Origin of the sequence: Methylobacterium sp. PvP105, assembly GCF_017876975.1 — a bacterium.
GTDB classification, from domain to species: Bacteria; Pseudomonadota; Alphaproteobacteria; order Rhizobiales; family Beijerinckiaceae; genus Methylobacterium; species Methylobacterium radiotolerans.
The window spans coordinates 778,058-835,728 of sequence record NZ_JAGIPA010000001.1 but is presented as its reverse complement, the minus strand read 5'-3'; the positions used below and the strand labels follow the sequence as shown (position 1 = coordinate 835,728).

Below are 57,671 nucleotides of genomic sequence, written 5' to 3'. Positions count from 1 at the left end.
CGCCCGAACTGGAGGACGAGGCGCTCGTCACGGACTGGCGCTGCGGCAACCGGGACTTCGCCCTTCTGGCGAACCGCAGTCGCGTCGTGCTGACCCTGCCCCGGATCTTCTCGTCGGCGCGCGCCGATCAGGCGACCGGCTCGACGCCGCCACCGCGGCTGTTCGAGACCGCACTCGCCGGGGGCTACCAAGTCGTCGTCTCGCCCGAGCCGGAGACGGCCGCGTACTACGCGCCCGGCGCCGAGATCGCCCTCTGCGGCGACGAGGCCGCTTCGATCGACGCGATCCTGGCGGCCCTGACTGACCCGGAAACCCGCATCGCGCGCGCCCGCGCCGCGCAGGCCCGGACCCGCGCCGAGCACCTCTACGACCACCGCGTGGCGACCATCCTGGACGCGGTCATCGACCACCGGCAGACGCAGACGCGTCGGCCGCACCGGGCGGCGACCGCGACCCGCACGGTCCTGATGCTCACCCACAACCGCCTGGGACATCGGCACGGGGGCGGGGTCGAGGTCTATCAGGAACTGCTGACTGAACTCGGCGAGCCGTACCGGATCCTGTTCCTGTTCCCCGTCTTCGGCGACGGGCGCTGGGCGCTGCGGCTCGAGGGTCCGGGGATCGCGGAGAGCTTCGCCTGCGGCGCCGTCACGCCGCCGCTCTCAACGGACCCGTTCGTGGAGGGGCTCTTCCAGCGATTGCTGTTCGAGCATCAGGTCGATCTCGTCCACATCCATCATCTGATGCACGTCCCGCTGTCCCTGCCCCTCATCGCGCGGGCCTGCGGCATACCCACCGTCTATCACCTGCACGATCACTTCCTCATCTGCGAGCGCTGGCTGCTGCTCGATCACACCGGCCGATTCTGCGACGTCGTCAATCGCGGCGCGGACCAGTGCGACGCCTGCCTGATCTCGGGCAACAACTATCCGCCCGGGTCGAAGGCGCGCCGCGACGGCATGATGACCCTGGTGACCGACGTGATCGACGCGTTCGTCACGAGCACACCGGAGACGGCGCGATACCTCAGGCGCTACTATCCCGCCATTCCGGCCGAGCGGATCGTCGCGATTCCGATGGTGGCGCCGAGCGCCGCGCCCGCCGAGGTGCGGTCGGTCGCCCGGCGCAAGCGCGACGCCGATCGGCTGACCGTGGCGATCCTCGGCAACCTCGCGGCCCACAAGGGCGGGCAGCAGGCGATCAACCTGATCCGCAGCTGCGAGGCCTATCCCATCCACTTCAAGGTGATCGGCCGGATCGACGACCCGTACCGCGACGCGGTCGCGGGCTTCGGATCGGATCAGGTGAGCGTCACCGGCGCCTACGAGCAGCACGCGATCGGCGGCCTGCTGGCCGGGTGCGATGTCTCGCTCCACCTCTCCACCTGGCCCGAGACGTTCGTCATCGCGCTGACCGAAGCGTGGCAGGCGGGCCTCGTCCCGATCGTCGCCGATATCGGGGCCCTTGCCGAGCGCGTCGCAGAAGGGATCGACGGATTCAAGGTGCCGCCTGACGACGCCGGCGCCGTCAGGGCGCGTCTCATCGGGCTACACTACGATCGCGCACGCCTGGGCCGGATGCAGGCCCTCATCGGCCGCAAATCCTTCCCCGACGTCGGCAGCCACCTCGTATCGGTACGCACCCTCTACGAGCGCCTGATCGAGGCCCGGCCCGTCCGCCACGGACGGGTACCCAGCCACCTGCGGCACGGGTTCGACCTCCGGCTCGAGACCTTGGGGGTGCGGACGAACGCCGCCTCGTGGACCAGCGGCGCGATCCAGTGGGACGAGGCCGCTCGTCCTCCGGCCGCGCCGTCCACCGCAACGGCGGGCGCACGGGCGCGCCCGCTGCCGGATCTGCCCGACGAAGTCCGGCGCCTGACATCGAGGCCGATCCGGCGCAGCGAGTGCGGATGGAGCCTCGACGTGCTGCGCACGGACGAGCGCCTCAACCGAAGCCTGGATCTCTCGTCGGTCGTCGCGCGGGCCTCCGTGTTTCTGCGCGGGTGGCTGCACGTCTCGGGACCGGCGCCGAAGGCGATCTACCTGCGGCTGACGGGTCGCAGCGGGACATCGTGGGTCGCGCTTCAGAGCGATCTGCGTCCGGACGTGGCCAAGTGGTATGGCGAACCCGCCGCCGCGACGTCCGGCTTCACCGGCCAGATCGACGTCGCGGGAATGACGTTCGGTCGCTACGCGCTCGCCATCGTCCAGGTCGCCGACGGCTGCCTCCGAACCCTGGACGACGTCGCGTCGATCTTCATCGCACCCGACACCGAGCCGCCGGCGCGCTTCGTTCCGGAGCCGCGCCAACTCGTCGGCGGGCCGCCGCACAGTCTGACCCTGCACCACAGTCTCCCGGACACCGACGAGGCACCCCAGGTCTCGCCGGGGCAGCTCTGGGCCGCGGAAGTCGCGTTTCCGGGAACCGCGCCCAAACTCGGCAAGGACACGCTGGCGGTGTTCCGGGCCGCCAACGGTCAGACGTGGCGGGCGCCCGTGCTCCAGATCGACGAGCGGACGGTGCGCATCACCGCCGCCGTCCCCCACATCGATCCGGGCGCCTACACGGTGTCGCTCGCCGAGCCGCACAACAGGACGTTGCGGAGTCTCGCGACGCTGTTCCGCGCGCAGGTCGCGCGTTCGGAGTGAGGGGAACACCGGGAAGCGCGGCGTCGCTCCCCGATCCCCGCCGACCAAGCCTCGACGCGCTGACCGCAGAAGATGCAGGCGGTCGGGAGCTCGAAGATGAAGCAGCGGCTGAGCTTCGGCGGAGCGGCGGCCTCGTCGAGGCGGGCCTGGGCTCGGCGGTCAGGCGCCCCGCCAGTCGCGGGCGACCTCGGCCGCGAAGGCGCGGTAGCTGCGGGGCCTGCGGCCGAGCAGGGTGGCGAAGCGCTCCACCTCGGCCTCGGTCGCGACGGCGCCGTCCTCCTGGTAGCGGCGCATCATCACCCGCAGGTCATAGGCGAGCCAGGCGGGCGCGAAGCCGCGGAGCCGCTGCTCCAGCCCGTCGAGATCGTCGCCGCCGTAGCGCACCGCGCGCCCGAGGGCCTGAGTCCAGATCTCCGCCAGCGCGTCGCCCGTCAGGGCATCCGGCCCGACGACGTCGTAGGTCTCGGCCGGCAGCCTCTCCGGCGCGCGCTCGCGGCGCAGCAGCGCGATGGCGGCCGCCTCGGCGATATCGCGCACGTCGACCATCGAGACGCCGGCCTGCCCGACGGGCACGCCGAAGATTCCCGCTCCGAGGAGCGGCTCCTTCTGGGCGAAGTCATTCTGCATGAAGTAAGAGGGTCGCAGCACCGTGGCGGGCAGGTCGAGGGCCGCGATCATCCGCTCGACGGCGTGCTTGCCGGTGAAGTGCGGGGCGTCGACGTAGGCCTCGCTCTTGAAGACCGAGAGATAGACGATGCCGCGCACGCCCGCGTCTCGGGCCAGGCTGAGCGTCGTGATCGCCTGGGTCAGCTCGTCCGGCACGTTGGCGACGAGGAGAAACAGGGTATCGACACCCGACAACGCCGCGCGCATCGCGTCGATGTCGGCGGGATCGCCGCGGACGGCCTCGACGCCCGACGGGAAACGCGCCGTCTCGGGCGCGCGCGTCAGGGCGCGCACGGCGGCGCCCTCCGCCACGAGGTGATCGACGACGGCGGAGCCGATGCGGCCCGTGGCACCGGTGACGAGGATGGTCATGACGAATCTCCTTGAAGCGCGGAGGCCCGGGGCGGGCCGCCGATGTCCCGAAGATGCGCCGTTCCTATTCTGAGCCATAGATGGCAGGATCGGGACTGGGTGTCCCGCATATGGAACAGCTTATGGACCTCTCGGCGCTCGCCGACTTCAACCTCGTCGCCACTCACGGCGGCTTCGGCCGCGCCGCCCGGGCGAGCGGGCGGGCGAAGGCGACGCTGTCGCGCCGCGTGTCCGAGCTCGAGGCGAGCCTCGGGGCGCGGTTGATCGAGCGGGGCGAGCGCAGCCTGCGCCTGACCGAGGCGGGCGCGCTCCTCCATGCCCGGACGGGGCCGCTGCTCAGCGAGATCGCGGAGGCCGGCGCGGTGGTGGGTGGCGGCCTGGACCGGCCCCGTGGGCGCCTCCGGGTGAGTGCTCCGCTCCTCCTGTCCGACACGCAGCTCGGCCGCGTCGCCGCGGACTTCGCCCGCGCCTATCCCGAAGTCGAGCTGGAGATCTGCGCCGAGGACCGGTTCGTCGATCCGATCGAGGAGGGTTTCGACGTGATCATCCGGGTCAATCCGAAGCCGGACGAGCGGCTCGTCGGGCGCTGCGTCCTGCGGGACGAACTCTGGCTGGTGGCGCCGCCGGATCTCCCGCGCCCCGATACGTCGGCCGAGAGCGACGTGACGCCTGTGCCGGCGGCGGTCCGCTGGACGCCGCGTCCGGAGGAGGCGTGGCAGGTCCATGATGGCCGGACACGTCGCGCCTTCGCGCCCGTGCCGGTCCTGCGGCTGTCCTCGCTGCCGACGCTGCGCGACGCGGTGGTGGCGGGCGCCGGCGCCGCCCTGCTGCCACGCTCGCTGGTCGGGGGTGACGTGGCGGCCGGACGGCTGGCCTGTTGGGGCTGGCTCGAGGGGCCGCCGACGGAGCTGTGGGCGCTCCACACGTCCCGACGTCTGGTCAGCCCCAAGGTGACCGCCTTCGTGGCCCACCTGGCGACCGCGCTGTCGACGGATCTGTCCGCCAACCGATAGAGCTTCCGTCCGGGATGAGGGGGCGCCGGGCAAGGCCGTCGCGCGTGCCGGACGCGTCCCTATTCGCGGTTCAGCGCGCCGTCCGGGAGGAACGGTTCGGGCGAGCCCGGCGGCCCCGCCATGCTCTGGCCGAGCCAGTCGACGAAGGCTGCCGCCGGCCCCGCGGGCGGCAGGGCACGCACGAGAACGAAGTACCGGAGCCCGCTCATGACGGCCTCGCCGCAGGCGGGCACCAGGCGCCCGTCGGCGCGATAGGGCGCGACGATCAGTGACCGTCCGAGCGCGATGCCCGATCCGCCGAGCGAGGCCCGCAGCGCCAGTTGCGCGAGGTTGAAGTAGAGGTTCTGGATCCGGCCGTCCCAGGGCGCCCCGTGGACGCGCAACCAGCGATCCCACTCCTCCGAGACGGTCGCCGCGGCCTCCCACGGTGTCGCGTCGTGGAGCAGGACGACGGCCCCGCCGGGCGTCGCGGCCGCATCCCGGTAGGCCGGGGCGCAGACCGGGTAGACGGGCTCGGGATGGTCGAAGACGACCGTCGCACCGGGGGGCGGCGCCGGGCCGTAGCGGATCGCGACGTCGATGCCGGACTGCGCCATGCGGTCCGGGTCCAGGTCGTGGGTCTCCCCGAAGACGGCGACGTCGATGCCGGGATGCCCGTCGCTGAAGGCTTTCAATCGGGGCGCGAGCCACTCCGATGCCAAGGAGGGTATGCAGCTGATCCGGAGCGTCTCCCGGCCCGCGCGCCGCTCCGCCCGGAGCAGGGCCTCGCCCATCCCGTCGAAGCCGTTCCGCGCCGCGGCGAACAGGTCGTGGCCCTCGGCAGTCAGGCGGATCTCGCGGGCGCCCCGCTCCAGCAACGGGTAGCCGAGGCGCTGCTCCAGCCGCTGGATCCGCTGCGTGACCGCGCTCTGCGTCACCGCCAGGCGGTCGCCCGCCCTGGCGAACCCGCCCGCCTCGACCAGAGCGCGGAAGAAGAACAGGTCGCCGACCAGGCGCGCATCGAGCCTTACGGGCATGCGCGATCATAAGCTGGCCTAATAGGCTGCACCAGAGAATATAATTGGCCGCCCGTCGGTCTTTCGCGCAGGTTCGGCGCGCACGTACCCAGCAGGATCGGAAGCGCCATGGCAGCGGCCGTCGAGATGCAGTCCCGACAGTGGGGCGACCGGATCCCGGATGCCGTCAGGCATGCCAGCCCCGCGATCTGGACGAACCCGTCGCTGACCGCCACCGCCTCCGTGCTGCCCGATCTGGCGATCGGCCGCGCCGACGTGGACGGGGCCGTGGCGCGCTGGAACCGGTTCGCACCGCTTCTCGCCCGGCTGTTCCCTGAAGAGGGTGCCGGCCGGATCGACTCGCCGCTCGTCCCGCTCGACGGACCGCTGGCCCGGGACATCCTGGACGGGGCCGCCGGGCGCGTGCTTGTGAAGGCCGACCACGCGCTGCCGGTGACCGGCTGCATCAAGGCGCGCGGCGGCGTCTACGAGGTCCTGGCCTACGCCGAGGAACTGGCCCTACGGGCCGGCCTGCTCGCCGAGGGGCAAACCTACGCGGCCTTCGCCGATCCGGACTTCCGCGCCCTGTTCGCCCGCCACATCATCGCGGTCGGCAGCACCGGCAACCTCGGATTCAGCGTCGGACTGATGGGCCGGGCGCTCGGCTTCGCGGTCGAGGTCCACATGTCCCACGACGCCAAGGCGTGGAAGAAGCAGCGCCTGCGCGAACTCGGCGCCCGCGTCGTCGAGCATCGCGGCGATTACGGCGCCGCGGTCGCTGCGGCGCGCGGCGCCTTTGCCGGCCGGGCCGACGCCCATTTCGTCGACGACGAGGATTCGGTCGATCTGTTCCTCGGCTACGCGGCCGCGGCCCTCGACCTGCAGCGGCAGCTCGCGGAGGCCGGTATCGCGGTGGGGCCGGCGCATCCCCTGTTCGTCTACCTGCCCTGCGGCGTCGGCGGTGCGCCGGGCGGCGTCGCCTTCGGGCTGAAGCTGCTGTTCGGCGACGTGGTGCACCCGGTCTTCGTCGAACCGGTCGCGTCCCCGTGCATGCTGGTCCAGCTGGCCGCCGGCCTCGACCGCTCAGTCAGCGTCTACGATGTCGGCCTCGACAATCGCACCGCGGCGGACGGGCTGGCCTGCGCCTCCGCGTCGATGCTCGTCGCCCGGACGCTGGAGAAGCTCGTCGCGGCCGTGGTCACGGTGCCCGACGACGCGCTCTATCGCTGGCTCAAGGTGATGTGGACCGAGGCCGCCGTTCGCCTGGAGCCCTCGGCGGCGGCCGGCTTCGCGGCTGCCGGGCGCTTCGCCGCCTCACTGCCCGCGGAGGCGCGCGCCGACGCCACCCACGTGATCTGGACGACCGGCGGCGCGCACCTCCCGGCCGAGGAATTCGAGGCGGCCCTCGCCCGCGGCTGAGGCGCGAGCCGGCGCATCGATGCCGGCTGAGGATCGGAGAACGCGCGGCCCTCGGCGCCGCGTGCACGGGCGGCCGAGCCCGACTCGGCAACCTGCGCGGGGATTCGGCTCCGCGCGCGCTTTATCGAACCGGAGCCAGACCATGGACCCCGCCCAGCCCGCGCGACCGGGCCGACCCTATCTGGGTTTCGCGCTGCTGTACGCCGCCTACTGCATCTCCTACGTGGACCGCGCCGCGATCGCGCTGGCCCTGACCCAGATCGGGCGGGAGTTCGGCCTCAGTCCGACCGAGTACGGCGTGGTCCTGAGCGTCTTCTTCTTCGGTTACTCGCTGATGCAGCTGCCCGGCGGCTGGCTGGCGGACCGGTTCGGGTCGAAATACGTCGTCATCGGCACGGCCGTCGCGTGGTCGATCTTCACCGCGCTGACCGGGCTCGCGTGGTCGTTCACGTCCCTGATCGTCATCCGGCTGATCTTCGGTCTGGCCGAGGGCGGCTTTCCGGCGGCCTGCATCAAGGCGGTCTCGGAGCAGTTCACCGGACCGGCACGCCCGAAGATGTCGTCGCTGATGATCTCGTCGAACTACGTCGGAAGCCTGCTCGCGCCCCTGGTGATGGCCCCGCTGCTGATCTATTTCGGCTGGCGCCACGCCTTCTTCATCGTCGGCGCCGCGGGCCTCATCTTCGGGCTCGTCTATGACCGCATGATCCCGCACCGCCCCCCCGCAGAGGTCCCCGGCGCAGCCCGCGCCGGACGCGGCCCGTCGGCTCCGGCGCGCGAACTCCTGCGCAACCCGCTCCTGTGGCAGCTGATGCTCGTCTGGTTCGGCCTCGGCTGCATCAACAAGGGCCTCGACGCGTGGATGCCGACCTACCTGCTTCAGGCGCGCGGTCTCGACCTCAAGGCGGTCGGCCTGCTGACGCCCCTCCCCTTCATCATGGCGAGCATCGCGACGGCGATCGGCGGCTGGGTCATGATTCGATTCTTCGATGGCCGGGAAAAGTACATGATCGTGGTCAGCACGATGCTGACCGGAATCTTCCTCTATCTGATGTACCAGGCACCGACGATCGCGGGCGTGATCACCTTCCAGTCGATCACCTACTTCTTCAAATCGTTCGTCTTCGCCGCGGCCTTCGCCCTCCCGACCAAGCTCATGCGGGACGATCAGATCGGCACCAGCATCGGCATGGTCAATCTGGGAGGCCAGTGCGCCGGCTTCATCGCGCCCCTGGTGATGGGCCTGCTGGTCGATCACTACGGCACTTACGACGCCGCGTTCGACTTCCTGCTGACCGCCGCCGCCGTCGCGACCCTGGTCGCATTGACCATCCGGAGCCGCTCCACCGCCGTCGTGCCGCAGGCGGCCTGACGACGTTCCCATCGATCCGCGTGCCGAATTCTGACGGAGATGACGCCGTGACCGACCTTTGCGACATGTCCGCGGTGGACCTGCGCCGCCTCATCGGGCGCGGGGATATCTCCCCCGTCGAACTCCTGGACTCGTGTCTCGACCGGATCGCCCGGATCAACCCGGCAGTGAACGCGGTCGTCGCCCTCGATACCGAGCGGGCGCGGGCCGCGGCGCGGAGAGCCGAGGCCGCGGTCCGCGTCGGCGAGCCCCTTGGCCCGCTCCACGGCATCCCGGTCGGCATCAAGGATACCGAGGACACGGCCGGGCTGCGCACGACCTACGGCAGCCCGATCCACGCCGACAACGTCCCGGCGCGGGACCTCGGCCTCGTCGCGCGGCTGCGCGAGGCCGGAGCCATCGTGCTGGCCAAGACCAACACGCCTGAATTCGCGGCCGGCGCGAACACGCGCAACACCGTCTACGGTGCCACCGGCAACGCCTTCGATCCGACGCGCTCCGCGGCGGGTTCATCGGGTGGCTCGGCGGTCGCCCTCGCCTGCGGCATGGTCCCGCTCGCGTCCGGCTCGGATACCGGGGGGTCGCTGCGCAACCCGGCCGCCTACGCGGGGATCGTCGGGATGCGCCCGTCCTCCGGACTGGTCCCGAACGAGCGTCGCGGGCTCGGCTGGGCCAATCTTCCGGTGAACGGGCCGATGGCCCGGACGGTGGGCGATGCCGCCCTCATGCTCGGCGCGATGGCCGACGATGATCCGCGCGATCCCCTCGCCTACACGCTGCCGGGCGAGCCGGTGCGCGGGCGCGCGGATCGCTACGACCCGCACCGCGCGCTCGACCTCGGCGCCCTCCGCGTCGCGTTCACGGAGGATTTCGGCTTCGCGCCGACCGAGCAGCACGTCCGGCGCGTGTTCCGTCACCGGGTCGCCTCCCTGTCGCCGCTCTTCGCCACCGCCGAGACGGCGACACCGGACTGCGCGGGGGCGGATGAGGCCTTCGCGATCCTCCGGGCCGCGCAGTTCCTCGCGCTCCACCTCGACAATTACCGCACCCGGCCGCACCTTCTCGGACCGAATGTCCGCACGAACGTCGAGGAAGGCCTCGGCTACACGCTCGCTGACTATGCCCGGGCGGCGAGCGTCCAGACCGCCATCTACCGGACTTTCGTGGACTTCTTCCGTCGGTACGACCTGCTGATCAGCCCGACCATCACGCTCTCGCCCCGCCCCTGGACCGAGCTGTACCCGACAGAGATCGACGGTGCCGCCACCCGCTCGTACTTCCACTGGCTGGCCCTGGCCTACGGCGTGACCCTCGCAGGCCACCCGGCGATCAGCCTGCCGCTCGGTGTCGACGAGGCCGGCCTGCCCTTCGGCGTACAGGTCGTGGCCCGGCGCGGCGGCGACGCCGACCTGCTCGCGGCGGCGGCGGCCATCGAGGCCCACTGCGCCGGCCGACCGGAGCTGACCCGTCCGAGACCCGACCTCGCTGGACTGGCCGGGCGGGCGCCGATCGCCCGGAGCCCCGGCTTCTTCGATCTCGGCTGATCGATCGCGCCCCAGTGGAGCCGTCGGCACCGGCCGGCGGTCACTCCATCAGGTCGGTCAGAGCCCCGATCTCGTCGGCATTCTTCCAGACCGTCTCGCAGCCGATGACCTTGTCGGTGGCGTCGATGGTCAGCGTGAACGCGGAGGGAACCCGATCGGTCCCCACGAGCCTGAGGCGGACGCCCCACCGCGACATGTCGTGCACCACGCAGGGGATGGCGGGGTGGCCGGCCACCGAGATGCGTCCGTTCAAGTTGACGGATACGCGCCGGGCGTTGCGCTGGTTATCCATAAGTACTCCGCGCTCAAGCGCCGAAGACTAGACCGCCACAGTTCAATAAGCCGTTCACAAACTGACGCCAATTGCGCTTAGAACCCGCGTCGGGCCGCCTCATCCTGGGGCTTTCGGTTGCCGGTTGGGAAGCCACCGGGAGACGAAGGGTAGCGGCCGCACCGCCCCGGACCGGGTGCCGGCATCACCGTGCGCCTCGTCCGGAAGCAGCGACGCGATCAGATCGAGCAGCTTCTCCCGCTCCTCCCCGGTGAACAGCACGAGGAACGAGCCGAGATCCAGCTGCACCTCCGGCGCGTCATCACAGGGGCGATGGGAGACGTAGGGCTGCCCGGACTGGCCGTCGCGCATCAGCGCCCAGCGTTCGCCGCCGACACCGACATGGAATTCGCGCGCGATCCGTGGGGCCTGTTCAATCATCGCTCATCCAGCGCGCGATCAGCGTGCAATGTTCGATGAAATAGAGTGCACAAAGGCGACGAGATATAACCTGGTACAAGGATTCACAGTTTTCGGCGGCCGCCGCGTGGTCGCGCGGGACAGCGCGTCGTTTCCCAGGTTGCGCGCCGCCGTCGAGGGGTTTCCGCAGCGGCTCCGACCGGGCCGGCCGCGGTAGGGACGCGATGTTCGGCCCCGCGCGTGTCGTCGGCCACTGCAACGGCGACCATGTCGACCACGGCGCCCGGGATGGCATGCTCGGCTGGACTCCATCCCGCACGTCGATTGCCGGGGCGCGGACCGTCGGGTGCGCCGGATCGTGCGCGGGCGGCACCCGAGCGCCGGTTTCGCGCCCCGCTACGGCAAGGGGCTGCACGACTCTCTGACCTGATCGCCTCCGGTCCGGCGGGCTCTGTCGCGCGCTCGGCGCGGGCTCGTCGCCCGCTCTCGGCCCCTTCGACGAACGGCTCTAGCGATACGCGTGCGGGCGAGAGCGCTCGAAGGCGTCCGCGCAGGCGGTGTCGAACAGCTTGCAGGGCGGCTGAGCGTCGCCCGGCTCAGCCATCATCGGCTGTCCGCGGATGTCTCCGGCGGAGTGGACCTGCGCGTACCGCGATCGCGGATCGAAATAGGGATCCGCGGTGTAGCTGCTCATGAACGCACCGCCCGCCGGCATCTCGCTCTCGGACAGCCCGGGCCGATCTGCAGCGGAAGCGACAGCGCCAAGACGAGGAGCCGTGAACATCGTCTGACCATGGGCGCGTTTCTCCCCGAGCGCGCGTGATCGGCAGCGCGCAGGCCGGTCGCCGAGTTTCTCAGGCTGGAATGACGTCGCCGCCGCGAGATCGGCGGCCGGTCTATTCAGGAGGGACCACCTTCACGCGGGCATTCCAGGGACAGCTTTCCGCTGCGCATTCAGCATAACCGCCCCCCCCCCGCCCCGACCGCTTTCGCCGGATCGGCCAGTCCCGTTTTCGGGACGATCGTACAAGATGACCTCGGGCCGCAAGAAAATAAGATTTACGCCAGCAAAGATCGAATTTCTTTTCAAAATCTTTTTTCAATACCCGGTGCGAGAAACGGCGATAGCGATCCGCTGCGCAGGATGGGCCGGTGGCGGATCAGTCTCACACTTCAGAGAACCGGTGTCGTTTTAAGTTTCTTAAAACCGCTTCAGTTTGTCGTGCCGAATTCATTCGAACAGCGATTTTACGAAGGCTATATCTGCGTCGCGCCGGGCTATTGCCCAGGCTTCTCTTCGCAAACGAGGCTCGATCGGCTCGTTGTCCAGCGGACACGCCGCGCGGAACGAGGCCAGGCCACGGCAGGACATCCGACTGATCTCATGGAACTCGTCCGGTTCGCCCTGAAATTTCGCAAGAGCTTCTATGTTCTCGCCGTCCTCATGTTCCTCACGGGGCTCGGCTCGATCGCCGTCGCGCCGAAGGATGTGCTGCCCGCCGTCGACATCCCGGTGGTGGTCGTGGTGTGGACCTACAACGGTCTCGACGCGACCGACATGGTCCAGCGCATCACGAACTACAGCGAGTTCTCGCTGTCGAGCAACGTGAACAACATCCGGCGGATCGAGTCGACGGCGATCCAGGGCACGGTCACCGAGCGGATCTACTTCGACTCTGCCGTCAGCATCGACTTGGCGATGACCCAGGTCGACTCGGCGATGAACGCGATCCGCTCGCGCATGCCGCCGGGCGTGCAGCCCCCGGTCATCATGCGCTTCTCCGCGTCCTCGGTGCCCGTCATCCAGATGGCGCTGTCGTCCTCCAAGCTGCCGCTCACCGAGGTCTTCGACTACGCCCAGTACCGGACCCGCCGGCGGCTCGCCGAGGTGCCGGGCTCCACGCTGCCGTCGCCCTACGGCGGGGCGCCGCGTCAGGTCATGGTCGATCTCGACCCCGCCAAGCTGCGCGCGATCGGCATGACACCGCTCGATGTCCTGAACGCGGTCCTCACGCAGAATCTCGTGGTTCCCTCGGGTCTCGCGAAGATCGGGACGCAGCAATACACGGTGCGGCTGAATTCGAGCCCGCAGCTGATCGATCAGCTCAACCGCATCCCGATCAAGGTCGAGAACAACCAGCCGGTCCTGCTGCGCGATGTCGCCCACGTCCGGGACGGCGCGCCCCCGCAGATCAACGTCGTCCGCGCCGACGGCCACCACTCCGTCCTGCTGCAGGTCCTCAAGAACGGCGCGGCCTCGACCCTGGACGTCGTCAACGCTGTCAAGGCCGCCCTGCCGGACATCCACGCCGCCGCGCCGAAGGGGATGATTATCACGCCGCTGTTCGATCAGTCGGTCTTCGTCTCCGACGCCATCTCCGACGTGGTGCGCGAGGCGGTGATCGCGGCGGGGCTCACCGGTCTCGCCATCCTGCTGTTCCTTGGCTCCTGGCGCTCGACCATCGTGGTGCTGGTCTCGATCCCGCTCTGCATCCTGACCTCCCTGTCGATCCTCGTCGCCCTGGGCCAGACCATCAACGTGATGACCCTGGGAGGCCTCGCCCTGGCCGTCGGGATCCTGGTGGACGACGCGACGGTGGCCATCGAGAACACCTTCCGGATGTTCGAGGAAGGCTTCTCGTTCCGGCGCTCGGTGGTGGAGGGCGTCGCCGGCATCGCCAAGCCGGCCCTGATCTCCACGCTCGCGATCTGCTCGGCCTTCTCGGCCGTCTTCTTCCTCACCGACGCGCCCCGCTACCTCTTCGTCCCGCAGGCCGAGGCTGTGGTCTTCGCGATGCTGACCTCCTACCTGCTGTCGCGGACGCTCGTGGCGATCCTCATCGACGTCCTCGTCGCCCCGGAATACGCACGGCACCACGGCGGCCCGATCGCTGAGACCGAAGGGGCGTCGCCCCGCCGCTCCGTCCTCGGCCGGATTCTCGGCGGCGTGACTCGGCCCCTCGCCTGGATCCTCCGGTATCCGCTGCGCGGGCCCCTCGCCTTCCGCAACGCGTTCGAGCGCGCTTTCGCGCGCTTCCACGCCGGCTATGTCGGCCTCCTCTCCGCCGTGCTCGGCCATCCCGCCCGCGCGCTGTGCGGCGCGCTCGCCGTCGTCGCGGTGACAGCTGCGATCTTCCCCTTCGTCGGGCAGGACTACTTCCCGCAGATCGAATCCAGCCAGATGACCCTGCACATCCGCACGCGGCCGGGTGAGCGAATCGAGCAGGCGGAGAAGACCTTCGCGCAGGTCGAGGACGTCGTCCGACAGGTCGTCCCGAAGGACGAGCTCGGGCTCATTCTGGACAATATCGGCCTACCCGCCTCGAACTACAATTTCGCCTTCATGGACGCCTCTTTCGTCGCGTACAATGACGGACAGATGCTGATCAACCTGAAGGGCGAGCACAAACCGATCTCCTACTACGAGAAGCGGCTGCGCCAGATCCTGCACGAGGCCTTGCCGGACGATACCTTCTATTTCCAGCCGTCCGACATCATCACGCAGATCCTGAATTTCGGGACGGTCGCGCAGATCGACGTGCAGGTGTCCGGGCGTCACGATGCCGAGGACCTCGCGCTAGCGCAGGACCTCGTCCGCCGCATCGGGGCGGTCCGGGGTGCGGTCGACGTCCACCTGCATCAGATCGTCGACGCCCCGCAGATGTACGTGAACGTCGACCGCAGGCTCGCCTCGGAGATGGGCGTGAGCGAACAGTCCATCGCGCAGAACCTCAACGTCTCGCTCTCCGGCTCCTTCCAGGTCAGCCCGAACTTCTGGGCCGATCCCAAGTCCGGCATGCCGTATCAGCTCTGGGTCCAGACGCCGGAATGGCGCAACGCCGACATCACGCAGCTGATGAACACGCCGGTCTCCGTGCACGCGACCGCGCATGACAGGCCCGGCATCCCGATCCTGCTGTCGAACATCGCCACCATGCAGCGGCGTCCCGAGCAGACGGTGATCAACCACGTCAATCAGCAGCCGACCTACGACATCCTCGCCAACGTCCAGAACGCCGATCTCGGCAGCGTCCGCAACGCCGTCGACCGGATCGTCGCCGAGGAGCAGGTCCGGCTCCCGGCTCCGGACAAGATTCTCGTGCGCGGCCAGATCGAGAGCATGGAGAGCGCCTTCTCGCGCATCGAGATCGGGCTCGGGATCGCGCTGGTCGCGGTCTATCTGCTGCTCGTCCTGAACTACCAGACCTGGGTCGATCCCTTCGTGGTCATCGCCGCCCTGCCGCTGGCCTTCTGCGGCATCGTGATGAGCCTGTTCATCACCAGCACGGCGTTCTCGATCCCCGCCCTGTTCGGCGCGATCATGTCGGTCGGCGTGGCGAGCGCGAACTCGATCCTGCTCGTCACCTTCGCCAAGGAGCATCGCGAAGCCACCGGCTGCTCGGCCAGCGAGGCCGCCCTGATGGCCGGCCATACCCGCCTCCGGCCGGTGCTCATGACCGCCTCCGCCATGTTCCTGGGACTGATCCCGATGGCGATCGGGGCGGGCGAAGGCGCCGAGCAGAATGCCGCCCTCGCCCGCGCGGTGATGGGCGGGATCGGGATGGGCACCGTCTCGACCCTGCTGTTCGTCCCCCTTCTCTACACCCTGCTCCGCCGCAACCCGATCAAGCCCCTCGAGGATTATTGATGACCGACTTCAACGACGCCCCCGGGAGCGGCGCCGAAGCCGCCGCGCGGGCGCACCGGCTTGCGGTCGAGATCGACCCGCTGCGGCAGGACCAGGCCGGCGAGGCGCTGGTCCACGCCGTGCCGCCGCCGCCGCGCAAGCGCCCGTTCCTCGTGGCGCTCCTGGCGCTCGGAAGCGCCCTCGGGCTCGGCGCGTGGCGCCACTGGGAAACCTATCAGGCCTCTCTGGTGACGCAGTCGGAGGCCGTGAACTTCGTGCCCAACGTCCGCACCGGGCCGGCGCAGGTGGATGACGGGCCGATGATGCTGACCCTGCCGGGCCAGACCGAGGCCTTCGACCATGCCGACATCTTCGCCCGCGCCACCGGCTACATCGCCGAGCGCCGGGTCGACATCGGGTCGCGGGTGAAGAAGGGCGATCTCCTGGTCCGGATCACCGCGCCCGACCTCGATCAGCAGGCCCGGCAGGCCGAGGCCCAACTCGGCCAGTTCGAGGCGCAGCTCGCGGTCGCGCGGGCCGACGTGGAGCAGGCCGAGGCCAGCGTGACGCTCGCGAACGTCACCGATGCCCGCACCGCGACCCTGGCCGGGCAAGGCTGGGCCTCGAAGCAGAATGCCGACCAGACCCGGGCCGGGATGCTGACCGCCACCGCGTCACTCGCCGCCGCGCAGGCGAAGGTGAAGGTCGCGGAGGCCAACATCACCGCCCAGCAGGCGACCGTCGACCGGCTCCGGACGCTGACCACATTCGAGAACGTCGTCGCGCCGTTCGACGGCATCGTGACCGCCCGCAAAGTCGATGTCGGCGATCTCGTCCACGGCGATGCCGGCTCCGGGACGCCGCTCTTCACGATCGACAGCACCGATGTGCTGCGCGTCGCGGTGCAGGTGCCGCAATCGGCCGCCGTGGGCATCCGCGACGGGGTGAAGGCGCGCGTTCAGGTCGCGCAGATCCCGGACCGCGCGTTCTCCGGCTCGGTGTCGCGCAGCTCGGTCGCTCTCCGATCCTCGGTGCGGACGCTCGACACCGAGGTCGACGTCGCCAACCCGGACGGGGTTCTCCGGCCCGGTCTCTACGTCGCCGTCACCTTCGCGGTGCCGCGCACGCATCCGCGCGTGATCGTGCCGTCCGAGGCGCTGATCTTCGACGCGGACGGGACGCGGGTCGCCGTGGTCGGGGCCGACGGCACCGTCCGGCTGCGCCCGATCACGATCGCGCGCGATCTCGGCACGCGCCTCGAATTGCGCAGCGGCCTCGAGAGCGGCGACACCGTGGTCCTCAACCCGCCCGCCGGCCTCCAGGACGGCAGCCGCGTCAACCCCAGGAGTTCCGTCGCCTCGCAGGGCCCGACAGCCAAGCTCTCAGAGCAGGCGAGCGCGGAGTGAGGCGCATGGTCCAGAGCCCCCGCTCTCCCGTAAGCTTCGCCGCCCCGATGATGCAGACCGCCGGCCGCGATCGGACCCCATTTGACTCCGGGACCGAAGAGGATAATTGCACTCCTCCCTCCGAGCCGCAGGAGACCAGACAGGGCCGGCGAATACAAAATAAGAAGGAAAAACGAATGGCCAACGTATTGGTAGTCGAGGACGACCGGCGGGTCGCCGCCGAGATCGGGTCGGCCCTCGCGGAATACGGATTTCAGGTAGACGAAGCGCCGAGCGGCAGCATCGGACTACGCAAGGCCCTCGACGGTAACTTTGACGTGATCGTGCTCGATCGGATGCTCCCGGAGATCGATGGCCTGTCGCTGCTCACCGAGCTGCGCGCCGCCAAGGTCTCGACGCCGGTCCTGATCCTCAGCGCCCTTTCGGCCGTCAACGAGCGCGTCGACGGGCTGCGCGCCGGCGGCGACGACTACCTCGCCAAGCCGTTCGAGTTCATCGAGCTGACGGCGCGCGTCGACGCGCTCGCCCGGCGCAAGATGGCGGCCGAGGCGGTGAACGAGCTGGTGGTCGGCGATCTCCGCCTGGACCTGATCGAGCGCGTCCTCTACTGCGCGGGGCGCGAGATCGAGCTCCTGCCCAAGGAGTTCGCGATCATCGAGTTTCTGATGCAGAACGCCGGCACGCTGGTCAGCCGTAAGATGATCTTCGAATCCGTCTGGGGCTACAGCTTCAACCACCAGTCCAGCGTCATCGACGTCCATATCGGCAAGATCCGCAAGAAGTTGGATCCCGACGGGCTGAACCCGCGAATCCACACGGTGCGCAACACCGGCTTCATTCTCCGTGCGCCTTCTTGAGATCCGGCGCACCAGCGGCTTCCGGGTCGCCTGCCTGTTCTTCGCGACCTTCGGGACCGCGTCGCTCGCGCTGTCGGGCTTCCTATACGTCGACACGCGCAGCTACGGCCGCAAGGCCGCGTTCGAGTGGGTCGGGTGGGAGTCGAAGCACCTCCTGAGCCTGTCGCCGCGGGCGCTGCGCGAGCGCATCGACGCCTCCGAGGATTTCGCCGAAGGCGGCCGTCCGCTCGTCCTGTTCGGACCAGACCACGTGCGCCGGGCGGGCGCGCCGATCGACTTTCCCGATCAGGCGCCGATCGGGAGGCCGTTCATCCTGTCGCAGCCGGTGGACCACCGCAGCCGCACGCTGTTCAGCCAGCTCACCGAGCTCCCGAGCGGCGAATACGTCCTGGTCAGCCGCTCGGCCCAGGATCTTCAGGCTCTCGAGAAGGCGCTGGTCGAGACCTTCGTCTGGGGGATGGCCGCCACCATCGTCATCGGCCTGATCGGTGCCGTGGTCTTCGGCGCCGGCTCACTGCGGCAGAACGATGCGATCACCAAGGCGGTCGAGCGCATCATGCGCGGCGACCTGAGCGAGCGCCTGCCGACGCGCGGCGTCTCGGCCGACCTCGCCCACCTGACCCGCGTCGTCAACGACATGCTGGATCAGCTCGAGCGGCTGATGCTGGAGATCAAGGGCGTCAACGAGAACATCGCCCACGACCTGCGCACGCCGCTGACCCGGGTGGTCGGCACGCTGGAGCGCTCGCTCCGCAAGGCCGACAGCGTGGAGACCTTTCGCACCTTCAACGAGGACGTCCTCGCCGAGGTCAAGACCATCGTCGTCCGGTTCTCGGCCCTCTTGCGCATCTCCGAAATGGAAGACCGTCTGCGCCGGTCGGGCTTCACGCAGGTCGATCTCGGTCGGCTGCTCGAGGACGCGGTGGAGTATTACGAACCCCTCGCCAACGAGCGCGGCATCGAACTCCTCTGGGACCGCCCGGAAGACACCTGTGCGATCGAGGGCGACCGCAGCCTGATCTTCGAGGCGGCGAGCAACCTGATCGACAATGCCCTGAAGTTCACGCCGGCCGGAGGAGTGGTGACGGTCGCGCTGATCCGGAATCCGCTGGGAATCCAGGTCACGGACACGGGCTGCGGCATCCCGGCCGAGGAGCTGAGTGCCGTCCGGGCCCGGTACCGCCGCGGGGCGCTGAAGACCGACAAGAGCGGCTTCGGGATCGGCCTGAGCCTGGTCGACTCCATCGCGCGGCTGCACAGCGCCGCCTTCGACATCGCCTCCGACGGGACCGGCTGCCGCGTGACCCTTAGCTGGACCCACACGGTCGGGACTGATCCGTCCGTCGATCTCCTGCCCGCCGCGTCCCACTGACGCCGTCGCGCCCGGCCGATCCCGTCCCGCGGGATCGGCCGGGCGCATGGCCTCGGAGGGGTCTCAGTAGGACAGCTGACCGCGCCGACGCTCGCGGCTGTTGAGGCGGCTCCACTGCCGATTGGCCGGGACGGTCTCGATCGCGCTGGGCCGCTGGACCGCGGCGCTGTAGCCGGTCGCGCCTTCCCACATGCCGCCCGCCTTGTCGTTGCCCTCGGACGCGGACCATGGGTCGAGGCCGCTGCCGTTCGTCCGGATGATGAGGCTCGGATCGATCGCCGCGCCCGCGTTCTGGGCGAAGGCGGGACCCGCGACCAGCACTGCGCCCATCGAGCAGGCCAGGACGATGTTCTTCATGATGTTCTCCCGCTTCTCGAGCTGTCGCCCAACGGCGACGTACCTGCAAGATGCCGCATGACTGATTTAAACTCTATATTTTATTGAATAATAATTCTTCTACTCTTTGGGTAGTTTTCAATATTACAAATATTTTTGTTTTCCCGGGTGCAGTGGTACAGATCCGCCAGGATCGCGACCACCGCGACCGCGTGTGGGGCTGCGCCGCTCGATTCTCGCGGACTGCCGCGCACGGCGGGAGCATGCAGCGGACATGAAAAAGCCGACCGGTTGCCCGGTCGGCGAAGTCTTATGGGTCTGAAGCTCTGGGTCAGACGGGCCATGCCCTGGTACCCGGGACAGCCACTCTGAAACCATAGCATCCGCTCGCTCGGCGGCGAAGCAGGCCGCTGAAGAGCTGCCCTCTTTGTAGATGATTCCGCGCGATGCGCAAGCAAAAGATCTTTTATTTGTTTAATGTACTCGAATTCATTCGACGATGTATGTCCGCAGCCAAATATAAAAGCCCGACCTCGCGGTCGGGCTCAAGATTAGATCGTGCGTTCGCGATGAAGCGTCACATCGGCTCAGAAATCTCGCTGCACGCGGAACCGGAATTGGGCCGCGTCCTGCGAATTGACGTAGCGTAGCGCGTTCTTCGAGATGTCCGGCGTGACGCCGCTATTCAGAGCCGTGCGGATGTACTCGCCCTCGACGCCGATATCGAGGTCCTTCACCGGGGTCCAGATAAGGCTGGCGCCGGTGATCATCTGGTTGTTGCCCCGCAGGATGGGGCTCGTGGCGAAGGCCAAGGCGTTGGACGCGCTGGCCCCGGCCGGGGCGAAGCCGAAGCCTAGCAGACCCAGCGCGTTGCGGCCCTTGGAGTTGTAGTCGATCTGCGCGTAGCTGCCGAAGAAGGCCGATCGCCAAGCGGGCGACCAGTAGTGGAGCAGGGACGCCACGGCGGAGAACGAGGTCGATAGCTCGAGTCGACCGGTCGTCGGGTTCAGCACCGCGTCCGCATAGTATTGCGCGAACGAGCCGCCGCCGACCGGCGCCGCACCGAGAGCGTCGTACGGCGCCGTGTAGTTCGAGATGCCCGTGTAGGCGATGGCACCCTGCCCGTAGGCGCCCTGCAGGTAGAGCGTGTCGCCCGTCGCGATGAACGGCAGGTTGACCTTCAGGCCGCCCTGAACTGCCCAGCCGTAGGCGTTGGAGGCGCGTCCCGTGGGCGAGATGCCAAGACCGGCCGTCGCGGTGGTAATGCCCGCGACCGTGCTGCCGGCGTCGCCGGCATTGATCTCGTGAACGGCGGCGGAAAGCTGTGCCGAGCCCCAGGCTTGGTCGATGCGGGCCACGCCGATGAAGTCCGGCATGCGGCTCTTCTGCGTGACGTCGACGAAGGCGACGTTGCCCGCACCGACGACGATCGGCGCGAGCCAGGTCGACGGGGTGAACGGGTTGAAAGCGTTGCTGTAGCCGGCAAACCCGCCGCCCGCCGTGAACGCACCGACCGCCGAGCCCGTGCCGAAGATCGGAAAGCGCCGGTAGGTCGGGTCCTCCATCGAGGCGGTCAGCGTGATGCCGTTTCCGAAGACTGCCGAGTAGGCGAGCAGGTTCGTGCTGAACGTATCGGAGCCGGCTGTACCGCCGATCAGCTCGAAATCGTGCGCGTAGAAGTCGAAGAACGAGGACGCACGGCCCGCGGTGAGTCCGGCGAACTGGATGAAGGCCTTGTCGGCATTGACGTAGGTCTGTGTGCGGCCGAAGGCGTCGGCGCCGAGGCCCGCAATGGCCAAGCTCTCGCGCTGCCGGGATCCCGAGGTCAGGAACGGCCCGCTGCGGTTGGCGACGTCGATGCGCAGGAACGCGCGCAGGGTTCCGTAATCGGTCTGGGTCCGCGAATCGAGATTCAACCGCATCAGGCCGAGATAGCCGGTGAGGTCGCCGCCGCCGCCCGTACGAACCTTGCTGGTCTGATACAGGAAGTCATACCGCGCTCTTCCGGACAGCCGGATGCAGGTATCGGTCCCTGGGATGTAGAAGAATCCGGCGCCATAGGCGTTGCAGACGCGTACGAACTCGACCGGCGCCGCCTTGAATGTCGGGAGATCGGCGGCGTACGCACCGCCGATCGGGATCATCAGGGCCGAGCAGCCCAGTAGCAGCGCCTTGATTCTGGTCATCATAACCCCGCATCCGACGCCGTGGACGTGCCACTGCAGGCGTCAACCCAACAATCCGCGTTCACGCACGTGTTCGGGTGCCGACACGATGCGACGTCGCAGTGGTTTGGAGAATTGGCCGCTCTATCGAGAGGCAGCTTGACCGTATCCGTCAAGGATCGATTTTACAAATAAATTGCGCTTCTATAATTCAACGGGAATTGACTTCATGAAATTTGTTTCGGTATCTTAAGCGATCGCGAGAAGGTGAGCGCGCGTTCGGCGCATCCCGGCCATCGCGGCCGCGTCGGATTGGCGGAACGGGTCGGGCCGCACGAGAGGAGCCGCCCTGCAAGAGGACCTCGCGGGCCGGATCGTGTTCAGATCTCGATGTTGAAGTGGCGCGGACCGAGACCCGCCACGCTGCCCGTTGCGGGCAGCGGCGAGCGACCGTCCGCCACCCATCAGGGGACAACTGATCCGACGACAGAGTTGGGGGCGGCCTCGGAGAACGCGTTCCGAAACGGCCACGAAGAAGAGGCCGCTGCCGCGTACGGGTCCGCTATCGCGCGGATAGCGAGGCCTATCGGCCTCGTCTGACGATGTGCGCCGTCGGCGCGCCTTGTCCTGCCGGCGCTGCGGCGGGGCGGCAACGCCGCGGGCCCGCCCGACGCGCGCGGACGATCGCGCCCGTTAAGCATGTTCCTCAAGAGTTCAAGATTGCAAAGCTCGGCTATATCCGCGAGCCGTCATCGTGATTTACAAAGTTCTAACGTAGCGAGTCCAATTTGCGGCGACGGTGCGGAGAAACGAATGTCGGAACCGCTGACCCTCTCGCCGCATCCGCCCGGCGGACCCGACGCCGCCTCCGGTTGGCGCAGCACGCCCGCCGCGCGGGCCGACCGGCATCCTCGCTCCGATGTCGGGACGATCGTCATCCACTGGATCGTCGCTATCGCCATGGTGGCGAGCCTGCTCACCGGCCTGCGCATCTCGGCCGACGCGCCCGTGGCGCGGACCGCGAAGTTCCTGGCGCCGATGCTCCCGCAGGGAGAGGTCTGGACCGTCCATTTCGTGGCCGGCCTGACCCTGTTCTTCGGCATCACGGCCTATCTCGTCTACCTCGTGCGCGGGCGTCTCACCGACCGCAACAGCCTCTCGCGGCTCCGCGCCCTCCGCGTCAGCGGGCGGACGAAGGCGGCCCGGAAGGCCCGGTGGGGCGGCATCAACGTCGCGCTGCACTGGCTGATCTACGCGGTCACGCTCATCCTGACAGGCACAGGGGTCGCGCTCTACCTGGGCTACGGCGGCTGGGTGGTGTGGCTGCACGCCACCTGCGCGCTGGTGGCGATGGCCTACATCGCGGTCCATACCCTCGCGCACTTCATGTACGGCGGGCTCTGGCAGCTCCTGCGGTTGTTCCGTCCCGCGGCCCTGGCGGACGGCGCGGCGCGGCGGCGGCGGCCGCTCCTGGCGGCCGCCGTGATCGGTCTCCCCGTCGTCGGCGGCCTGGCCTTCGCGGACGTGAAGGGCCGCTCCACACTCGTCGTCGACAAGGTGTCGGCCGGACCGGACCTGTCCAAGCTCCTCGAAGACCCGGTCTGGCGCACGGCGCGGCCGGTCTCGGTCCGGACGATGCAGGGCGCCAATTTCGGCGGGACCGGCGAGACGACCGTCGAGATCCGCGCGGTCCGCGACGACGCGAACGTGTACTTCGCCTTCCGCTGGTGGGATCCGTCGCGCTCACTGAAGCGCGTCCCGATGATCAAGAAGGCGGACGGCTGGCACCTCCTCGACGCGGACGCCGCGCGCGCGGACGTGACCGCCTACTACGAGGACAAGCTGGCGGTGATCTTCTCGCGATCCGACGCCTTCGGCAGCGGCGGATCGACCCATCTCGGCGCCCGGCCCCTGCCCGACGCCCCCGCCCCGCTCAACGGCCGCGGCTACCACTACACCACGGACGGCAGCTACATCGACATGTGGCAGTGGAAGGCGGCCCGGGGCGGCATGCTCGGCGTCGTCGAGGACATGCATATCGGGCCGCCCACCGAGCCGACCGCCGCCGAGCGGGCCGTGAAGGGCCGCTATCAGGCCGGCTACTGGGGCGATCCCGGCACCAGCGCGTACCGCTACAACTTCAAGTTCGAGGGTCCCGGCGGTTACGCGGGCGCGGTCGAGCCGCTGCGGCTTCCCAAGGACTGGCGCGCGACGGTGGCCAAGCTCGGCACCGTGGATCTCGCCTTCGACGCCAGCACCTCGCCGGGCTCGGAATGGTGGATGGTCGAGAAGACCGACACGGTGCCGTACACAGCGGCCGCAGACGCGGAGATCCCGGTCGGGACCGTCATGCCGGGCGTCCTCATGACCGACGGCTATACGGGGGATCGCGCCGGGATCTCGGCGGCAGCCGACTGGGCCGACGACCACTGGACTCTGGTCGCCTCCCGCAAGATCGCGACCGGCAGCAAGTACGACGTCGATTTCCTGCCCGGCAACACCTTCTACCTGTACGTCTCGGCCTTCGATCACACGCAGACCCGCCACACGCGGCACATGCGGCCGGTCGAAGTCCTGTTGCGCTGAGGCGGGAGCGCGCCATGGCCGATCGCGTCGACCTCATCATCAACGGACGGCGCGTCAGCGCCGTCGCGGGACAGACCCTGCTCGACGCGGGTCTGGCGGCCGGACGCGCGATCCCGCACGACTGCGCCACCGGTCAGTGCGACACCTGCCGCGTCCGGATCCATTCGGGCTCGGTGGACGATGCGGGGACGCGCATCGGCGAGACCGTGCAGGCCTGCCGGGCGCGCCTGACCAGCGACACGGTCATCGAGTTCGACGAGGTTCCCGAGACCGTCCGGCGCGCCGGCACTGTGGACCGCGTGGTCGATCTCACCGCCGAGATCGTCGAAGTGACGGTCGCGCTGCGCAAGCGGCTGATCTACCTGCCGGGCCAGTATGTCCGGGTCTCCTTCGCCGGGCTGCCGGCACGGGACTACAGCCCGACCCTGCGCTCGGATGGATCGGGCGAACTGAACGAGTTGATCTTCCAGATCCGCCGGCAGCCCGACGGCGCGGTCTCGCCGCTGCTCGGCAACAAGGTCGGACCGGGAACGGCGGTGAAGGTCGAGGGTCCGTTCGGGGCCGCCTTCCACCGGCTCGGACGCGGTCGCCTCGTCGTCGTCTCGTCCGGCGTCGGTTGGGCGCCGGCCTGGGCGGTCGCACGCGCGAGCCGGCTGCGCGAGCCGGAGCGCGAGCTGCTCGTCGTGGCCGGCGCGCGGCACCCGCAGAACCTCTACATGCGCCCGGCGCTCGACTGGCTGCGCGAGCGCGGGGCAACGACGATCCTGACCTGCAGCGGCAGTAACCCACCTCCGGATGCCCGGGCGGGGCGACCGACCCTCCACATGCCGATGCTCACGCGGGACGACATCGTCCTCGCGGCCGGCGCCCCGGAGATGGTCGCAGCGGTCCAATTCCTGGCCGCGGCCACCGGTGCGACCTGCTACGCCGATCCCTTCTACGCGGCCGCGCGCGGCGCGGAGGAGAACCCGCCGTCCGACACGAATTTCCTGCAGCGCTTCCTGCAGCGCGTGGCGGGCCATCGGACCGCTAAAACGGAGCCCGTCGCCTAGCAGATCGTCAACCACACCTTCAATGTACGGTATCCGGTGACCTCGAGTTAAGCACTCAAGGCGCATTCTCCGGTCATGGCACTGTCATTCTCGAATCTTCGGCGCGTCATCGCGGGTGGAATCATCCTCCTCGCCCAGTCGGGCGGCGTCCGGGCGGACGATCTCCCGATCGTCGGCACGGGTGACGGGATCGAGATGCTCCAGGCGGTCGCGGCCGCCTACAATGCCGAGGGCGGCGACGCCCGCGTCTCGGTTCCTCCGAGCATCGGCTCCGGCGGCGCCGTCGCGGCCGTGGGCGGCGAGCGCCAGCGGCTCGGACGGGTGGCGCGCCCGCTCACCGAGGCCGAGAAGGCCCAGGGCCTGGTAGAGGTGCCGCTCGCCCGCATCCCCTCGGCCATCTTCGTCCACCGGGGCGCCGGCGTCACGAACCTGACGAGCGCGCAGGTCGCGGCCATCTTCGCGGGCACGACCGACAATTGGAGCGCCCTCGGCGGACCCGATCTCAAGATCCGCGTCGTCCGCCGCGAGGAGACGGACAGCACGCTGTCGGTGCTTCGGGCGACCATGCCGGGCTGGCGCGACCTCGTCCTGACCAGCCGCTCCAAGACCGCGACCACGACCCAGGACGCGATCGCCACGGTGCGCGAGACGCCCGGCGCGATCGGCTTCGGTCCGTACTCCCCGGCGCTCGCGGGCGATCTGACAGTGCTGACGATCGACGGTAGGGCGCCGCGCGATCCGGCCTATCCGAGCGCCGTGACCCTCGCGCTGATCTACAAGGCCGCCACGCGCGACGCCGCGGCATCCGCGTTCCTCGCCTTCGCGACGTCCGATCGCGCGGGTCAGGTCATGGCGGAGCGGGGCGGCGCCCCGCTCAGGCCGTGACGGGCGCCGTCTTCTCGCGTTCCCTGCGCGCGCGCCTCGTCGGCGCGACGCTCTCCACGGCCGCGGTCGCGCTGGCGGCCCTGGTCTTCCTGGTGGTCCTGCGCTCCGGGCAGACGCTCCGCGAGCAAGAGCGAGAGGTCTCGACTTGGTCCGAGGCGCAGCTCTCCGACCGCCTGTTCAGCGACGCCAAGCTCGCCGCCGCCCGGCTCCAGATGCAGCGCGAGGACGTCGAGCGGCGCTTCGCCACCATGGCCAAGCGCTGGGACGTCGCCAAGGCGGTCTTCTCCGGCAACACGGTGGCGGCCTCGGAGCTGCTCCGGCCGGCGCTGGCGCTTGCGGACCTCGACGGTGCCATCGCCTTCGACCTCAATCTCCGCGCTCTGACGGCCGACCGCGTCGACGCGGATCTCCTCGCCGCCAACGGGGCGTTCGGGACGTCACCCGTCGCGACGGCCCTCCGAGCGGTGCTCGCCCGCAACGATAGGGAGCGCGCGGACGGGTTCGTGCTGTCGCTGCGCTGGGACGACGCGCTGGCGCGCGCGCTCGCCGCGAACGAGAGCGGCACGGTCGCCGACATCTTCGGCCAGCCGCTCTTCGACGATTTCGGCGAGGTGATCGGCGGCCTCGTCGGATACCGGGTCCTGCGTCCGCACGAGCCGACCCTGACGGCCTTCGCGTCGCTCAGCGGACGCGACGTCCTCATCCTCTCCGACCAGAGTCTGCTCTCCTCGGCGGGCGCGGAGGTCTCCCACGCCCAGCTCGGACCCGCGTCGGGTGCTGAGCTTCACGCCGTGGTGGGGGCCGAGAAGGTGGCGCGCTGCATCGCCCAGCCTGCCGACATTCGCCTCTGCGTCGCGGCGCCGCTCAAGGAGCTGCAGCAGCTCACCGGCAAGGTCGTGGGCATCGGCGAGGAGAGCTCGCGCTCGCTCCTGCGGACGCTCAGCGTCGTGGCGGGTCTGACCCTGTGCCTGGTCGCGGTCGTCCTGCTCTTCCTGTCGAGCCGGATCACCCGACCCCTGGTGCGCATCACCCAGACGGTCTCCGAGGTCGCGCGCGGCAACTGGCACGTGAGCGTGCCGGATACCGATCGCGCCGACGAGGTCGGCGATATCGCGCGCGCCGTCGTCGTGCTCGAGCACTCCCTCTCGGAGCGCGATCAGCTGCGCGACGACGTGTTCCGGCAGAACACGATCCTGACGGAGCGCGAGCGGCAGCTCCAGGAGCAGAACGAGCGGTTCGACGCGGCCCTGAACAACATGTCCCAGGGCCTTTGCATGTTCGGGGGTCACGGCCGGCTCAAGGTCTACAATGCCCAGTTCTGCCGGATCTACGGCATCGCCCCGGGCGCGCTCGATACCGAACCGGCGCAGGCAGAGGTTCGCCGGCTCGCCGGTCTCGCGGACTGGCCGGACGCGGAGAGCGGGCCGAGCCGCCGGACCCTCACCCGGACGCTCGCCGACGGCCGCTGCGTCGAGATCACGGTCGAGCCGATGGCCGATGGCGGCTGGGTGGAGACCCACGAGGACGTCACCGCGAGCGTCACCGCGCAGGCGCGGATCGCGCATCTCGCGACCCACGACGCGCTGACCGGCCTGTCGAACCGGGCCCTGCTGGCCGAGCGTCTGGCGGCCGCCTTCGCGGACCATGCGGGCGGCGGCCGGGCAGTGACGGTGATCTGCCTCGACCTCGACGACTTCAAGGGCATCAACGACACCCTCGGGCATCCGGCCGGCGACGAGCTTCTCCGGCAGGTCGGGCGTCGCCTCACCGCCCTGTGCCCGCCCGGCGGCACGGTGGCGCGCCTTGGCGGCGACGAGTTCGCGATGGTCCTCTGTGAGGCGGATCTGCCGGACGGAGTCCTCGTCCTCGCCGAGCAGATCCTGACCCAGCTCAGGCGGCCGTTCTTCCTCGCTGGCCAGTTCGTTTCCGTGGACGGGAGCCTCGGCATCGCCGTCTCCGGCACGGAGGATGCCGACGGCGACGATCTCCTGCGGCGCGCCGACGTCGCCCTCTACGCCGCCAAGGCCGACGGCGGTCGGCGCGTCCGCGTCTTCGAGCAGGAGATGGAGGAGCGCCAGAACCAGCGGCGCTGGCTGGAACGCGAGCTGCGGCTGGCGATCGGCACCGCGCAGATCGAGCTGCACTATCAACCGCTCTTCGATCTGGCGACGAACGCGGTGACGAGCTTCGAGGCGCTGGCCCGGTGGCATCACCCGGAACGCGGGATGATCTCGCCCGGCGAGTTCATCCCGGTCGCCGAGGCGACGGGGCTGATCGACGCCCTCGGCGCCTACGTGCTCGAGCGGGCCTGCGCGGATGCCATGACGTGGCCCGGCTCCCTGCGGGTGGCCGTCAACATCTCGCCGATCCAGTTCCGGGAGGGCAATCTCGACCGCTTCGTCGAGGAGGTCCTGCGCAAGACCCGGCTGCCGAGCCACAGGCTCGAGCTGGAGATCACCGAGTCGGTGATCCTGAGCCAGGATCAGGCGAGTTTCGACATGCTGAGCCGCCTGCGCCGCCTCGGCGTGCGGTTCTCGATGGACGATTTCGGGACCGGCTACTCGTCCCTCAGCTCGCTGAACACATTCCGCTTCGACAAGATCAAGCTGGACCAGTCCTTCGTCCGGAACCTGCTCGAGAAGGACGAGGCCGCGGCCATCGTCCACGTCGTGGCCGAACTCGGCCGCAGCCTGAAGATCACGACGACGGCCGAGGGTGTCGAGACCCCCGAGCAGTTGGCCCGGCTGCGAGCGAGCGGCTTCTCGGAGGTCCAGGGCTACCTGCTAAGCAAGCCGATCCCGGCTGCCGGCGTGGCCGCCTTCATCACAGCGCAGCAGCATCTCCACGTCGCCGCCTGATGGGGCGCCGGCACGGCTTGCGCGGAACGGCGCGGAGGACCGCGGTCAGCCGGGCACGCGCTCCACGCGCACGAGCAGGCACCCGGGTCGGGCCGTGTGGACGTTGACGAACCGGGTGCGCGGGTCGGCGAGGACGCCGAGGAGCGGACCTTCGGCCTCGCTCCCGGCACAGACCTGTCCGAGATCGTAGAGACAGAGATGCTCCGCGTCGTAGGCGCGGATCGACACGAGCGCGTTCGCGCGGACGATCGGCGCGAGTTCGTCGACCGTCTCGGCGCGCGGGCAGTCTCGCGCGTGCAGGAAGATCGGGCTCGGAGTCCAGTAGATGCCGCGGGGCTCCGGCAGATCGTAGGATCCGAGCAGCATGGACTCGCCGGGCTGGCCGAGTCGCAGGCAGTGGCGGCACGGAAAGCCTCCGTCTGCCGTCGCGGCGACCAGCCGGATCGGGTTGCCCCGGTCGTCCAGGCCGGCGCTGCGGAAGCGATCGGCGGTCTCCGTCGGGATTGGAACGCATCGAAAACGGGTCATGGTGCACCTCCGGGACGGGCCCTAGGCCCCGCCCCGGCGCGCCGCATCCCGCTTCTTGCTGCGCAATCCGGAACGCTTCGTGGCCGCCGAGGCCGTCTCAGGCCGGGTCCGCGTCGCCGGCCGCGAGGGCGTGGCAGTACACGTCGACCGCGCCCTTGCCCTTCAGCGTCACGGCGCCGATCGGCCGGACGTCGCGCGGATCGGCCAATCGGTCGAAGGCCTCGCGCGACAGGTGCAGCGCGCACCCGTCGCCGAGGCCGGCGAGGCGCGCGGCGACGTTCACGGTGTCGCCCCACAGGTCGAAGGTGAACTTCGTCCGGCCGACGATACCGCCGACCACCGGCCCGATGTGGATGCCGCCGCGGATCCGCCAGCCCGGCTCGCCCGCCGCGGCGATCGCCACCATGTCGGCGGCGCAGCGGATGGCGGCGGAGACCGGGTCGTCGTGGGGCCGCAGCAGGTTGGCCGTGGCCATGAAGGCGTCGCCGATCGTCTTGATGTTCTCCAGGCCCCGCGCCTGCGCGACCACTTCGAAGGCTTCCGCCAGGCGCTGGATCTCCGCGACGACGACGTCCGGGCCCTGGTCGTGGCACCACGTGGTGAAGCCGACGAGGTCGATGAACAGCACCGCGACGTCGTCGAACAGCCGCGGCTTGACCTGCCCGGTCTCCATCAGCTCCGCCACCGCCGAGATTGGCAGGATGGCGTGGAGCAGCTCGTCGGCGCGCTTGCGCTCGCGCTCGATGGTCCGCAGATGCGCGACTTCACGGTCATGCGCCCGCTTCCGCTCCAGGCAGGAGCGGATGCGGGCCTCCAGGATCACCGGCTCGAAGGGCTTCGGCAGGTAGTCGAAGGCGCCGAGCTCGATGCACCGGACGATGCTGCCGATCTCCATCAGGGCGGAGATCATCACGACGGGCGTGTGGCGCCAAGCCTCGTGGGCCTTCATGCGCTCGAGCACGGCGTAGCCGTCCAGAGCCGGCATCATCACGTCGAGCAGGACGAGGTCGAACGGCTCCTCGCTCAGCCGGTCGAGGGCCGCCCGCCCGTTCGCGGCCCGCACGCTGGTATGTCCGAGGAGCTCCAGCTCCTGCTCCAGCAGGTCGAGGTTGAACGGCTCGTCGTCGACGATGAGGATGCGGGCTGGCTCCACGGGTCCTCCCTTCCTGGCGTGCGACGGCCGCGCTCAGCCGAGCCAGTGCTGCAGCTTGGCGAAGAGGAGGTCCTCGTCGACGGGCTTGGTCATGAAGTCGTCGCAGCCGGCAGCCCGCGCGCGGTCCTCGTCGCCGGACATCGCGTTGGCGGTGATCGCCATCACCGGAATGGCGGAGGTGGTCGCGTTCGCCTTGATGCGGCGCGTCGCCTCCCAGCCGTCGACGAGCGGCAGCGACAGGTCCATGAGGATGAGATCCGGCCGGTGCGCGATCGCCATGTCCACGCCGTCGGCCCCGTCGACGGCGATCAGGATCTCGTACTCGTCCTCGAGCAACTGGGTCAGCAGATCGCGGTTGAGCGCGACGTCCTCGACGATGAGAATCCGCTTCATGGGCCGGTCCCGGGCGTTGCGGGCCGCCGCGCCCAGGTTGTCCCGAGCCTCATCGGCCACCGTCGGCGGTCTCAGTCTCCAGGACCGGCAGCACGCGGCGGACCTCGCGAATCAGGGCGGCGCGGTCGAGCCCGCCCTTGTCGATCAGCCCGAGCACACGCTCCCGCAGCATGCCGCGATCGGCCGAATCAAGCGACGCGGCGGTCAGGACCACGACAGGGATCGATCGGGCGGCGGGGTCCGCCTGCAGGGCATCCAGGAAGGCTACGCCGTCCATCCGCGGCATGAGCAGGTCGAGGAGGATGACGCTCGGCCGGGCCTGCGCGATGCGCTCCAGGCCAGCCGCGCCGTCGGCCACCCAGTCGACGGTGCAGTGCTCCGAGTCGAGCAGCTGGCGCACGAGGTCGGGCACGTTCGGATCGTCGTCGATCACGAGGACGCGCTCGTTGTCGGGGGCGATCCGCGCGAGGGCGCCGATCAGGGCCTCCCGCTCGAACGGCTTCACGATGTAGTCGGTCGCGCCGAGCCGGAAGCCGAGCTCCTTCTGGTCGACGATCGAGATCAGCACCACCGGGATGTCGCGGGTCAGCGGATCGGTCTTCAGCGCGTGCAGCACCTGCCAGCCGTCGGTGCCGGGCATCATGATGTCGAGTGTGATCGCCCGCGGCTGCAGCTCCCGGGCCTTCGTCAGACCTTCCTGGCCGCTCGCCGCGCCGACGACCGTGTAGCCGGCATCGGCGAGATTCTCCTTCAGCAGGTAGACGACGTTGGGATCGTCGTCGATCGCCAGCACGACCTTGGCGCCCGAGCGCGGCGCGGTGACGGTGGCGGGCGCCGGCTTCGGGGGCGGCGCCTCGGCGCCGCCGGCGATCCGCGGCGGGATGGTGAGGGTGAAGGTCGAGCCCTCGCCCTCGCGGCTCTCGACGTCGATCCGGCCGCCGAGCAGGCGCGCGAGCCGGTGGCTGATCGCGAGCCCGAGCCCGGTGCCGCTGTGGGACCGGGTCGCGCTGTTGTCGACCTGATGGAACTCCTCGAAGATCGCGCTCAGGGCGCCCGCCGGGATGCCGATGCCGGTATCCATCACGGCGAACTCAATGCCCTCATCGACCGAGCGGACGCGTAGCGTGACCGATCCGGCCTCGGTGAACTTGATGGCGTTGCTGAGCAGGTTGATCAGGATCTGCCGCAGCTTCTCCTCGTCCGTGCGCAGCATCGGGGGCGGGTCCCGGACGTCCCGGACGAGGCGCACGCCCTCGTTCTTGACGAGGGGCTCGACGGTGCGGAGGCACAGGTCGAGGACCGGCTCCAGGGCGAAGTCCGAGGGCTTCACCTCCATGCGCCCCGCCTCGACCTTGGCGAGGTCGAGGATACTGTTGATCAGCGAGAGCAGGTGCTCGGAACTCGCCAGGATCTTCTCGAGATTCTCGAACTGCTTGACCGGCAGGACATCCTTCGCCCGCCGCATCACCAGCCGGGTGAAGCCGATGATCGCGTTGAGCGGGGTCCGCAACTCGTGGCTCATGTTGGCGAGGAAGCTGCTCTTGGCGCGGCTCGCCTCCTCGGCCGCCTCCTTCGCCTGACGCAGGCTCTCCTCGGCCTGCTTGCGCTCGATCACGCGGCCGAGCTGCGCGCCGATGTTGCTCATGACCCGGAGCAGCGAGGCGTCCGGCGGGGACGCGTCGCGGGCGAAGAACTCCAGCACCGCGACGACGTCGCGCCCGACCGTCACCGGAAAGCCGAATCCCGCCCGGATGCCGTGCTCGACCGCCGCCGGCGCGCGCGGGTCCGCGGCCAGCGTCGGGTCCCCGACGCTCCATTCCGGCGCGCCCGAGACGAGAACGCGGCCGGCCAGGCCCGATCCGGCGGCCAGCGACGTGGCAGCCGTAGCGGCCTGGAATCGCGCGACATCCGCGCCGGGATCGCAGTGCCAGATGCCGGTCGGGAGCAGCGTCCGCGTCCCGTCCCGGGCCAGGATATGGGCGTGACCGACAGGCCAGCCGGCGTGCTGCGCGACGCGCTCGAGGCAGAAGCGCAGGGCGTCCTCGACCGTCGGCGCCTCGTTGGCGGCCGCGGCGGCGGCCTGGAGCAGCTCGACGAAGGCGGTCTGCTTCTGCAGCGCCAGCTCGGCTTCTTTGCGCTCGGTGATGTCGCTCCAGGACTCGACCACCTCGACGGGCTGTCCGCCCGGATCTCGCAGGAGGCGCTGCTCGTCCCGGACCCAGCGATAGGTGCCGTTCGCGTGCTGGAACCGGTACTCGATGACGTTGTGCCCGTCGGCGAGCAGGCGCGGGAACTCGGCGAGCACGCGGTCGCGGTCGTCGGGATGAAGCCGCTCCAGCCAGAATTCCGGCCCGGCCAGGTAATCGCCCGGCTCGTAGCCCAGGAGATCGCGCACGTTCTCGCTGATGAAGGTCGGCGCGTTCCTGCCGCCGACCTCGAAGCTGCAGATCATCGACGGGGACGCGGTGAGCAGGTAGGTCAGCCGCCCCTGCGTCGCTTGGAGCACCTGCTCGGCGCGCTTGATCTCGGTCACGTCGGTGTAGACGGCGACGACGCCGCCGTCGTTGGTCTTGCGCTCGTTGACCTGGACCCAGCGGCCGTCGACGCGCTGCTGGAGAAGCGGCCCTCCCGGCGCGCGGTAGTGGGCGATCCGCTCGGCAAGCCAGCCCTCGACGGTCATGCCGTTCGGGCGAACGACGCAGGTCTCGGCGACGGCGCGGGCGATGGCCTCGAAAGCTACGCCCGGCACGATGATCGTCGACAGGCCGGGATGGAGATCTTGGAAGTGCCCGTTGCATAGGACGAGGCGATCGTCCGAATCGAACAGTGCGAAGCCCTCGGAGCTGCACTCGATCGCCTCGATGAGCTTCTGCTTGGCGACGCCGACCTCGTCGAGCGGCCCGGCGTTCCGGACCGGGGCGGCGTCCGCGGCCCGGCCCGCTCCGTCAAGTGACCCGGCCGGCATGTGGGACATGACTCGAACCACTCCGACACCGATGCGCCATGGCGTGACGCCCTGCCCTAGAAGGCCTGATCTGCGCGATGCCCGAGGCTGCGCAATTCATTATTCGGCACCGTCGCATGGTCTATTTTGCGGATCAAGCTGTACGGAGACTGCTGTCCCGCTCCAGTCACGGGTTGACCGTTTCTGACCGATCTACCCGTATGTCGCCGCCGTTCCCGCCCGGAACGCATCGGTGCCATGTCTCGGCGCGACGTGGCGGCACGCCGAGAAGGTGTATCTTCCGTGAAAACGGAGGAAACGATGGCTTACAAAATCACTTTTCGCCGCGGGAAGCGCGAGAGCTTCACCAAACTGTGGCCGTGCGATCTCGAGGCGGCGACGGCCTACGCGCTCGCGCAGCTCCCCGTGCAGCAGCGCGAGAACGGGGCGACCTCGGTCAGCGTGGTCTGCGAGCGGACCGGCGAGGTCGTGTTCAACTCGACCGAGCAGCCAGAAGCCGCGACGGTCTAGAACCGCGCCCGGCCGCGTCGCGGCCGGGTCCGACATCCGGCGTCCGACGCGGCGCCCGGCCTGACGGCCGGCCGCGGACAGGACGCTTCCGGAGGGACCGCGTCATGCCGTCAGACCCGACCCGCGCGCCCGAGGGTGTCCCCGCGTCGCCGAGCCGCGACGAGCCGGACTTCGGCGCCTACAGCTCGCCGCCCTGCTTCCTGCACGAGCTCGACCCGAGCTTCCTGGGCCTTGCGGACGCGCCGCCGCCCGGTCCTGATGACATCCCTATGCCGGACGCCTCGCACGCGTCTTGGTCCCTCACGGCCGATGCGGACGTGGTCACGCCATCGGGCAACAGCCCGGATGGAGTCTCCGCATGCGAATCGTCCGCCACATCCTCGCCGAGTGCAGGGCCGACCACGTCTTCGCGCTGATGGTGGTCGCGCTCGGCGGGTGGTCCGCCGTGTCCCTCGCGCTGCTCGCACTGAACCTCTTCGAACCCCTGCAGGTCCGGTGAGCGCCGGAGTCTCCCCCGCCTGTCGCGGCGCCGCTGCGTCGCCGGCCGACGCGTCACCCTCGCCCTGCCCCATCGAGCCGCTCGCCGGACGCTGCGGCGTCTGCGGCCTCGGTTACGGCGGGATCCTCGGCCGAGAGGCCGGGGTGATCCGCCTGGACCGCGCCCGGTGGCGCGCCCTCTGCCCGGGGGCGGCTTGGCTGACCGTTCCGGCAGCCTGCGCGGGCCTCCAGGCGAGCTTCGGCCGACGCACCCGATCCTAACGCGACCCTTATATGTTCCGGCTCGGTCCTCGCTCGAACCCTAACGCGGTTCCCGGCGACACTGATGGTCGGCCAAGCCCGGTCGCGGAGCCTCCGCGGCCGGTCCGCCGAACCGGACCTGACCCCCATGCTCGACATCGTCTTCCTGGCCGGAGGGCTCGCCTTCTTCGTCGCGGCGGCCGGCTACGCGGCCGCCTGCGACCGGCTGTGAGAGAGGCCGCCATGACCCTCGACCTCGCCCTCGGCGCCTGCGTGACCGCCGGCCTCCTCGTCTACCTCACCTACGCCCTCGTCCGCCCCGAGCGGTTCTGAGCGGCCCGCAGGATCTCCCCCATGACCCTCAACGGCTGGATCCAGATCGCGCTCTACGGCGCGATCGTTCTGGCGCTCGTGAAGCCCCTCGGGTCGTACATGACCCGCGTCTTCACCGGAGAGCGCACCTTCCTCTCGCCCGTGCTCGGACCGATCGAGCGCGGTCTCTACCGTGTGTCCGGCATCGATGACCGCCAGGAGCAGCACTGGCTGGCCTACACGGGTGCGGTCATCCTGTTCCACGTGCTAGGCTTCGCGGTCCTCTACGCGATCCTGCGGCTGCAGGCGGTGCTGCCGCTGAACCCGGCCGACCAGACCGCGGTGGCGCCGGACCTCGCCTTCAACACGTCGACCAGCTTCATCACCAACACGAACTGGCAGTCCTACGGCGGCGAGACCACGCTCTCGTACCTGTCCCAGATGCTGGGTCTGACGCACCAGAACTTCCTGTCGGCGGCGACCGGCATCGCAGTGGCGGTGGCGCTGATCCGCGGATTCGCGCGCGCGTCCTCCGGCACGATCGGCTCGTTCTGGGTCGATGTGACCCGCGCCACCCTCTACGTGCTGCTGCCGATCTGCGTGCCCTACACGCTGTTCCTGGTCTGGCAGGGCATTCCGCAGACGCTCGGCGCCTACGCCGACGCCACGACGCTGGAGGGCGCCAAGCAGACCATCGCGCTCGGACCGGTGGCGAGCCAGGTGGCGATCAAGATGCTCGGCACCAACGGTGGCGGCTTCTTCAACGCCAACGCCGCGCACCCGTTCGAGAATCCGACCGCGCTGTCGAACCTCGTCCAGATGGTCTCGATCTTCGCGATCGGCGCCGCCCTCACCAACGTCTTCGGCCGCATGGTCGGCGACGAGCGGCAGGGCTGGGCCATCCTCGGCGCCATGGGGATCCTGTTCCTCGCGGGCGTCCTCGTCACCTACTGGGCCGAGGCCCACGGAAGCTCCGTCCTGAACAGCTTCGGGCTGACCGGCGGCAACATGGAGGGCAAGGAGACCCGCTTCGGCATCGCCGCCTCGGCGCTGTTCGCGGTGATCACCACGGCGGCCTCCTGCGGTGCCGTCAACGCCATGCACGACTCGTTCACGGCGCTCGGCGGCCTGATCCCGCTGCTCAACATGCAACTCGGCGAGATCATCATCGGCGGCGTCGGCGCCGGCCTCTACGGCATGCTGATCTTCGTGATCGTGGCGATCTTCGTGGCGGGCCTGATGGTCGGCCGAACCCCCGAGTACCTCGGCAAGAAGATCGAGGCGAAGGAGGTGAAGATGGCCATGCTCGGCATCCTCTGCCTGCCGCTGATGATGCTGGGCTTCACGGCGCTGGCGACGGTGGTGCCGGCGGGCCTCGCCGGCCCGGCCAATGCCGGCCCGCACGGCTTCACCGAGATCCTCTACGCCTACACGTCGGCGGCGGCCAACAACGGCTCGGCCTTCGGCGGGCTGACGGCCAACACGCTGTTCTACAACAGCACGCTCGCCATCGGCATGCTGGTCGGCCGGTTCTTCGTGAAGATCCCCGTGCTCGCCATCGCGGGCTCGCTCGCCGCCAAGAAGACGGTCCCGGCCTCGGCAGGCACGTTCCCGACCCACGGCGGCCTGTTCGTCGGGCTGCTCGTCGGGGTGATCCTGATCATCGGCGGCCTGACCTTCTTCCCCTCGCTGGCGCTGGGCCCCGTGGTCGAGCACCTCGCGGGCGCCGCCGGCCAGACCTTCGCGACGGGGGGCTGAGATGCCGCGCGCCCTCCCCGCCCGGCGCGTCGCGCGCCACCACCTCGTGCTGCACCGGCAGCCGCATCGCGCCGGCCGTGCCGGAGCCCCGCCCCCGCGGACGTCGGACCTCGTGCTGGCGCTTCTCGGCGTCGTCCTCCTCGGCGGCTTCGCCCTGCTGGCGGCCTACGCGCTGACCCTCGGCGTCGCGGGCTGAGCCCCTCCGCAACCGTCCTCGCGAGCGCAGCGCGGCCCTGGATCGCATCGCTCCGCCCGCGAGGACGGCAGCCCCACTTCCATCTCTCCTCCGGACATTTTCCATGTCTCGCCAGACGTCATCCCTGTTCAGTGCCGCCCTGATCGGGCCGGCCCTCATCGGCTCCGTCGGGAAGCTCGATCCCCGCGCCATGATCCGCAACCCGGTCATGTTCGTGGTCGAGGTCGTGGCGGTGCTCACCACGATCCTGTTCGCCCGCGACCTCATCACCGGCGGCAGCGATCTCGCCTTCTCCGGCCAGATCATCCTCTGGTTGTGGTTCACCCTGATCTTCGCCAACTTCGCCGAGGCCCTCGCGGAGGGGCGCGGCAAGGCCCAGGCCGACAGCCTGCGGCGCACCCGCACCGAGATGACGGCGAAGCGCCTCAAGGGACCGGGCCGCGCCTACGAGACGGTGCCGGGCACCGCCCTCAAGGTCGGCGACGTCGTGCTGGTCGAGGCCGGCGACCTGATCCCCTCCGACGGCGAAGTGATTGAGGGTGTAGCCTCCGTGAACGAGGCCGCCATCACGGGTGAATCCGCGCCGGTGATCCGCGAATCCGGCGGCGACCGCTCGGCGGTGACCGGCGGCACGCAGGTGCTCTCGGACGAGATCAAGGTCCGGATCACCGCCGCGGCCGGCTCGACCTTCGTGGACCGGATGATCGCGCTGGTCGAGGGCGCCTCGCGACAGAAGACGCCGAACGAGATCGCCCTGAACATCCTGCTCGCCGGGCTCACCATCGTGTTCGTCTTCGCGGTGGCCTCGATCCCGAGCTTCGCGAGCTACGCGGGCGGCGCGATCCCGGTGATCGTCCTCGTCGCCCTGTTCGTGACCTTGATCCCCACGACGATCGGCGCGCTGCTCTCGGCGATCGGCATCGCCGGCATGGACCGGCTGGTCCGCTTCAACGTGCTCGCCATGTCGGGCCGCGCCGTCGAGGCGGCGGGCGACGTCGACACCCTCCTCCTCGACAAGACCGGCACGATCACGCTCGGCAACCGGCAGGCCACCGAGTTCCGTCCGGTCTCCGGCGTGAGCGCGCAGGAACTCGGCGACGCGGCGCAGCTCGCCTCGCTCGCCGACGAGACGCCGGAGGGCCGCTCGATCGTGGTGCTGGCCAAGGAGAAGTACGGCATCCGCGCCCGCGACATGGCCGCGCTCAACGCCACCTTCGTGCCGTTCACCGCACAGTCGCGGATGTCGGGCGTCGACTTGGAGAGCGCCTCGATCCGCAAGGGCGCCGTCGACGCCGTGATCGCGTCGCTGTCCGGTCAGCCGGTGGCGAGCCGGGGCTCGAGCGCCGCCCTGGCCTTTCAGCCGGCTCCGGAGACGGCCGCCGTCAAGGAGACCCGCGCCATCGCCGAGGAGATCGCCAAGGTCGGCGGCACGCCGCTGGCCGTCGCCAAAAACGGCCGCCTGCTCGGCGTCGTCTACCTGAAGGACATCGTGAAAGGCGGCATCCGCGAGCGCTTCGCCGAGCTGCGCCAGATGGGCATCCGCACGGTGATGATCACCGGCGACAACCCGATGACCGCGGCGGCGATCGCGGCCGAGGCCGGCGTCGACGACTTCCTCGCCCAGGCCACGCCTGAGGACAAGCTCGCGCTGATCCGCAAGGAGCAGGCGGACGGCAAGCTCGTCGCCATGTGCGGCGACGGCACCAACGACGCTCCAGCGCTGGCCCAGGCCGATGTCGGCGTCGCCATGAACACCGGCACGGTGGCCGCCCGCGAGGCCGGCAACATGGTCGATCTCGACAGCGACCCGACGAAGCTCATCGAGATCGTCGGCATCGGCAAGCAGCTGCTGATGACCCGCGGCGCGCTGACGACCTTCTCGATCGCCAACGACGTGGCCAAGTACTTCGCCATCATCCCGGCGATGTTCCTCGGGCTCTACCCGCAGCTCCAGGCGCTCAACATCATGGGCCTCGCCTCGCCGCAGAGCGCGATCCTGTCGGCGATCATCTTCAACGCGCTGATCATCGTGGCGCTGATCCCGCTGGCCCTGCGCGGCGTCACCTACCGGGCCGTCGGCGCGGCCGCGCTGCTGCGCCGGAACCTCCTGATCTACGGCCTCGGGGGCGTCCTCGTGCCCTTCGTGGGCATCAAGGCCATCGACCTCGCCGTCAGCGCCCTCCACCTCGTCTGAACCGGTCCCTCGGAGACCCGCCATGCTGAAACAGCTTCGCCCTGCCCTTGTCCTGCTCACCGCCCTGACGGCGATCACCGGCCTCGCCTATCCCCTCGCGATGACTGGCCTCGCCGGCGCCATCTTCCCCGCCAAGGCCGCCGGCAGCCTGATCGAGCGCGACGGCACGGTCATCGGCTCCAGCCTGATCGGCCAGAACTTCACCGGTGCCGGCTACTTCCACGGCCGGCCTTCGGCGACCACGGCGCCGGACCCCGCCGACGCCTCGAAGACGGTGCCGGCGCCCTACAACGCGGCCAATTCCTCGGGCTCGAATCTCGGGCCGACCAGCGCGGCGTTGGCCGAGCGGGTGAAGGCCGATGTCGAGGCCTTGAAGGCCGAGAATCCGGGCGCCCCGGTGCCCGTCGATCTCGTGACGACCAGCGGGTCCGGCCTCGACCCGGACATCTCGCCCGAGGCCGCCTACTTCCAGGTTCCCCGCGTCGCCAAGGCCCGCAACATCCCGCAGGACAAGCTGCGCGACCTCGTGACCGCCCGCATCGTGGGCCGCACCCTGGGCATCCTGGGGGAGCCGCGCGTCAACGTGCTGGCGCTGAACCTCGCCGTCGACGATCTCGCCCGTCGCTGAACGGCGCTAAGTAGAGGGATCATGCCCGAGACCGGCCGCGACCCGACCCGCCCCTCGCCCGACGCCCTGCTCGAAGCGGCGCGCCGGGAAGAGCGGACGCGCGGCCGTCTCAAGGTGTTCCTCGGGGCCGCCCCCGGCGTCGGCAAGACCTACGAGATGCTGACCATCGGCCGGGCGCGCCTCAAGGCGGGGATCGACGTCGTGGTCGGCGTCGTCGAGACGCACGGCCGGGTCGAGACGGAGGCCCTCCTCGACGGCTTCAAGACGGTTCCCCGGCGGTCGGTGCCGTATCACGGCACCGTCCTCCAGGAGATGGACCTCGACGCCCTGCTCGCCCGCCGGCCGGCCCTCGCGCTGGTCGACGAGCTTGCGCACACCAACGCCCCGGGCTCGCGCCACCCGAAGCGCTACCAGGACGTCGAGGAGTTGCTCGACGCCGGCATCGACGTGCTCACGACGCTCAACATCCAGCACGTCGAGAGCCTCAACGACGTGGTCGCGTCGATCACCCGCATCCGGGTGCGCGAGACGGTCCCGGACGGCGTCCTCGACCGCGCCGACGACATCGAGGTGGTGGACCTCAATCCCGACGACCTGATCCAGCGCCTGAAGGACGGTAAGGTCTACGTCCCGACCCACGCCGAGCGCGCGCTCAAGCACTACTTCTCCCGCGGTAACCTGACGGCGCTCCGCGAGCTGGCCCTCCGGCGCACCGCCGACCGGGTCGACGACGAGTTGCTCGGCCACATGCGGGCCAACGCCATCGCCGGTCCCTGGGCGGCGGGCGAGCGCGTGCTGGTCTGCGTGAACGAGGATCCCCGCTCCTCCGGCCTGGTGCGCTACGCCAAGCGGCTGGCCGACCGCCTGCACGCCCCCTGGACGGCGCTCTCCATCGAGGGCGCGCGGGCGGCGGCCCTGAGCGAGGCGGAGCGCGACCGGATCGCCGAGGCCCTTCGGCTCGCCGACCGGCTCGGCGGCGACGCCATCACCCTGCCCGGCGGGCGCCGGATCGCCGACGACGTGCTCGACTACGCGCGCTCGGCCAACGTCAACCACATCGTCGTGGGCAAGGCGCACCGGTCCTGGCTGTTCGAGCTGCTCAACGGCTCGGTGGTGCACGACCTCGTGCGGCGGAGCGGCGCCATCAGCGTGCACGTCGTCCCCGGCGAGGCCGTCCCCGACGAGACGCCGCCGCGCCGCGCCGTGGCGGTGACCGCGCCGCGGCCGGGATTCGACGCGCGGCCCTACGCGATCGCCCTGGCGGCGATCGCCGCGGGGCTCGGCGCGGCCATCGTCGCGGAGCCCTACGCGGGCGTCGAGAACGCCGACCTGTTCCTGCTCACCGCCGTCGTGGCGGTGGCGGTGCGCTGGGGTCTCGGGCCGGCGCTCGCCGCGGTCGTGGCGGCCTCGCTCGCCTACAACTTCTTCTTCCTGCCGCCGGTCTACACGCTCACCATCGCCGACCCGACCAACGTCGCGGCCTTCCTGCTCTTCACCCTGGTGGCCGTCCTGGTCTCGAACCTCGCCTCGCGCGCGCGCCGCGTGGCGGTGGTCAGCCAGGGCCGCGCGCGGGCGACCGAGCGGCTGTTCGGCTTCTCGCGGAAGCTCGCCGCCTGCGGCACCCTCGACGACGTGCTCTGGGCCACCTGCGCCCAGGTCGCCGCGATGCTGAAGGTGCGCGTCGTCCTGCTGCTGCCCGACGGCCAAGCCGTGACGGTCAGGGCCGGCTACCCGCCCGAGGACATGCTCGACGAGGCCGACCTCGCGGCCGCGCAGTGGGCCTTCGACAACGACCGGCCCGCGGGCCGGGGCGCCGACACGCTGCCCGGTGCCAAGCGCCTGTTCCTGCCGATGCGGACCGGGCGCGGCACGATCGGGGTGATCGGCCTCGATTCCGACGGCACCGGGCCGATCCTGTCGCCGGAAGGCCGCCGCCTCCTCGACGCCCTGGCCGACATGGGCGCCCTCGCCATCGAGCGGGTCCGGCTCGTGGAGGATCTCGACCGGGCCGAGCGCGCCGCCGAGACCGACCGCCTGCGGCAGGCGCTGCTCACCTCGATCAGCCACGACCTGCGCACGCCGCTCGCCTCGGTGCTGGGCGCGGCCAGCACGCTGCGCGACCTCGACGCGGCGCTTCCCGCCGAAGCCAAGGCGGAGCTGCTGGCGACGATCATCGAGGAGTCGGAGCGGCTCAACCGCTTCATCGCCAACCTCCTCGACATGACCCGGCTGGAAGCCGGCGCGGTGGCGCCGAACCTCTCCGCCCAGGACGTGGCCGAGACGGTCGACACCGCTCTGCGCCGCACCCAGAAGATCCTGGCCGACCACCGCGTGGCCGTGGAGGTCGAGGCCGACCTGCCGGCCCTGGCGCTCGACCCGGTCCTGTTCGAGCAGGTCCTGGTCAACCTCCTCGACAACGCGGCCAAGTACGCGCCCGAGGGCTCGACCGTGACGGTCCGGGCGCGCCGCGCGGGCGACCGGGTCCGGATCGCCGTGCTGGACGAGGGCGACGGCCTGCCCGACGCCGATGTCGAGCGGGTCTTCGACAAGTTCTACCGCGTCCGGAAGGGCGACCGGGTCCGGGCCGGCACCGGCCTGGGCCTCGCGATCTCCCGGGGCTTCGTCGAGGCGATGGGCGGCACCGTCACGGCCGAGAATCGCCGCGACCGCGGCGGGGCCTGCTTCACCGTGAGCCTGCCGGTTCCGGCCCGGAATGCACCCAGGGACATCGCCGCATGAGCCCCGCCGTTCTGGTCGTCGACGACGAGCCGCCGATCCGCAAGCTCCTGCGCATGGGCCTGGCCACCCAGGGCTACGCCGTCCTGGAGGCGCCCGATGCGCGAACCGCCCTGGCGCTGCTCGGCCGCGAGGGGGTGGATCTCGTCATCCTCGACCTCGGACTGCCCGACATGCGCGGCCACGACCTGCTGCGGTCGGTGCGGGCGATCCATCCGGACCTCCCCGTGGTCGTCCTGTCGAGCCGCGACGACGAGGGCGGCAAGGTCGAGGCGCTCGATCTCGGCGCCAACGACTACGTGACCAAGCCGTTCGGCATGGCGGAGCTGCTGGCGCGCCTGCGGGCCGCCATGCGACACCAGCTCGCCGCGCGGGGCGAGCGGCCGATCTTCCGCGTCGACAACCTGTCGGTCGATCTGGTCCGCCGGATCGTGAAGGTCGACGAGGCCGAGGTGAAGCTCACGCCGCGCGAGTACGACTTCCTGCGCGTCCTGGTCCTGCACGCCGGCAAGGTGCTGACCCACGCGCAGCTGATGCGCTCCGTGCCGTCCTCGTCCGACCCGCAATACCTGCGCGTCTACGTGCGCCAGCTCCGCCAGAAGCTGGAGGCGGATCCCGAGCGGCCGCGGATCTTGCTGACCGAGACCGGCGTCGGCTACCGCCTGCGCGCGCCGGACGACGAGCCGGCCCCGCATTCCCGCGGCGCCGACGGCGCGACCGCCCACTGATTCCGAGGACGAGTTGATGCTTCGCAGCGCCCGCGATCCCGCGCTATGACGATGGATCGGATCCTCGCGCCCGCCGACGTACTCGTCGGCCTGCGCGCCGCCAGCAAGAAGGCGCTGCTCGAGGAGATGGCGTGCCGCGCGGCCAGCGCCCTCGGCCTCGCCGTGGAGACGGTCCTCTCGGCGCTGATCCGGCGCGAGACCCTGGGCTCGACCGGGATCGGCGACGGCATCGCCCTGCCGCATGCGCGGCTCGAGGCTGTCGCGCGCCCGTACGGGATCCTGGCCCGGCTCCGCGACCCGATCGAGTTCGATGCGGTCGACGACCGGCCGGTGGACCTCGTCGCTCTGCTCCTGCTCCCGACCGCCGCCGAGGGCGAGACGCTGAACGCGCTGGCCTGCGTGGCGCGGCGCCTGCGCGACCCGGGGGCCGCCGCGGCGATGCGCGGCGCGCGGGACGCGGCGGCGCTCCACGCGGCCGCGACGGGCCGTTAGGGGCGCCGCGCGGGCGTCAATGCGCGCCGCCGGTCTCCACGAACTTGAACAGGAAGACCGCGGCGATCACCCAGACGATCGGCTTCACCTCCCGGGCGCGGCCCGCGAACAGCTTGAGCGCGGCGTAGGTGATGAAGCCGCACGAGACGCCGGTGGCGATCGAGTAGGTGAAGGGCATCAGCAGGGCTGTGACGCAGGCCGGCACGACTTCGGTGAGGTCGTCCCAGTCGAGTTCCGTCAGCTCGCGCAGCATCAGGCAGGCGACGTAGAACAAGGCCGGCGCCGTGGCGTAGGCAGGCACCGCGCCCGCCAGGGGCGCGAAGAACAGACAGGCGAGGAACAGTACCGCCACGGTGGCGGCCGTGAGCCCGGTGCGGCCGCCCTCCTCGACGCCGGAGGCGCTCTCCAGATACGCCGTGGTGCTCGACGTGCCGAGGAGCGAGCCCGCGAAGACCGAGACGGAATCGGCCATCAGGGCCCGGTCGAGGCGGCGCATCCGCCCGTCGGTCAGTAGCCCGGCCCGGTTCGCCACGCCCATCAGCGTGCCGGTGGCGTCGAACAGCTCCACCAGGAACAGGACCAAGATCACGTTGAGCAGGCCCGCGGAGAGGGCGCCCGGAATGTCGAGGGCGAACAGCGTCGGGGCGATCGAGGGCGGAAGGGAGACGATGCCCTGAAAGGTGTTGCCGGCGAAGATGAAGCTCAATGCCGTGACGGTGAGGATGCTGGAGAGCAGCGCCGCCCGGACCTTCCGGGCGGAGAGGACCGCCACGATCAGGAAGCCGATCACCGCCAGGATCGCCTCGGGCTTGTGCAGGTCGCCGAGCGTGACGAAGGTCGCCGGGCTCGCCGCGACGAGGCCGGCGTTCTTGAGCGCGATGATCGCCAGGAACAGGCCGATCCCCACCGTGATGGCGATGCGCATGGATCGCGGGATCCCGTCGACGATGAGCGCGCGCAGGCCCGTCAGCGTCACGATCAGGAAGCACACGCCCGAGATGAACACAGCGCCGAGGGCCGCCTGCCAGCTGTAGCCGAGCTGCTGGACCACCACGTAGGTGAAGTACGCGTTGAGCCCCATCCCGGGCGCTAGGGCGATCGGGTAATTGGCGTAGAGCGCCATGATCAGCGAGCCGAGCGCCGCGACGAGGCAGGTCGCCACGAACACCGCGCCGCGCGGCATGCCGGCATCCCCCAGGATGCTCGGATTGATGAAGACGATGTAGGCCATCGTCAGGAAGGTGGTCAGCCCCGCCAGCAGCTCCGTGCGCACGCTGGTGCCGTGCTCGGCGAGGCGGAAGGTCCGCTCCAGGAAACCCGGCTTCGCCGTCGGCATCGTGTCCCGCGCGCGATCCATCACGGGAGCCCGGCCCGGCCGGCCGCCACGGCCCGGTAGATCCTGTCGGGCGTGAAGGGAGTCGCGGTCAGGCGGGCCCCGGTCGCGTCCCGGATGGCGTTGCCGAGCGCCGCCGCCACCGGGTTGAACGGCGACTCGCTCATGGACTTGGCCCCGAGGGGGCCGACGCTGTCGTGGGTGTCGGCGAACAGGACCTCGGTGTCGGGCACGTCGGCGCAGGCGGGGATGTGGTAGTCGCGGAACGTCTGCGTGACGAGGCTCCCGTCCGCGGCGATGCGGACGTCCTCGTAGAGAGCTGCGCCGAGCGCCTGCGCGATGCCGCCCTCGACCTGACCGCGGCACTGCATCGGGTTGATCACCCGCCCGGCATCGGCGGCGTGGACGCTCCTGAGAATCCGCACCGCGCCGCTCACCGGGTCGACCTCCACACGGAAGGCGTGGACGTTGAACGCCACCGAGCGCGGGCTGCCGTCGGCCCGGCCGGTCGCGTCGAGGGGACCGACCGCCGCCAGCGTCACCGGCCCCGCCGGCGTCTCGACCTGCTCCCCGTTCAGGCGGCACGAAGCTGGGGGCGCGCCCGCGATCTCCGCCGCCCGCGCGCAAATTCGCACCGCGAGCGCCTCGGCCGCGCGCAAGGTCGCCAGACCCGCCACCACGGTGCCGGTGCTCCCGTAGGCGCCCGTGTCGTGACCGACGATATCGGTGTCCGCGCCCGCGATGCGGACACGCTCCGGCGCGGCGCCGAGCGCCGATGCGGCGATCTGCCGATGCACCGTGCTGGTGCCGTTGCCGAACTCCGCCGTCCCCACGCGCACCGTGAAGTGCCCGTCGGCGTCCAGGCTGACCCGCGCGTCGGCGTGGTGGCCGCGCGGCGGGATCGTGTCGATCATCGCCATGGCCATGCCGGTCCCGGCGCGCCAGCCGGCCTCCGGATCGGGGCCCGGATCGGCCCGCAGCGCCTCCTCGACCAGGGTCAGGCACTGGTCGAGCCCGTAACTGCCGAAGATCACGTCGTGCGGTTCCAGGCTGTTCGACACCATGGCGTCGCCCGGCTTGACGGCGTTGCGCCGTCGCAGGGCGAACGGGTCGAGGCCGACTCCGCGGGCGACCTCGTCCAGGGCGGATTCGAGCGCGAAGATCGTCTGGCTCAGCCCGTAGCCCCGGAAGGCGCCCGCCGGCACCGTGTGGGTGTAGACGGCGCGGCCGCTCACCTGCTTATTCGGGCAGACATAGGCGGCCAGCACCTCGTGGCAGGCGTGGTGGATCACGCCGCCCGCGTGGTTCCCGTAGGCGCCGGTATCGGACAGGACATCGAGGCTGAGCGCCGTGAGGGTGCCGTCCCGGCGGGCGCCGACTTTCACGTCCACCCGCATCGGGTGGCGCGTCGTCGTCCCGACGAACTGCTCCTCGCGGGTCAGCTCCCAGCGCACGGGCCGCCCGGTGTACAGGACCGCCAGGGCGACGAGGTCCTCGGTCAGCATCTCCTGCTTGCCGCCGAAGCCGCCCCCGACCCGGGCGCAGACGACGCGCACCGCGTCCTTCTCCAAGCCGAACAGGTCCGCCAGCGCGTCCCGGGTCAGGAACGGCACCTGGGTGCTGGTGCGCAGCGTCAGGCGGCCGTCCTCGGCGCGCCAGCCGATGCAGCCGTGGGTCTCCATGGCAGCGTGCTGGACGCGCTGCGACCGGAACGTCCCCGCGTAGACGAAGTCCGCCTCGGCGAAGCCCCCGTCCACGTCGCCGACGGCGCCGTGCACCTCTCCGGCGAGGTTGGGATGGCGCCCGAGGGGCGGTGCGTCCTCGCCCGGGCAGTCGCGGGGGTCGTGAACCCGGGGCGCGTCGGCCTCGAGGGCGCGCTCCGGATCGAGGAGCGCCGGTCGGACCTCGTAGGTCACTCGCAGGGCGCGACATCCGGCCTCCGCGGCCGCCTCCGTCTCCGCCACAACGGCGGCGACGCGCTGGCCGACGAACCGCAGGATCGGGTCGAGCACCCGCGTGTCGGAGGCGTCGTCCCGCGGATCCTCGTGGCGGGCGGTCGAGAACCGGCGCGGCGGTGCGTCGGCGTGGGTCAGCACGGCGACCACGCCCGGCACGGCGCGGGCCGCCGACGCGTCGACCGCGACGATCCGGGCATGGGCGTGCGGCGAGCGCAGCACCTTGAGATGGAGCGTGTCGCCGAGCGGCAGGTCCATCGTGAAGCGGGCGCGCCCGGACACCACCAGCGGCGCGGCCGGCGCCGCGAGGTTGCGGCCCACGGGATCGCCGCAGGCCCCGCTCTCGACCGGATGCGTGCCGCCCACGATGGCCTCGCGCACGGCCCGGTAGCCGGTGCAGCGGCAGAGATTGCCCTTCAGGGCGGTGCCGAGATCCTGCTTCTGGCCCTGGTTGAGGCTCGCGGCCGTCATGATCATGCCGGGCGTGCAGAAGCCGCACTGGAAGCCCTGGGCCGCCAGGAACGCCTCCTGCATCGGGTGGAGCGCCGTCGGCTCGGCCGCGTCGGCACGGCAGGGACCGGCCAACCCCTCGATGGTGGTCACGCTCCGCCCCTCGGCGCGGAAGGCCGGCATCAGGCAGCTGTGCACGGGCTCGCCGTCCAGATGGATCGTGCAGGCGCCGCAATCGCCGGCGTCGCAGCCTTTCTTCACGCCGAACCATCCGGCCTCGCGCAGGTAGGTCCTGAGGCACTGCCCCGCCCGCGGCGCACCCTCGTGCGCGGCACCGTTGATCGTGAGCTTCATGACGCGGCTCCCGGCGACGGCGCCGCGTCGAGCGACCCGCGGATCTCCTCGGCGAAGTGACGGGTCATGTGGCGGCGCCAGTCGGGCCGCCCGTGAACATCGTCATGGTAGAGGGCATCCGGGACCGCGTCGTCGAGCGCCCGCACCAGCTCGGCCCGACCCGGAAGCCCCTCGAAGGCGAGGCGGAGCGGCCGCTTGACCGAGGCCGTGACTGTGAGCGCGAACGCGCCGTCGGCGCCGCGCGTCCCGATCAGCAGCGCGCCGGAGCGGCCGTTCGGGCTGAGGCTGACGCGGCGGAAAGCCGTGCGCCGCGCGAGCGCGGCGGCCGGCATCGACAGGCTCCGCAGGATCTCCCCCGGCGCGAGCGCGTTCCGCTGCGGCGCGAGGACGAAGTCGAGGATGGAGACGGTGCGCTCAGCTCCGTCCCGGGACCAGATCGTGCAGGTGCCGTCCAGGGCCGTCGCGAGGGAGATCATCGGGCCGGCCGGGAGGGCTAGGCAGATATTCCCGCCGACCGTGGCCACAGTCCAGATCTTGAAGGAGCCGAGCAGGGCGCGGCAGCACTGGCCGACAAGCGGCGCCGCGTTCCATCCCGACGGCAGCTCGAGCCGGTCGAGTTGCGCGATGGTGCAGGTCGCCGCGAGGGTGAGGCCGTGCGCGTCGATCGCGTGCGGAGTCCATTCCAGGGCCGCGAGGTCGACGAGGCGCCGCGTCCCGACCTGCGGCTCGGAGAACAGCCACGTCCCGCCCCCCAAGCAGGCATCGCCGTCCGCCCAGGCGGGGAGCTCGGAACGATTCTTCGGCCGGACGACGGTCTCGATCGTGTGGAGGTCCATGCCCGCTCGCCGGTCCGAGGCCGGTTCGGCCCGGCCCTGCACTATGCCGGTTTCCATGAGGCCTCGGTCAAGCCGCACCGACACGTTCGAACCTTGGCGCCCCCACGCGCGTCGGCCTAGGATGAATAAGATTTGCGTGAGATGGCCGGCGACGGTCCGGTCGGAGATCCCCATGGCCCTGACGGCATCGCGGTACGGCAAGGAACGGGTCCGGGTGCTGCGCCTCGCCCGTGACGGCGACCACCACACGCCGCGCGAAGTGACCCTGTCGGTCATGCTGACCGGGCGCTTCGAGGCCGCCTGGACCGGGGGTGACAACCGCGCTTCCATCGCCACCGACAGCATCCGGAACATCGTCAACGTCACGGCGGCGCGGAACCTCGCGCTCGACGCCGAGGGATTCGTCGTCGCGGTTGCGCGGGTGCTGCTCGAGACCTATCCCCAGGTCGAGACGGTGGCGATCGAGGCGGAGGAGGTCCGCTGGCTGCGGCACGCGATCGCCGACGCGCCGCACGGCCATACCTTCACGCGCGACGGGAACGGCGCCGGCTTCGCGGGTCTCACCGCCGATCGGAGCGGCTCGACCCTGCGCTCCGGTCTGCGCGGGTACACCTTCATGAAGACCACGCAGTCGGGCTGGACGGGCTTCGTGGCGGACCAGTACCGGACCCTGCCAGACACGACCGACCGCATCGCCGCCACCAGCATGGACGCGACCTGGACCTGGGCCTCGGCCCCGCAGGATCACGGCGCGGCCAATGCGCGGATCCTCGCGACGCTGCTGACTGTGTTCGGCACCACCTACAGCCGCGGGATTCAGGACAGCATGTACCGGATGGGCGAGGCGGCCCTGGCCGCCGTCCCCGAACTGGCCGAGATCGGCTTCGTCATGCCCAACAAGCACTACCTGCCGATCGACCTCGCGCCGTTCGGCCTCGACAACCCGGGCACGGTCTTCCTGCCGACCGACGAGCCCTACGGCCGCATCGAGGCGACGATCGGCCGGACGGGCTGACGCGGGCACCGACGCCGGCCTCGTCCCGCGGCGGGCGCGTCGGACCGACCGGACTCCGCACGTCATCGTGCGGCGTCGCCGGGCGAGATGCGGCGCTTCGCGCAGATCCTACAAAGGCGGGCCGGAAGGCCTCCCGGGTGGCGTCGGCCACACACAACGTAAAATAGTGGCGCCCTTGATCAAGGCTGTTTCGCTGCGCCTTACAGCTGTGTTTGTGGTCTTTATCGAACATCGCTGCACGCATCGTCCCACTCCACGCTTTTTGGTCAGGAGGCGAACCATCTTAACGGCCGCGCAACGGTGTCGTCCTATGCCAGACATCGCTATAGCAGGGCCTCGACAGACATCTGACGTCGCCCAGCCCGATAGAAAGCGGACTCGGTCAAGAAGATCTTGATCTGACCGCCCAGGTGCGCGTTTCGGCCGCACCCTCATCACGGGATGCGGAGGAATCGATGTTCGAGGGCGCGAAGGTTCGGAGAGATCAGGCTGCCAAGCTCGCGGCCCTCAGCCGGTCACTGGCCGCGATCGAATTCGCGCTGGACGGCACGATCCTCGACGCGAACCCGAATTTCTTGGCGACGGTGGGCTACACGCTCGAGGAGATCCGCGGCCGGCATCACAGCCTCTTCGTTCCGCCGACCGAGCTGGGGAGCGACGCCTATCGGGAGTTCTGGGACAGCCTGCGACGCGGCACCTTCGCCAGTGCCGAGTACAAGCGGCTCGCCAAGGGTGGACGGGAGGTCTGGATCCAGGCCTCCTACAACCCGGTGCTCGACGCCAGCGGCAAGCCGGTGAAGATCGTCAAGTTCGCCACGGACATCACTGACCAGAAGCTCCGCGCCCTCGATCTCGAAGGGCAGATCAGCGCGCTGCACCGCTCGCAGGCGGTGATCGCCTTCTCGCTCGACGGCACGATCCTGACCGCCAACGCCAATTTCCTCGACGCCGTGGGCTATCGGCTCGACGAGATCGTCGGTCGGCATCACAGCCTGTTCGTCGGCGAGGCGGAGCGCGTCGGCGAGGAGTACCGGATGTTCTGGGCCGCACTCGCGCGAGGGGAGTTCCAGTCCGGCGCGTTCAGGCGCACCGGAAAAGGGGGTCGCGAGATCTGGATCCAGGCGACCTACAACCCGATCACGGACGCGGATGGACGGCCCGTCCGGGTCGTCAAGTTCGCCACAGACATCACCGCCCAGGTCCACGAACGGCAGCAGCGCGCCGCCGCGCAGCGCGCCATCGGCGCGGAGCTGGACGCCATCGGCGACGCCGTGGCGGACGTGACCCGGCAAGCCGACGCGGCGGTCGCGCGCGTGGGCCGCGTGTCCGGCGACATCCGGTCGGTGGCCACCGGCGCGGAGCAGCTGTCGGCCTCGGTGGACGAGATCAGCCAGCAAGTGAGCCACGCCGCCGAGACGGCCGGGCAAGCCGTGGAGCAGGCGCAGCGCACCGGCCGGATCGTGACGGGCCTCAGCGACCAGGCCGCCCAGATCGGCGAGGTTCTGGGCCTCATCTCCGGCATCGCCGCGCAGACGAACCTGCTCGCGCTCAACGCCACCATCGAGGCGGCCCGCGCCGGCGAGGCCGGTCGCGGCTTCGCGGTGGTGGCGTCGGAGGTGAAGATTCTGGCGGCGCAGACCGGCCGCGCCACGGATCAGATCCGCCACCAGATCGCCTCGACGCAGGCGGCGACCCGCGAAGCCGTCGACGCCATCGACGCGATCCAGGGCACGATCCGGACATTGAACGCGGTCTCGTCGACCATCGCGGCGGCGGTAGAGGAGCAATCCGCGGTGATGCGCGAGATGTCGGGCAGCATGCAGACCGCCGCGGAGGACGTCTCGGCGATTTCCGGCGGGATGACCACGATCGCGCAGGCGAGCGGCCGGGCGGACCGAGCGGCGCGGCAGGTCCGGGAGACCGCCCGGGCCTTCGGGTGAGGCGATCCGGGCGGTCGACGCCGGCTCAGGGCGGTTCGGCGCCTTCGTCCGCGCGCTCGTCCTCGACCAGGCGCCCGATCCGCGGGATCAGCGGGCAGTCGACCGTGCAGCGCAACCCGTCGGGCTCGAAAGCGAGCGCGACGGTCGCGCGCAGCTCGTAGCTCAACATCTCGGTGAGCACCTGCATGCCGAAGCCGCGCCGGCTCGGCGGCGTGACGCCCGTGCCGCCCGTTTCCTTCCAGACGAGCGTCAAGTCGCCGGGCGCGCTCGTCCCGTCCCCCGCGACCGCCCAGGTAACGTCGACACCGCCCTTCGAGAGACCGAAGGCGCCGTGCTCGACCGCGTTGCTGCAGAGTTCGTGGACCGCCAGGGCCATCAGCTGCGCGGCCTTAGGCCTGAGGCGCACGGAAGGGCCCTCCAGCGTCGCCTGCTCGCCTTCGCGGATCAGGTGGACCATCAACTCGTCGGAGATCAGCGTGTGCAGGCTGACCTCGCCGAAGGTGTCGGCCGCGACCCGCACGCGCGCGATAGCGTCGAGCCGACCTTCGAGGTGCGTCGCGTAGCCGTCGACGGTCTCCGCGGTCTCGGCGGAGAGCCGCAGGACGGCCCGCAGCATCGCCAACGTGTCGCGCAGGCCGTGACGCAGACCGTCCGGTGTCCCGGTCTCGTCCAGGAGGCGGCGCAGACGGGCATTGTCCGCTTCGAGCTGCGCGAGGCGCGCGTCCGTTGCTGCAGGCTCTGCCATGTTCGCTCTCTCAGCGCCGAAAGCCGGGAGGGTTCGTGTATCTCAGATAACGTGCGACGGTCCTGCGCCAGCATCACAGGCCGGAGATTTTTGCTCAACCGGGCCGGCGAAGCCGGCACCAGAGCAGCTGATCTGAACACGGGCCGACGCGTCAGAGTCGTGCGGGACCGGAAACCGCCTAGGCCGCGAGCCCGGCCGATCGTCGCAGATATTCACCGCGTTGCCGGAGTCTGATCCGATCTGGGCACGCGGACCGGCAATGGTTCTCCCAGCTGGTCCAGAATTCTCAGACCTCCGATGAACGAGGCAAGCATCGCGCCAACATGACGCACCGGAATGCTCGCGGTACCATCGGGTATGCCCGGGGACGACGTGACCTTCGCTGAAGAAGCACGATCGACGCCCTTTGGGCCCGACGCGCCGGCCTCTCGATACTCCTGATCCTGCGAGTCCGCCGACGAGCGAGCGCCGGTTGCGTGAGAATCCAGGGCTACGGCCGCGCCCTGCGCGATACGGCCGATCCGCCGAGAGACGCGAAATCGCGAGCGGTAGGGCGACGCGTGCGCCTGCCCAGGGGGGCTCGCATACGCCCGACGCCGGGCCGGCGTCCGACCCTTGTTTCGGCCCCGCTAACCATCTTAGAGGCCCTCGCCTACCCGTGACCGCCTTTGATGCGCGGGAGACAGATGCGTGGCGGAACGTAGCTTGCGGAAGGCGGGACGGCTGAAGCGGCTCTGGCCCGGGCGCTCGGCCGCCCTTCCGCCTGCACCGCGCCCGCCGGGACCCGCCCTCCTTCCCGAGCCGCCGCCGCTCCGAAGCCTCACGGCCTCGGAGTTGATCGCTATGGCGCGGCAAGCCCGCGCCGCGTCCGCTGAGCGGGATCCGGCAAAACCCCCGAGCGTTTCCTGACGTTCACTGCGCTCTGCCGGGAGGTCCCATGGGACTGGTCGCTTTCATCGTCTTCGTCTGTCCCTGGATGGGCGTCGCCGGTCTGCTGTGGCTGCGCGCCCAGCAGGCCAAGCCGCTCTGATGGGCCCTCATCGCGGCGGCGCTCCGCGATGATCGCTGGCAAGATTCTTCCGTCGACGCGTCCGCTCGGGCGCGCGCCACAGGGTGCGTCCACACCGCCCGCGGACCGGGGAGCGGATGCCCCGTGCTCCCGACCTGGGCTCAGGCCTTCCGCGAGGGGACAGAGAGGAGTCCGGCCTGCACTTCCGCGCGTACCGCGCGCTGACGAGCGAGGCCGGTGACCTGTTCCGTTCCAGTCACGGTCTCCGCAAGGCGCACCAGCACCGCCGAGTCGTTCTCGTTCGGTACGGTGAAGCGGGACAGAACATCCAGCTCGACCGCCGCCCAGTTGCCCGGCTCCCGACATCGCGCGTCTCCACACTGCTGCCCATCGATATTGATCTCTGATGGTCAAGCGGGCGGTCGAGATGCATTAGATGCGGGCCTGCCCGAGGTAAATACATGACAACTTTCGATCGATAATCTCAATTTTCGTAAATTCGAACTGTCGCGCCGGCGCGTGTAATTCTCGTGAGCGATTGATTTTCTGCGGCTCGTAAAATAGACGCGGTCTCGAGGTCATGCCTCGGACCGCATCTATGGTATCTTTCCCTATTCGGCGTGATGATCACTATGATTTGGGTTTCCGGACCGTCGTGATCGGCTTCACGGCCTCGTTATTGTGTATTCCGTTCGCATTCGGTTGCGTTTCGGCATTTCAATTCGGCACCATCGACTCCTCCAGTCGGTCCCTGGTCAGAGAGATCGAAGTTGTCAGGCTTCTCGGCACCATGAAGCAGCTGACTCAGGAACTACGCGCGCTCGACCATCTGGCGCACGCCGCATCGACCGATCGGGCGCGCCGCGACGAGGCCGCCCGGACTGCGCAGGTGCGCGACGCATTCACACGGGCCTGGAGCGCCTATGCGCCGACCGTCCGGACGGCGGATGAGCGGAAGCGGGCGCAATGTCTGTGGGAAGCCTGGCAGCACTTCCTGACCGCGGAGGCCGAAGCAGCCGCCCTCGACCGAGCCGGGGAGCGCGATCTCGCCGAGACGGTCCTGATGACAGTGTCGCAGGCCGACGCGGCGGCCTTCACGCAGGCGGCCGACGCGGTGCTGAGCGACCACGAGGCAGGGATCACGGAGCTGATCGATGCTGTCGACGCCGCCGGCACGACCTATCGTCTGGCGCTCGCGATCGGCTCGTGGGGCGCCGCCCTCGCTGCCCTGGGGCTGATGCGTCTCGCCCTGCGCCGCGTCGCGCACCCGATGACCGCGCTGGCCTCCGCCCTGCAGCGACTGGCCGACAACGACCTCACGGTTTCGATCCCTTCGACGTCGCGTCCCGCCGAACTCGGCGTCATGGCGGCCGCGACGAGAGCCGTTCAGGAGACCCTGCGGAACGCGGCGCGGCGCGACGCGGAGGCTGCTCGGTTGCAAAGTCAGGGCGAGCAGCGCCGCATCGTGGTCGAAGAAGCGACCGTGCGGGTCGAAAGCGCGATCGCCGGCATCGTCGAGACCGTGAGTTCCAGCGCCGCGGCGCTGCGCGGCACCGCCGACGGCGTCGGCCGTTCGATCTGCGAGACGGCACGTCGATCGACGATGATGAACGACCTGCTCGCGCAGGCGCGATCCAGCGTCCGGCGGGTCGCCGACTCCGCCGGCCTGCTCGGGGCGGCGGTCGGCGAGGTCGGCGCGCAGGCGGAGGCCGCCGCAACCCTGGCCGAGACAGCCGCGGCGGAGGCGGAGCAGTCGACCGCCCGTGTGCAGGCGCTCAGCGGCGCCGCGGACCGGATCGGCGACGGAGTCCGCCTCCTCGCCAAGGTCACCGCCCAGACCGATCTTCTGGCGCTCAATGCCACGATCGAGGCCGCCCGGGCCGGCGACGCGGGCCGCGGCTTCGCCGTGGTCGCTTCCGAAGTGAAGGCGCTGGCCGCGCAGACCAAGGACGCCACCGACACCATCGGCCAGCACGTGGCCGAGATCCGCGGCTCCACCGCGGAGGCGGTATCGGCGATCGCGGGCGTCGCGGCGCGGATCGAGGGCATGAGCCGCGCCGCGCGTTCCATCGTGGATGCCGTGGAGCGGCAGGGCGCGGCCGCGCGGGAGATCGCGCAGACCATCGCGGCGGCGGCCGACGGCACCGACCGGTTGGACACCGACAGCGCGGGCGTCGCCGACACGCCGGAGGCGGTCGATCGGGCCGCGACCGCCGTGCTCACCGCGGCGGAGAGCCTGACGCAGGACGCCGCGCGTCTCGGCGACGAGATCGCCGGCATCTTGGAGAGCCTCCGTGCGGCCTGAATTGTGTGGCGCGGCGAGCGGGACGGAACACGCCTGATGACCTGGACCGTGTGGGTGCGCGGCCGCTTCGCCGGCGGATCGCTCCGAAGGGCAGCCCTCGTCCTCGTCCTCGTGGCTTGGACACTGCCGGCCTCCGCTACCACCATCGCGTTGCTGATGCCGCCGCCCGCCCTCGCCCGGCGCCTGCACGACGGCCTCGGCGAGCAGGCGCAGGCGCGCGGGGTGGCCGCCCGCTTCGCCCACGCGCCCGAAGGTGCGGGCGAGGTGCAGATCGCGCAGGCGCGGCGGTTCATCGCCGAGAAGGTCGACGCCCTCGTGGTGATGCCGGTCGACCCGACGGCCCGCGAGGAGATCACCCGGCTGGCCCTGGGGATGGATGTCCCGCTGGTCCTCATCGGCCAGGGCCCGCGCACGGACTGGTTTGCCGGACGCGTCACGCATGTCGTTCCGAACGACCTCGTTGCCGGGCGCCTGCAGATGCGCAAGCTCGCCCAGATGCTGGGCGGGGCCGGGCGCGTCGCGATCATCGCGGGCAGCCTCTCCGACCCCGGCTCAGTGCTCCGCCAGAGGGGCGCCGGGGAGGTGCTCTCGGTGAGCCCGGGCCTCCGTCTCGTCGCGGAGACGACCGCGGATGGAAGCCGCGCGTCGGCGCGGGTCGTCGTCGGCGGGTGGATCGCCCGCGGCATCGGCATCGATGCGATCGCCGCCGGCAGTGACGAGATGGCGCTCGGCGCCGCCGATGCGATCGAGGCGGCCGGGATCCCCGTAGGCCGAATCCTCATCGGCGGCGCGGATGCAACTGCGGACGGCATGCAGGCGATGCAGGACAAGCGCCTCGCCGTGACGATCTACCAAGACGCCGGCACCCAGAGCCGTCGCGCGATCGACGACGCTCTGGGACTGATCCGGCGCGAGCCGGTTCCGCAATACGACTGGGTGCCGTCCGAACTCGTCACGGACCGCATGTCGACCACCCATTTCTCGCGCTAGGACCGCTCCGCCCGGGCAAGCCTCGGGCGGCTGGTCGACGATTCGGTCGGCCGCCGCGCCGGTTCAGCCCATCAATGCGCCATCAGGCAGCAGAGACTGTTCGCCTGCAGGATGTCGCGGGTAGCGCCACCGAAAGCCCATTCCCGAAGGCGCGAGTGGCCGTAGGCACCCATGACGATCAGGTCGGCCTGCTGCTCGCGGGCGAAGCGCAGGATTTCCTCCCCGTCGCTCACCGCCGTGGTCAGCAGGTGGGTCGTGACCGCCGCGCCGTGGAGCTTGAGATGGGCGGCGACCTCCTCGGCCCCTTCGAGACGGGCGCCCTGACCGGTCGTAACGACGAAGACCTGGCCGGCGGAGCGCAGGAACGGCAGGGCGCCCGACACCGCCCGCCGGGCCTCCGGCGTATCCTTCCAGGCCACGACGATCCGGCGGCCCGGTTCCCCGGCATGGTGCTGCGGGACGACCAGGACGGGGCGTCCCGCCTCCATCAGGACGGGTGCGACCGCCACGCCGAACGGGCTCGGATCGATCTCGGTCTCGC

Annotated in this window: 44 protein-coding genes (2 of these 44 running past the window's edge); 28 read left to right on the top strand and 16 right to left on the bottom strand. The window is 70.2% G+C overall.

Going from position 1 to position 57,671, the window contains the following annotated elements; translation table 11 throughout:
- Positions 1 to 2,651, top strand: partial view of a glycosyltransferase gene (locus J3A75_RS03990; RefSeq protein ID WP_070998348.1) — the 3' portion only. The gene continues 553 nt to the left of window position 1, outside the view; only the last 2,651 of its 3,204 coding nucleotides appear in the window; its start codon lies beyond the left edge, outside the window; the stop codon is at positions 2,649 to 2,651.
- A 159-nt stretch (positions 2,652 to 2,810) separates the two neighbouring features.
- Here J3A75_RS03990 and J3A75_RS03985 read toward each other — a convergent pair whose 3' ends face one another.
- On the bottom strand, positions 2,811 to 3,689 hold the full coding sequence (locus J3A75_RS03985; RefSeq protein WP_012317259.1) for an NmrA family NAD(P)-binding protein: 879 nt from the start codon (positions 3,687 to 3,689) through the stop codon (positions 2,811 to 2,813).
- A gap of 122 nt (positions 3,690 to 3,811) precedes the next feature.
- Here J3A75_RS03985 and J3A75_RS03980 point away from each other — a divergent pair, with 122 nt between their 5' ends.
- A complete protein-coding gene (locus tag J3A75_RS03980; protein WP_083374254.1) occupies positions 3,812 to 4,702 on the top strand; it encodes a LysR family transcriptional regulator in 891 nt (296 codons plus the stop codon).
- A gap of 59 nt (positions 4,703 to 4,761) precedes the next feature.
- On the opposite strand, the gene J3A75_RS03975 is transcribed toward J3A75_RS03980, so the two are convergent.
- Positions 4,762 to 5,718, bottom strand: coding sequence for a LysR substrate-binding domain-containing protein (locus J3A75_RS03975; RefSeq protein ID WP_070998344.1), 957 nt, complete (start codon positions 5,716 to 5,718; stop codon positions 4,762 to 4,764).
- A 108-nt stretch (positions 5,719 to 5,826) separates the two neighbouring features.
- On the opposite strand from J3A75_RS03975, the gene J3A75_RS03970 reads away from it, so the two are divergent.
- The 3 genes from J3A75_RS03970 (at position 5,827) to J3A75_RS03960 (ending at position 10,032) form a co-directional block, all read left to right on the top strand.
- The gene (locus tag J3A75_RS03970; protein ID WP_070998342.1) at positions 5,827 to 7,116 is read left to right on the top strand and encodes a D-serine ammonia-lyase; all 1,290 of its coding nucleotides are present in this window, start codon (positions 5,827 to 5,829) and stop codon (positions 7,114 to 7,116) included.
- A gap of 142 nt (positions 7,117 to 7,258) precedes the next feature.
- Positions 7,259 to 8,488 (top strand): MFS transporter, encoded by a 1,230-nt coding sequence (locus J3A75_RS03965; RefSeq protein ID WP_053620672.1) that lies wholly within the window; start codon positions 7,259 to 7,261, stop codon positions 8,486 to 8,488.
- Positions 8,489 to 8,535: 47 nt separating this feature from the next.
- Positions 8,536 to 10,032, top strand: a complete 1,497-nt coding sequence (locus J3A75_RS03960) for an amidase (RefSeq protein WP_070998341.1) — start codon at positions 8,536 to 8,538, stop codon at positions 10,030 to 10,032.
- Positions 10,033 to 10,072: 40 nt separating this feature from the next.
- Here J3A75_RS03960 and J3A75_RS03955 read toward each other — a convergent pair whose 3' ends face one another.
- The 3 genes from J3A75_RS03955 to J3A75_RS36350 all read right to left on the bottom strand — a co-directional run bounded on the left by J3A75_RS03955 (position 10,073) and on the right by J3A75_RS36350 (position 11,417).
- Positions 10,073 to 10,324 carry a PilZ domain-containing protein gene (locus tag J3A75_RS03955; RefSeq protein ID WP_012317253.1) on the bottom strand — a complete coding sequence of 84 codons (252 nt, stop codon included), beginning with the start codon at positions 10,322 to 10,324 and terminating at the stop codon, positions 10,073 to 10,075.
- Between the two features lie 99 nt (positions 10,325 to 10,423).
- Positions 10,424 to 10,744, bottom strand: coding sequence for a hypothetical protein (locus J3A75_RS03950; RefSeq protein WP_070998339.1), 321 nt, complete (start codon positions 10,742 to 10,744; stop codon positions 10,424 to 10,426).
- Positions 10,745 to 11,231: 487 nt separating this feature from the next.
- A complete protein-coding gene (locus J3A75_RS36350; RefSeq protein ID WP_245364376.1) occupies positions 11,232 to 11,417 on the bottom strand; it encodes a hypothetical protein in 186 nt (61 codons plus the stop codon).
- Between the two features lie 690 nt (positions 11,418 to 12,107).
- Here J3A75_RS36350 and J3A75_RS03940 point away from each other — a divergent pair.
- From J3A75_RS03940 to J3A75_RS03925, 4 genes are all read left to right on the top strand, one after another.
- Positions 12,108 to 15,371: an efflux RND transporter permease subunit gene (locus tag J3A75_RS03940; protein ID WP_209649716.1), complete on the top strand. Its 3,264-nt coding sequence runs from the start codon at positions 12,108 to 12,110 to the stop codon at positions 15,369 to 15,371.
- Positions 15,371 to 16,756: an efflux RND transporter periplasmic adaptor subunit gene (locus J3A75_RS03935; RefSeq protein WP_209649714.1), complete on the top strand. Its 1,386-nt coding sequence runs from the start codon at positions 15,371 to 15,373 to the stop codon at positions 16,754 to 16,756. The genes J3A75_RS03940 and J3A75_RS03935 overlap by 1 nt, the downstream gene beginning before the upstream one ends.
- Before the next feature lie 176 nt (positions 16,757 to 16,932).
- Positions 16,933 to 17,613, top strand: coding sequence for a response regulator transcription factor (locus J3A75_RS03930; protein ID WP_012317248.1), 681 nt, complete (start codon positions 16,933 to 16,935; stop codon positions 17,611 to 17,613).
- Positions 17,600 to 18,985: a sensor histidine kinase gene (locus tag J3A75_RS03925; RefSeq protein WP_024827795.1), complete on the top strand. Its 1,386-nt coding sequence runs from the start codon at positions 17,600 to 17,602 to the stop codon at positions 18,983 to 18,985. Before J3A75_RS03930 ends, J3A75_RS03925 begins: the two co-directional genes overlap by 14 nt.
- A 63-nt stretch (positions 18,986 to 19,048) precedes the next feature.
- Here J3A75_RS03925 and J3A75_RS03920 read toward each other — a convergent pair whose 3' ends face one another.
- Positions 19,049 to 19,342 (bottom strand): hypothetical protein, encoded by a 294-nt coding sequence (locus J3A75_RS03920; protein WP_070998331.1) that lies wholly within the window; start codon positions 19,340 to 19,342, stop codon positions 19,049 to 19,051.
- Positions 19,343 to 19,908: 566 nt separating this feature from the next.
- On the bottom strand, positions 19,909 to 21,507 hold the full coding sequence (locus J3A75_RS03915; protein WP_024827797.1) for a porin: 1,599 nt from the start codon (positions 21,505 to 21,507) through the stop codon (positions 19,909 to 19,911).
- Between the two features lie 792 nt (positions 21,508 to 22,299).
- Here J3A75_RS03915 and J3A75_RS03910 point away from each other — a divergent pair.
- The 4 genes from J3A75_RS03910 to J3A75_RS03895 all read left to right on the top strand — a co-directional run bounded on the left by J3A75_RS03910 (position 22,300) and on the right by J3A75_RS03895 (position 28,867).
- Positions 22,300 to 24,072, top strand: coding sequence for an ethylbenzene dehydrogenase-related protein (locus J3A75_RS03910; protein WP_070998330.1), 1,773 nt, complete (start codon positions 22,300 to 22,302; stop codon positions 24,070 to 24,072).
- A 14-nt stretch (positions 24,073 to 24,086) separates the two neighbouring features.
- Entirely contained in the window at positions 24,087 to 25,124 is a 1,038-nt protein-coding gene (locus tag J3A75_RS03905; RefSeq protein WP_029358298.1) for a 2Fe-2S iron-sulfur cluster-binding protein, read from the top strand.
- A gap of 75 nt (positions 25,125 to 25,199) precedes the next feature.
- A complete protein-coding gene (locus J3A75_RS03900; RefSeq protein ID WP_024827800.1) occupies positions 25,200 to 26,009 on the top strand; it encodes a PstS family phosphate ABC transporter substrate-binding protein in 810 nt (269 codons plus the stop codon).
- Complete coding sequence (locus J3A75_RS03895) at positions 26,006 to 28,867, top strand: bifunctional diguanylate cyclase/phosphodiesterase (RefSeq protein WP_209649712.1); 2,862 nt, start codon at positions 26,006 to 26,008, stop codon at positions 28,865 to 28,867. The genes J3A75_RS03900 and J3A75_RS03895 overlap by 4 nt, the downstream gene beginning before the upstream one ends.
- A gap of 45 nt (positions 28,868 to 28,912) precedes the next feature.
- Here J3A75_RS03895 and J3A75_RS03890 read toward each other — a convergent pair whose 3' ends face one another.
- From J3A75_RS03890 to J3A75_RS03875, 4 genes are all read right to left on the bottom strand, one after another.
- A complete protein-coding gene (locus J3A75_RS03890) occupies positions 28,913 to 29,395 on the bottom strand; it encodes a DUF1203 domain-containing protein (protein WP_059408232.1) in 483 nt (160 codons plus the stop codon).
- A gap of 97 nt (positions 29,396 to 29,492) precedes the next feature.
- Positions 29,493 to 30,548 carry an adenylate/guanylate cyclase domain-containing protein gene (locus J3A75_RS37195; protein ID WP_209649711.1) on the bottom strand — a complete coding sequence of 352 codons (1,056 nt, stop codon included), beginning with the start codon at positions 30,546 to 30,548 and terminating at the stop codon, positions 29,493 to 29,495.
- 33 nt (positions 30,549 to 30,581) lie between these two features.
- Complete coding sequence (locus tag J3A75_RS03880; RefSeq protein WP_024827802.1) at positions 30,582 to 30,941, bottom strand: response regulator; 360 nt, start codon at positions 30,939 to 30,941, stop codon at positions 30,582 to 30,584.
- A gap of 49 nt (positions 30,942 to 30,990) precedes the next feature.
- Positions 30,991 to 33,915, bottom strand: coding sequence for a response regulator (locus J3A75_RS03875; RefSeq protein WP_209649709.1), 2,925 nt, complete (start codon positions 33,913 to 33,915; stop codon positions 30,991 to 30,993).
- A 291-nt stretch (positions 33,916 to 34,206) separates the two neighbouring features.
- Here J3A75_RS03875 and J3A75_RS03870 point away from each other — a divergent pair, with 291 nt between their 5' ends.
- The 11 genes from J3A75_RS03870 (at position 34,207) to J3A75_RS03820 (ending at position 44,198) form a co-directional block, all read left to right on the top strand.
- Positions 34,207 to 34,416 carry a hypothetical protein gene (locus tag J3A75_RS03870; protein ID WP_024827804.1) on the top strand — a complete coding sequence of 70 codons (210 nt, stop codon included), beginning with the start codon at positions 34,207 to 34,209 and terminating at the stop codon, positions 34,414 to 34,416.
- Between the two features lie 358 nt (positions 34,417 to 34,774).
- Positions 34,775 to 34,915, top strand: coding sequence for a hypothetical protein (locus J3A75_RS03865; protein WP_012317235.1), 141 nt, complete (start codon positions 34,775 to 34,777; stop codon positions 34,913 to 34,915).
- A 324-nt stretch (positions 34,916 to 35,239) separates the two neighbouring features.
- Positions 35,240 to 35,386, top strand: a complete 147-nt coding sequence (locus J3A75_RS03860; RefSeq protein ID WP_012317234.1) for a hypothetical protein — start codon at positions 35,240 to 35,242, stop codon at positions 35,384 to 35,386.
- Positions 35,387 to 35,397: 11 nt separating this feature from the next.
- Complete coding sequence (locus J3A75_RS03855; protein WP_020091582.1) at positions 35,398 to 35,487, top strand: K(+)-transporting ATPase subunit F; 90 nt, start codon at positions 35,398 to 35,400, stop codon at positions 35,485 to 35,487.
- A 21-nt stretch (positions 35,488 to 35,508) separates the two neighbouring features.
- On the top strand, positions 35,509 to 37,224 hold the full coding sequence (kdpA, locus tag J3A75_RS03850; protein ID WP_012317233.1) for a potassium-transporting ATPase subunit KdpA: 1,716 nt from the start codon (positions 35,509 to 35,511) through the stop codon (positions 37,222 to 37,224).
- Between the two features lies 1 nt (position 37,225).
- Positions 37,226 to 37,420 (top strand): hypothetical protein, encoded by a 195-nt coding sequence (locus J3A75_RS03845; RefSeq protein WP_024827806.1) that lies wholly within the window; start codon positions 37,226 to 37,228, stop codon positions 37,418 to 37,420.
- A gap of 103 nt (positions 37,421 to 37,523) precedes the next feature.
- A complete protein-coding gene (gene kdpB, locus J3A75_RS03840; protein ID WP_029358286.1) occupies positions 37,524 to 39,614 on the top strand; it encodes a potassium-transporting ATPase subunit KdpB in 2,091 nt (696 codons plus the stop codon).
- A gap of 22 nt (positions 39,615 to 39,636) precedes the next feature.
- Positions 39,637 to 40,242: a K(+)-transporting ATPase subunit C gene (locus J3A75_RS03835; protein ID WP_070998321.1), complete on the top strand. Its 606-nt coding sequence runs from the start codon at positions 39,637 to 39,639 to the stop codon at positions 40,240 to 40,242.
- Positions 40,243 to 40,263: 21 nt separating this feature from the next.
- On the top strand, positions 40,264 to 42,981 hold the full coding sequence (locus J3A75_RS03830) for a sensor histidine kinase (protein WP_070998319.1): 2,718 nt from the start codon (positions 40,264 to 40,266) through the stop codon (positions 42,979 to 42,981).
- Positions 42,978 to 43,706 carry a response regulator gene (locus tag J3A75_RS03825; RefSeq protein ID WP_070998316.1) on the top strand — a complete coding sequence of 243 codons (729 nt, stop codon included), beginning with the start codon at positions 42,978 to 42,980 and terminating at the stop codon, positions 43,704 to 43,706. Before J3A75_RS03830 ends, J3A75_RS03825 begins: the two co-directional genes overlap by 4 nt.
- A gap of 45 nt (positions 43,707 to 43,751) precedes the next feature.
- Positions 43,752 to 44,198, top strand: a complete 447-nt coding sequence (locus tag J3A75_RS03820) for a PTS sugar transporter subunit IIA (protein WP_024827811.1) — start codon at positions 43,752 to 43,754, stop codon at positions 44,196 to 44,198.
- Positions 44,199 to 44,214: 16 nt separating this feature from the next.
- Here J3A75_RS03820 and J3A75_RS03815 read toward each other — a convergent pair whose 3' ends face one another.
- The 3 genes from J3A75_RS03815 to J3A75_RS03805 are packed head-to-tail and all read right to left on the bottom strand — an operon-like array spanning position 44,215 to position 49,126.
- Positions 44,215 to 45,555, bottom strand: a complete 1,341-nt coding sequence (locus tag J3A75_RS03815) for an NCS2 family permease (protein WP_024827812.1) — start codon at positions 45,553 to 45,555, stop codon at positions 44,215 to 44,217.
- A complete protein-coding gene (locus J3A75_RS03810; protein ID WP_127991830.1) occupies positions 45,555 to 48,290 on the bottom strand; it encodes a molybdopterin-dependent oxidoreductase in 2,736 nt (911 codons plus the stop codon). The genes J3A75_RS03815 and J3A75_RS03810 overlap by 1 nt, the downstream gene beginning before the upstream one ends.
- Positions 48,287 to 49,126: an FAD binding domain-containing protein gene (locus tag J3A75_RS03805; protein ID WP_209649707.1), complete on the bottom strand. Its 840-nt coding sequence runs from the start codon at positions 49,124 to 49,126 to the stop codon at positions 48,287 to 48,289. The genes J3A75_RS03810 and J3A75_RS03805 overlap by 4 nt, the downstream gene beginning before the upstream one ends.
- Before the next feature lie 172 nt (positions 49,127 to 49,298).
- On the opposite strand from J3A75_RS03805, the gene pucL reads away from it, so the two are divergent.
- A complete protein-coding gene (gene pucL, locus J3A75_RS03800) occupies positions 49,299 to 50,141 on the top strand; it encodes a factor-independent urate hydroxylase (RefSeq protein ID WP_012317223.1) in 843 nt (280 codons plus the stop codon).
- Between the two features lie 455 nt (positions 50,142 to 50,596).
- Entirely contained in the window at positions 50,597 to 52,081 is a 1,485-nt protein-coding gene (locus J3A75_RS03795) for a PAS domain S-box protein (protein WP_070998310.1), read from the top strand.
- A gap of 25 nt (positions 52,082 to 52,106) precedes the next feature.
- Here J3A75_RS03795 and J3A75_RS03790 read toward each other — a convergent pair whose 3' ends face one another.
- Positions 52,107 to 52,826 (bottom strand): sensor histidine kinase, encoded by a 720-nt coding sequence (locus J3A75_RS03790; RefSeq protein ID WP_070998308.1) that lies wholly within the window; start codon positions 52,824 to 52,826, stop codon positions 52,107 to 52,109.
- Between the two features lie 1,664 nt (positions 52,827 to 54,490).
- On the opposite strand from J3A75_RS03790, the gene J3A75_RS03785 reads away from it, so the two are divergent.
- Together J3A75_RS03785 and J3A75_RS03780 are read left to right on the top strand one after the other, a co-directional pair.
- Entirely contained in the window at positions 54,491 to 56,140 is a 1,650-nt protein-coding gene (locus J3A75_RS03785) for a methyl-accepting chemotaxis protein (protein ID WP_312892334.1), read from the top strand.
- 36 nt (positions 56,141 to 56,176) lie between these two features.
- Positions 56,177 to 57,130: a substrate-binding domain-containing protein gene (locus J3A75_RS03780; RefSeq protein ID WP_244632904.1), complete on the top strand. Its 954-nt coding sequence runs from the start codon at positions 56,177 to 56,179 to the stop codon at positions 57,128 to 57,130.
- A gap of 71 nt (positions 57,131 to 57,201) precedes the next feature.
- Here J3A75_RS03780 and J3A75_RS03775 read toward each other — a convergent pair whose 3' ends face one another.
- On the bottom strand, positions 57,202 to 57,671 hold the 3' portion of the coding sequence (locus tag J3A75_RS03775) for a universal stress protein (RefSeq protein ID WP_070998304.1). It continues 343 nt past the right edge of the window; 470 of the gene's 813 nt are visible here — the last part of the coding sequence; the start codon falls outside the window, past its right edge; it ends in the stop codon at positions 57,202 to 57,204.

Excerpts from the sequence above, each read along its gene's own strand:
- J3A75_RS03910 (WP_070998330.1), top strand. The coding sequence starts at position 22,300 with ATGTCGGAACCGCTGACCCTCTCGCCGCATCCGCCCGGCGGACCCGAC.
- J3A75_RS03845 (WP_024827806.1), top strand. The coding sequence starts at position 37,226 with ATGCCGCGCGCCCTCCCCGCCCGGCGCGTCGCGCGCCACCACCTCGTG.
- J3A75_RS03780 (WP_244632904.1), top strand. The coding sequence starts at position 56,177 with ATGACCTGGACCGTGTGGGTGCGCGGCCGCTTCGCCGGCGGATCGCTC.
- J3A75_RS03855 (WP_020091582.1), top strand. The coding sequence starts at position 35,398 with ATGACCCTCGACCTCGCCCTCGGCGCCTGCGTGACCGCCGGCCTCCTC.
- J3A75_RS03835 (WP_070998321.1), top strand. The coding sequence starts at position 39,637 with ATGCTGAAACAGCTTCGCCCTGCCCTTGTCCTGCTCACCGCCCTGACG.
- J3A75_RS03950 (WP_070998339.1), bottom strand. The coding sequence starts at position 10,744 with ATGATTGAACAGGCCCCACGGATCGCGCGCGAATTCCATGTCGGTGTC.
- J3A75_RS03980 (WP_083374254.1), top strand. The coding sequence starts at position 3,812 with ATGGACCTCTCGGCGCTCGCCGACTTCAACCTCGTCGCCACTCACGGC.
- J3A75_RS03870 (WP_024827804.1), top strand. The coding sequence starts at position 34,207 with ATGGCTTACAAAATCACTTTTCGCCGCGGGAAGCGCGAGAGCTTCACC.
- J3A75_RS03970 (WP_070998342.1), top strand. The coding sequence starts at position 5,827 with ATGGCAGCGGCCGTCGAGATGCAGTCCCGACAGTGGGGCGACCGGATC.
- pucL (WP_012317223.1), top strand. The coding sequence starts at position 49,299 with ATGGCCCTGACGGCATCGCGGTACGGCAAGGAACGGGTCCGGGTGCTG.
- J3A75_RS03915 (WP_024827797.1), bottom strand. The coding sequence starts at position 21,507 with ATGACCAGAATCAAGGCGCTGCTACTGGGCTGCTCGGCCCTGATGATC.
- J3A75_RS03860 (WP_012317234.1), top strand. The coding sequence starts at position 35,240 with ATGGTCGGCCAAGCCCGGTCGCGGAGCCTCCGCGGCCGGTCCGCCGAA.
- J3A75_RS03810 (WP_127991830.1), bottom strand. The coding sequence starts at position 48,290 with ATGAAGCTCACGATCAACGGTGCCGCGCACGAGGGTGCGCCGCGGGCG.
- J3A75_RS03880 (WP_024827802.1), bottom strand. The coding sequence starts at position 30,941 with ATGAAGCGGATTCTCATCGTCGAGGACGTCGCGCTCAACCGCGATCTG.
- J3A75_RS36350 (WP_245364376.1), bottom strand. The coding sequence starts at position 11,417 with ATGAGCAGCTACACCGCGGATCCCTATTTCGATCCGCGATCGCGGTAC.
- J3A75_RS03795 (WP_070998310.1), top strand. The coding sequence starts at position 50,597 with ATGTTCGAGGGCGCGAAGGTTCGGAGAGATCAGGCTGCCAAGCTCGCG.
- J3A75_RS03890 (WP_059408232.1), bottom strand. The coding sequence starts at position 29,395 with ATGACCCGTTTTCGATGCGTTCCAATCCCGACGGAGACCGCCGATCGC.
- kdpB (WP_029358286.1), top strand. The coding sequence starts at position 37,524 with ATGTCTCGCCAGACGTCATCCCTGTTCAGTGCCGCCCTGATCGGGCCG.
- J3A75_RS03790 (WP_070998308.1), bottom strand. The coding sequence starts at position 52,826 with ATGGCAGAGCCTGCAGCAACGGACGCGCGCCTCGCGCAGCTCGAAGCG.
- J3A75_RS03985 (WP_012317259.1), bottom strand. The coding sequence starts at position 3,689 with ATGACCATCCTCGTCACCGGTGCCACGGGCCGCATCGGCTCCGCCGTC.
- kdpA (WP_012317233.1), top strand. The coding sequence starts at position 35,509 with ATGACCCTCAACGGCTGGATCCAGATCGCGCTCTACGGCGCGATCGTT.
- J3A75_RS03865 (WP_012317235.1), top strand. The coding sequence starts at position 34,775 with ATGCGAATCGTCCGCCACATCCTCGCCGAGTGCAGGGCCGACCACGTC.
- J3A75_RS03805 (WP_209649707.1), bottom strand. The coding sequence starts at position 49,126 with ATGGACCTCCACACGATCGAGACCGTCGTCCGGCCGAAGAATCGTTCC.
- J3A75_RS03815 (WP_024827812.1), bottom strand. The coding sequence starts at position 45,555 with ATGGATCGCGCGCGGGACACGATGCCGACGGCGAAGCCGGGTTTCCTG.
- J3A75_RS03930 (WP_012317248.1), top strand. The coding sequence starts at position 16,933 with ATGGCCAACGTATTGGTAGTCGAGGACGACCGGCGGGTCGCCGCCGAG.
- J3A75_RS03975 (WP_070998344.1), bottom strand. The coding sequence starts at position 5,718 with ATGCCCGTAAGGCTCGATGCGCGCCTGGTCGGCGACCTGTTCTTCTTC.
- J3A75_RS03965 (WP_053620672.1), top strand. The coding sequence starts at position 7,259 with ATGGACCCCGCCCAGCCCGCGCGACCGGGCCGACCCTATCTGGGTTTC.
- J3A75_RS03820 (WP_024827811.1), top strand. The coding sequence starts at position 43,752 with ATGACGATGGATCGGATCCTCGCGCCCGCCGACGTACTCGTCGGCCTG.
- J3A75_RS03920 (WP_070998331.1), bottom strand. The coding sequence starts at position 19,342 with ATGAAGAACATCGTCCTGGCCTGCTCGATGGGCGCAGTGCTGGTCGCG.
- J3A75_RS03940 (WP_209649716.1), top strand. The coding sequence starts at position 12,108 with ATGGAACTCGTCCGGTTCGCCCTGAAATTTCGCAAGAGCTTCTATGTT.
- J3A75_RS03935 (WP_209649714.1), top strand. The coding sequence starts at position 15,371 with ATGACCGACTTCAACGACGCCCCCGGGAGCGGCGCCGAAGCCGCCGCG.
- J3A75_RS03905 (WP_029358298.1), top strand. The coding sequence starts at position 24,087 with ATGGCCGATCGCGTCGACCTCATCATCAACGGACGGCGCGTCAGCGCC.
- J3A75_RS03900 (WP_024827800.1), top strand. The coding sequence starts at position 25,200 with ATGGCACTGTCATTCTCGAATCTTCGGCGCGTCATCGCGGGTGGAATC.
- J3A75_RS03955 (WP_012317253.1), bottom strand. The coding sequence starts at position 10,324 with ATGGATAACCAGCGCAACGCCCGGCGCGTATCCGTCAACTTGAACGGA.
- J3A75_RS03875 (WP_209649709.1), bottom strand. The coding sequence starts at position 33,915 with ATGTCCCACATGCCGGCCGGGTCACTTGACGGAGCGGGCCGGGCCGCG.
- J3A75_RS03825 (WP_070998316.1), top strand. The coding sequence starts at position 42,978 with ATGAGCCCCGCCGTTCTGGTCGTCGACGACGAGCCGCCGATCCGCAAG.
- J3A75_RS03830 (WP_070998319.1), top strand. The coding sequence starts at position 40,264 with ATGCCCGAGACCGGCCGCGACCCGACCCGCCCCTCGCCCGACGCCCTG.